Raw genomic sequence first — 57,671 nt, forward strand, 5'->3', positions numbered from 1 at the left:
AAAAGGAAGAAGGACCATGATCTCCTTGAGATTGTGGTTTTTTTTGTGTTGAAAAGGTAAGAAATATATACTTAACTTAATGGAAAGGTACAAATGGAGACTAACTCATACCAATTGAAGCTATTTTGAAATAAATTAGTACCAGGTATTAGTATCAGGTGTTATAATAGGGATAAGGATTATAAAGGAGAGTGACCAATTGTTGAATTCTAAAGCAAAGCTTACGGCCCTGGGTACTTATGTACCTGAACGGATTTTGACGAATGCTGACTTGGAAAAGCTTGTGGATACTAGTGACGAGTGGATTGTGCAACGAACGGGTATGCGTGAACGGCGAATTGCGGCTGAAGATCAATATGTATCTGATTTATGTATTCAGGCCGTTACACGTATGATTAACCTCTATAACGTAAATATAAACGAAGTTGATATGATTATTGTAGCAACAAGTACACCTGATTACTACTTTCCAAGTACAGCTTCACGGATTCAGGCACATTTTAAAATTTCAGATACGGGATCAATGGATGTAAGTGCAGCATGTGCAGGGTTCACTTATGGACTTCACCTGGCTAATGGCCTTATTACGGGTGGTCTACACCGTAAGGTGTTAGTGGTGGGAGCGGAAACGTTGTCTAAAATTACAGATTATACGGACCGGACGACTTGTGTACTTTTTGGAGACGGCGCAGGGGCTGCTCTTGTTGAATATGACGAGAATGAAGGATCATTTTTGACTGCAGATATCGGAACTTATGGACAAGGGGGAGTTCATCTTTATCGGGCAGGTTTATCTGATTATTTAGATGGAGAAAAGCTGCAAACTAATGGATTTCTTGTTCAAAATGGACGTGAGGTTTATAAATGGGCTGTTCGCTCTGTCCCAGCGGGAGTAGAACGGTTATTGGAGCAGGCTGGAATGAAGAATGAGGATCTTGACTGGTTTGTACCGCATAGCGCCAATCTGAGAATGATCGAATCCATATGTGAACGAGGGGCAATACCTTTGGAAAAGACGCTGACAAGTGTAGAGTTTTATGGCAATACATCGGCGGCATCTATTCCTTTGGCTTTACAGTGCGGTTTGGATGATGGGCGTTTACGGTATGGGCAGCGGGTATTGTTATATGGGTTCGGAGGGGGCCTGACTTATGCAGGTCTGCTGTTAAAATGGAGCGTGCCTGATTTGTAAGCTGTCCTATAAAATGTAGAAGTAATAGTAATAGCATGTACAATCACGTCTTTGAGAGCCGTTGGCATTTGATTTATCGTAAGATGGGAGGATGGTATAATTAACAATATAAGAGAAAGGGGCGTAACATGAAGGTATTAGTATTAGCAGAAAAACCATCCGTAGCCAGAGAGATTGCACGTGTGATGGGAAGCCGCGAGAAGCATAAAAGCTATATAGAGGGGCCTAAGTATGTTGTGACGTGGGCGTTAGGACATTTGGTTGGACTGGCAGAGCCGGAGGATTATGATTCCAAGTATGCAACCTGGAATTTGGAGGACCTGCCGATCCTTCCGAAGAGTACCAGGCTGAAGGTGCTACGGGAAAGCAATCATCAGTTCAAGGCTGTGCAGCAGCTCATGAAGCGACAGGACATTGGAGAACTTATTGTGGCAACGGATGCTGCACGTGAAGGGGAACTGTTGGCACGTTGGATTATACAAATGGCGAACTGGAAAAAGCCTTTTCGCCGCTTGTGGATTTCATCGCAGACGGACAAGGCGATCAAGGAAGGCTTCGCGAAGCTGTTGCCTGGGCAGCAGTTTGATCGTTTGTATGAATCGGCTCGTTGTCGGGCTGAAGCAGATTGGATGATCGGTCTGAATGTGACCCGCGCATTGACGTGTCGCTATAACGCTCAGCTTTCGGCGGGAAGGGTACAGACACCGACGCTGGGGATGATTATGGAACGTGAGAAGGAAATTACTCAGTTTCGTTCTCAGGAATATGATACATTGACGGCGGAATTTGGTGATTTTCAGGCAACTTGGCGTGCGGAAAATGGCGATTCACGCATGTTTGATCGTACTCAAGCAGAGGCTCTGCGTCGCAAATTGGAAGGCGTCAAAGGCACGGTTGCCAGTGTCAAAAAAAGTGAAAAGAATGAGCCACACCCGTTGGCTTATGATTTAACCGAGCTGCAAAGGGATGCCAACCAGCGCTACGGCTTTTCGGCCAAGCAGACGTCTAATGTGCTTCAACGTCTGTATGAGCAGCATAAGCTGGTCACGTATCCACGTACAGACAGCCGTTATCTGACATCAGATATGGTGGATACCTTTAAGGAACGGCTCAATAGTGTGGCTGTAGGCCCATATGCTTCCTTGGCACGCCCGTTACTGCGCAAGAGCTTGACGATCTCGAAGCGAATTGTGGATGACAGTAAAGTAACGGATCACCATGCGATCATCCCTACAGAGCAGACGTTGTTGCTTAATCAGCTAAGCCCGGAGGAACGTAAGCTGTATGATCTGATTGCGCGGCGATTTATCAGTCTTTTCTATCCACCTGCTCGTTATGATGCTGTAGCGGTTGCAGTAACGGTAGAGCAGGAAACGTTTCAAGTCAAAGGCACGACGACAAAAGATAGTGGCTGGCGTGCTGTATATGACGGAAGTCTCTATGATACGGACGACGAAGCAGAGGAACGTGAGGACAACGGAAGTGGTGTTATTTTACCTGAACTGAAAAAAGGGGATTCCGTCCGGGTTCAGCGTTGCCTTGTGCGTGCTGGACGAACGATGCCGCCGAAGCGGTATACGGAAGCGGCGCTACTTGCTCAGATGGAGAAGCATGGTCTGGGTACTCCTGCTACTCGCGCAGATCTGATCGAGAAGCTGGTTAGCTCGGATACAATTGAGCGTCAGGGAAATGTAATGCATCCAACGGGGAAAGGCAAACAACTGATTGAGCTGGCAGCTCCACAGCTAAGAACACCGGAGCTGACGGCACGTTGGGAAGCGGAGCTGGAACGAATCGCGCGTGGTCAAGGGCAACCAGGACCGTTCCTGGACTCCATTCGTGCGATGGCGAAAGAGCTGGTTTCCACTGTGAAAAATAGCAGTGCCGAATACAAGCCCCATAACGTGACGAACAGCCATTGCCCGGATTGTGGTACAAAGCTTTTGGAGAAGAAGGGCAAACAGGGCAAGTTCCTCGTATGTCCAAGTGCGGATTGCGGCTATCGCCGTTCGGGAGAAAAACGTTTGTCGAATCGTCGCTGTCCGCAGTGCCATAAAAAAATGGAAATGAAAGAGGGCAAGGCGGGGGTGTATGTAAGATGTCTGCCTTGTGGCATTACCGAGACGCTGGACAAGGACAAGCAACGGGTAAACAAACGTGAACAGCAGAAGCTGGTAAGACAATATGAAAAACAGGAGCCTCTTGGCTCCAGTCTGGGTGATCTACTGAAAGCAGCCTTGGAGCAAAAGCAGGGAAAATAACGGGCAGCTACAAGTAATCCAACAGCAAGGGCGATAAGCATCAGTAAATCGGTATAAAATCTCTCGCTCCTTGGCATGGTAAGCCGAGGAGGTGAGTAGTTATGCCCAAGCATAAACCGCTTAAAATCAACAACCAGCAAAATAAATCAAGTATTTTGGAGGAAGAAATCGCTCCACATCCAGAGAAGCAAGCGAAATATCCTCCAAGCTTGAATGGAATTCCTAAACAGCAGTCTTGATACGAAGTGGCAGGAGCCATGGATTGTAGCGAAATGGAATCAGTTATCCATTGACTGGTATGGATTTAACCATCCGACAGGCAAACTTAAACTTGAAGCTATATTAAGGCTAAGACAATTGGGCTCCGTATGAAGTTGTAGGTTGTCATTGTCTTGCGAAAAAGGAGCAACAGTTACGGTATATCACCGTTACTGCTGCTCCTTTTTTTGTGATCTGGCTTTTATATCTTATGGTTTATTGAGAATGCTTATTTGGATTTTCACAAATCCTCATTTACTCATTTATTAGTATTCATTAAAGAAGGACTGAATTTCTTTAACATCATGCGTTTGAGTCAAAGCAAGCATGAGCAAGATCCGTGCTTTTTGCGGATTGAGCGAGTCAGTGGAAACAAAGTTGGACGCTGCGTCTTTCGTTGACGGAGAGACGATCCCGCTCCCTACACGGCTGGAACGTGCGATGATGACTCCTTTTTTACCTGCTGCCTCAGCACCTTCTGTAGAGGTCTTGGACAAGGAACCATTGCCGGAGCCTGCCACGACGATCCCTTTGGCACCTGCCGCTACGGCTGCATCATACAGATAGCGCCCGTTATTTTGATATTCGTATAAAATATCTACCTGAGGCAGTTGGGTCAGAATGGAAATATCGAACATAGAAGCAGTTGTATGCTTGTGTGTAGATTTGTTGTAGTAGTACACTTGATCTCCCACAACAGCTCCCAGGTATCCCTGCTCCACAGACTTGAACGTATCGACTGCTGTCGTGTTCGTTTTGGTAATGTATCTCGCTGCACCGATACGGTCATTTAGCAGTACGAGTACGCCTTGACCTTTGGAGGCAGAAGCCCCGGCGACTTTGACAGCATTATAAAGGTTAAAAGGACCATCGGCGCTGATTGCTGTAGCTGGACGCATGGAGCCAACGACAACCACAGGCTTATCGCTATTGACGACCAGATTGAGGAAATAAGCGGTTTCTTCCAGCGTATCTGTACCATGAGTAATAACGATTCCGTCTACATCATCTCTGGCGAGCAGTTCATTCGTACGTTTGGCGAGTTTTAAAAGGATATCATTATTAATGTCAGGACTGCCCACGTTGACAACCTGTTCACCGCTGACGTTTGCAATACTTTTCATTTCAGGAACGGCGTTAATCAGAGTCTCGATACCCAACGCGCCTGCTTTGTAGTCGGTTGTATCGGTGTTGACGGCAGATGACCCTGCGATGGTTCCCCCAGTAGCAAGTATTTTAATGTTGGGTAGATTATTTGTTTGTGGTTTCTCAGATTTATCGGTGATGGTAGTGGCAGATGGAGGTACAGTCGTGCTGGTGGTAGCTGCTGCCGCAGCGTTAGCGGTAAAACCACCACTCCATAAGGTACTTCCGAGAATAAAGCTGGCCAGCAGGGGAATCATTGTCATTTTTTTCATGTTAGTCATATAAAGCTCCTCTCCAATGTGAAAACCATAGATATGAATGATAGATTAACTGACAAATATTTTGTCGAATTACGTTAATATCACGAATTATAGAGGCTGAAATTGTTTTTAGTCAATATATATGTCACATAATATGACGTTATAACTTATTTTTTATAAATGTAATCGTTTTATTGTTTGTATAAGGTGTGTAGTAAGATGATAGCTATTACTTTTTATATGATTTTGTATAGAGTTCATTAGTAGGATGATAGGGGGAGTTAACTTTATGTAAGCCATACGATTACACAGGGTAAACCGAAATTGACCGGTCTTCCGGCCGTTCTACAATATAAAGTATTCAATGAATTAGATGCTATCACTCGTTCTGTACGTTTTGAAAATATAGGCAGTTCAAATGTAACGCTTCGACGGGCTTTAAGCTGTAATGTGGATTTCGTGACGGTGATTATGATATGTGCAATTGTCTGGTTCATGAGGTAGGGAGAGTCATTCCAGACGCCGGAAGCTGTACTGGTTCGTTCCTCGGAAGAATTGTGTGATATGTCGCGCACCTATCATCGCTTATATCGAACAAGACTGTCAAGAGGAGGATTCCGTGATCAGGTTCGTCCGGTGCTGATTAAAAAATGGGAAGCCACGTATTTTAATTTTAATGCGGATCGGATTAAAGAAATTGCTTCGGCTGGTCAGGAGCTTGGGATTGAGCTGTTTGTACTGGACGATGGTTGGTTGTCTGGGTAGGCTGGGAGAAGAGATTACTGCGACAGGATGGAAGTGAACATCGAAATTACAATAAGCAGACACCTCAAAGGGAGCCTGCTTGTTGTTTTTGCAGAAGCTAAAAGAAGGCAATGTATCTGGTTTTTGCAACATTTAAAGTAAATACATTGCAATCCAAACTGACATTATACGTGAATAACATGGTTTTACAGCTTATACAGCAGGGTACCTGCAATTAAGGATTGTTGGTATGCTGTTTGGTCGGCAAGCTGGCGCTGGGAGTTCCTTTTCCTCTTTTACGATTGCGTTCTGCCTTTTTCGCATTTTCCCGCAGCTTTTCCACGTATTCATGGGTGCTTTCCATCGTAGTCCCTCCTTTAATTCAAGGTTATCCGTCATACAACGTTACTATATCCGCAAAAGCGGTATTTCAGTCAGGAGAAGGACGTTGTTTCTGCAAAAGGGGTGGAGTTATAATGAAGGGGAGAGGGCTATAGAGGGGCTAATGCCTGGACTCGGTACGGTGTGCAAAAGGAGGGGAGACATTGCAGACAGGCTTGTTGGTGTGGCTGCTGTTTATAAACGCAGTAGGCTATCTGGTAATGTCGGAAGACAAAAAGAGGGCGCGTAAGCACCGTGATCGTGTACCCGAACGGACGCTGTTTTTGCTGGCCCTGATCGGGGGAGCGTTAGGCGTGCTGATTGCAATGTACCGCAAACGCCACAAAACGCGGCATATGAGCTTCAGGCTGGGTATTCCTGCGTTGCTGTTCGTTAATGCATTGCTGTACGGGTATTTTTTACGGTAAATCCGTGGTTTAGGCTCTCATGGGAATGTTTAATGATGAGTAAGGCGGCTATGCTAGCGTCCGGCAATGTGAATGTATGAGCGGCCAAGGGAATACATATTTCAGGCGTTGTTCTAACAAACTGAATAGGAAGAGGTGCATATGTATGTTATTTTCAAAAATATTGCTTGCTTATGATGGTTCCGAGGCATCCAACAAGGCCCTGCTGAAGGCAGCAGAATTAACCAAGGCATCACCGTCCTCGCAGCTTGAGGTTGTAACAGCATTTGATTTTCCGCGTATATTCATGGGGGAAGGTTTGGCTCCGATTCCAGCTTCGGTGAATAAAGAATATTACGATTTGGCGGAGCAAACCACGGATGAGGTCAAAAAACGGCTTGCCGACCAGGGCATTGACGCCAAGGTGGAGCTGATTCAGGGTTCGCCGGCTGAAGTTATTTTGGATTATGCGAATGAAAATGGCTTCGATGTGATTGTGATCGGCAGCCGTGGTTTGGGTGGTATTCGTGAATTTGTGCTAGGCAGCGTCAGTCATAATGTGGTGCAGCATGCGCGTATTCCTGTGCTGGTCGTGAAGTAACAGAATAGAAGGAATAAAAGTCGGATTACTGCCTGTACAGGAAGTACCGGCTTTTATTTTTTTGTGGAGCATAGAGCCGATCTATGATGGTAGTCTGAGGCAAAGAGTCGGCTAAATGTATAGCTACCGTCCCGTCTTGCGGGTAGAAAAGGGTTTGTGTTTTGTAAAACACGAACATTCAATTGGTTGATTTTAATAATGTTCGTTTCCAAGTTGACATAAGGTGTAGGGAATTGTTAAACTATGAAGTGTATTGTCGATAAAAAAAGAACTTTAGGTAAAAATTAATAAGGTACACATGCTTGAGCCGAAACAGACCATCGAGTAGGCAAAATGATGACTCGTATAATGCCGGGGATATGGCCCGGAAGTTTCTACCTGGAAACCTTAAATTTCCGGACTACGGGAGACATACGGCTGAAGCCGCATTTGTTGCGGTGAAACAGGCTTGCCTTTGGCATGCCCTTGAGAGGCTTTGTCGTTTGTTTTTCGTAGTCCGGTGTCTTGAAAATAACATTATTTTCGAGTGCCGGATTTTTGGCGCTTATTGATAAACAGGGAGTGAAGGACATGTCAGTGCAGGTCGCTGTCATTATGGGCAGCACATCGGACTGGGACACCATGCAGCATGCATGTGCTGTGCTGGACGAGCTTGAAATCGGATATGAGAAAAAGGTAGTCTCAGCCCATCGTACACCGGATTTGATGTTCCGTTTTGCTGAGGAAGCCGCCGGGCGCGGGTTGAAGGTCATTATTGCCGGAGCGGGCGGCGCGGCGCATTTACCGGGTATGGTAGCCGCCAAGACGGCTTTGCCAGTCATCGGTGTGCCTGTCCAGTCGAAGGCGCTGAATGGTCTGGACTCCCTGCTCTCCATTGTGCAGATGCCGGGAGGCATTCCGGTCGCTACTGTAGCAATTGGTAAAGCAGGCGCTACGAATGCAGGACTGCTGGCAGCACAAATATTGGGTGCTTTTGATGAAAAAGTGCGCCAGCGGGTCGAAGCAAGACGCGACCGTATCCGTGATGAGGTGCTGGAAGGCAGTGACTCGCTATGAATGAGGCATGTGAACCCACAGGCTGTGTTCGACCTCCCGGTACAACGATTGGACTTTTGGGAGGCGGACAGCTGGGAAGAATGCTGGTACTGGCGGGAGCAAAGATGGGATACCGTTTTGTGACGCTGGACCCGACACCGGATAGTCCGTGCGGGCAGGTGTCAGAGCAGATTTTCGCTGCCTATGATGATGAGCATGCAGCCAGAGAGTTGGCCGGGCGATGCGACGTGATTACGTATGAGTTTGAAAATGTGGATGCGGGTGTAGCCGCGCTTTTGGAACAGGAATCAAGTGTGCCGCAGGGCAGCCGTTTGTTGTACACAACACAGCATCGGCTACGGGAAAAACGCTCCATTGAAGCCGCTGGCGTTCCGGTCGCTCCGTATCGTGAAATCGGCAGCGCTGTCGATATGGTTCAAGCGGTAGCTGAGCTGGGCGTGCCATGTGTGCTCAAGACAGCAGTCGGCGGTTATGATGGTAAGGGTCAGATGGTCATTCGCCAACCCGAGGAAGCCGTAGCTGCTTACGAACGGCTGGTTGGTAGCGGTGCGGAACTGGTGTTAGAACAGTTCATTCGTTTTCGCTGTGAAATCTCAGTAATCGTAGCACGCAGCACGAACGGGGAAGCCAAAGCCTTCCCACCTGCGGAAAACATTCATGTGAACAATATTTTGCACACGTCGATTGTACCCGCGCGCGTGCCACAATCCGTGCAGGAGGATGCACGCAAGCTGGCTTTGGCTGTGGCGGAGTCGTTAGGCGCGGTGGGTCTGCTCGCTGTAGAGATGTTCGTTACCGAAGACGGACATTTGTACGTCAATGAGCTGGCACCGAGGCCGCATAACTCCGGTCATTACACGATGGAGGGATGCGCAACGTCGCAATTTGAGCAGCATATACGTGCCATTTGCGGCTTGCCGCTGGGAAGCACGAAGCTGCTGACTCCGGTCGTCATGGTCAATGTGTTAGGTGAGCATTTGGAGGACGTGATTCAGCGGTTCGTTCAGCCGGATGCCGAAGCTGAAAGATTGGATGTTGTGCCCAAGCTGCATTTGTATGGAAAAAGCGAAGCCAAACCAGGCCGAAAGATGGGACATATGAATCTACTGTGCCAGGATGCGGAACAAGCGCTGGAATGGATTGAACAAACCAATATTTGGGGGAATAAATAGTTATGATCGAACGTTATAGCAGACCGGAAATGAGAGCAATTTGGACGGAAGAAAATAAATTTAAAGCATGGCTGGAAGTAGAATTGTGTGCCTGTGAAGCTTGGGCAGAATTGGGCGTCATTCCGAAAGAGGACACTGTGGCGCTGCGTAAGAACGCAAGCTTTGATATTGACCGGATCTATGAAATTGAACAGGAAACAAGACATGATGTCATTGCTTTTACCCGCACGGTGTCCGAAAGCCTTGGCGATGAGCGCAAATGGGTGCATTACGGCCTGACCTCCACGGATGTGGTAGATACCGCACTGGGCTACCTGTTGAAGCAGGCGAATGAAATTCTGGAGCGCGATATCTTGAATTTTATTGAAATTTTGAAGGAAAAAGCACTGGCTTACAAGCATACGCCGATGATGGGCCGTACACACGGGGTACACGCTGAACCGACGACGTTTGGCCTGAAAATGGCTTTGTGGTACGAGGAAATGAAGCGCAATTTGGAACGTTTCCGTTTTGCGGCTGACCAGGTTGAATACGGTAAAATGTCTGGTGCAGTCGGTACGTACGCTAACATTGATCCAGCGGTAGAAGAGTTTGTATGCCGCAAGCTGGGCACCAAGCCTGCGCCAATCTCCACACAAACGCTCCAACGTGATCGTCATGCCGAATACATGGCGACATTGGCACTGGTAGCCACATCGCTGGACAAATTTGCAACAGAAGTCCGCGCGCTGCAAAAGAGTGAATTCCGTGAGGTGGAAGAAGCCTTTGCGAAGGGTCAAAAAGGTTCCTCTGCGATGCCGCATAAACGCAATCCAATCGGCAGTGAAAACATCTCTGGTCTGGCGCGTGTGATTCGGGGGCATATGGTATCCGCGTATGAGAACGTAACGCTGTGGCATGAGCGCGACATTTCGCATTCTTCCGTGGAACGTATCATTTTGCCAGATGCAACGATGCTGTTGAACTACATGCTGAACCGTTTTGGCAATATCGTGAAGAATCTGACGGTATTCCCTGAAAATATGAAGCGCAATATGGCGCGTACGTATGGTGTACCGTTCTCTGGCCGTATTATGACGAAGCTGATCGACAAGGGCTTTAGCCGTGAAAAAGCCTACGATACCGTGCAGCCGCGTGCTATGCAGGCATGGGAAGAGCAACGTCAATTCCGCGAAATCGTTGAGGCGACTCCGGAAATTACCGCCGTACTCAGCCCGGACGAAATCGAGGATGCTTTCAACCCGGCATGGCATCTCAAAAACGTAGATACGATCTTTAAAAAGCTGGGATTAGGGGAGTAAGAGGGATGGTTGGCGCTTGGGGAGGCCGCTGCGCGAACGGATCATTCTTCCGATGCTGACGCTTCTCCAGAACGATTCCGTTCGCTCCGCTGCAATCCAGCACCAACCCTCGTGTGGGAGCAGGAATAGGGGGCGGTGCGGCACATAAGATGCCGCAACACCCCAAAGAGTGTTAGAAAAGTGTGTTCCACTGCTTTTCTGTCGCGAAGCAACGTTCTTGGGAGGGCTGCCGAATTTGCGTAGCAAACAGCCCGTAGCCCTCCCAAGAACGCTCAAGGCTCAAGGAGCGAAGCCTTGAGCCAACGTATAAGTGCGCATGGCGTAGATATGCGCACGACAGGCGAAGCCTGAAGGCTCGGCGGCATGACGTGCCGAGCTACGGCCACGGGCCGAATGGTTTGGCGGTATGTCATACGCCGAGCCATGGTACAACCGTAAGCTGCATATAAAGTTGCAGCTTAGAGCTTTCAAAGTTGATACGAAGCGAACGCTCGTAAAAACGTCGATATGCGCCAACGTAAAAGCGTTGCTGGATTAAAGCTTGTGCCAACAAGCCTTAATCCAGCGGAACGCGCTCACACCCCCCCAGCTACAATAAACAGCCCCGCCCACTCACTGCGCCAAACCCTTGCGGGAGTCCCGAGGGCAGCAGCCCTGGGGGTCCTCCCCGAGGGGAGGATTTAGGAGGGGCAAGGTTCGATTTAGGAGGGGCCAAGGTTTGAGGGGCAAACTCTTTTAGAGGAGGAAGTTAGAAATGTCATTGTCTACTGCCGAGGGTCTGATCCATGCGCCGTTGCTGTACAAAGGCAAGGTGCGTGAGCTGTATGATCTCGGAGAGCATTTTCTGATTGTCGTGACGGACCGGATTTCGGCCTTTGATTATGTGCTAGAGCCACCCGTGCCCGAAAAGGGGAATGTGCTGAATAAGCTCAGCGCTTTCTGGTTTGAGCAGACGAAGGACTTGTTGGAAAACCATGTCGTACACACCGATGTGAACAAGCTCGGGCATGTGATCGACGAACAGAATAAAGAATTGCTGAAGGACCGGATCATGGTCACGCTGAAGGCTGAACGTATCGACATTGAATGTGTGGTGCGCGGATATATTACTGGAGGCGGTTGGCGTCAGTATGAGCAGAACGGTGAGGTGAACGGAATTCCATTGCCGAAGGGGCTACGTAAAAATGAGCGTTTTCCCAAGCCTTTATTTACACCGGCTGCGAAAAATGATGTTGGACACGACGAGGACATTTCCCTCCATCAGATGAAAGAGCTGGTTGGGGCCCAACTGACAGATGAGCTTGAGGAAAAAAGCTTGGCATTGTACGAATTTGCGCGTGCTTTCTGCGAGAAGCGTGGAATTATTTTAGCGGACTGCAAGTTTGAGTTTGGTCTTGTTAACGGAAAAGTTATTTTGATTGATGAAATTTTCACCCCGGATTCATCCCGTTTCTGGGCACAGGAAAAGTATGAACTGGATGTTGAGATTGACAGCATGGACAAGGAGCCGGTACGAAGCTATTTGGCATCATCCGGTTGGGACAAGAATAGCAAGCCCGATCCGTTGCCTGCTGAGGTCGTAGAAGAAACAACTGCAAGATATACGGATATTTGGCGGCGTCTGACGGCACAGTAAATAGTAATCATAATTCAACCAATAGGATTCATCCATTCGGAGGAGGAACTGAAGGAACATGATTAAAGCAACGGTCTATGTCACAATTAAGCAAAGCGTTTTGGACCCGCAAGGGGTTGCGGTGCAAGGCGCACTGCATTCTATGGGCTTCGGAGAAGTGGACAGCGTCAGAATTGGTAAGTATATGGAATTGAATCTGGATACAACAGACCGCGAGAGTGCAGAAAAGCGTGTCATTGAGATGTGCGAAAAGCTGTTGGCCAACACGGTCATTGAAGACTACCGCTACGAACTGGAGGGCTGATTCCATGAAATTTGCAGTTCTGGTTTTTCCGGGCTCCAACTGTGATATTGACTGCTATAAGGCGGTAGAGGACACGGTCGGTGAACCTGTCGATTATGTTTGGCATACTGCGACGGATCTGTCGCCTTATGATTGTATTCTTGTTCCAGGAGGCTTCTCCTACGGGGATTACCTGCGCTGCGGCGCGATTTCCCGGTTTGCCCCGGTGATGAAGGAAGTAGCCAAAGCGGCTGCCGAGGGCAAATATATTTTGGGTATTTGCAATGGTTTTCAAATTTTGACCGAAGCCGGGCTGTTGCCGGGTGCTTTACGCCGTAATCTGTCGATGAAGTTCCGTTGCCACGATACGGTGTTGAAGGTTGCGAATAATCAAACGCCTTTTACAAAGGATTATGCTGCCGGTGAGGAGATCATCATTCCGATCGCCCACGGCGAAGGCAACTATTACTGTGATGATGAGACGCTGGCTCGCTTGCAGGCGAATAACCAGATCGTATTTACGTATAAAGATAATCCAAACGGTTCCGTAACGGATATCGCAGGGATTTGTAATGAACAAGGAAACGTGCTGGGCATGATGCCTCACCCGGAACGCGCGGTGGACGCATTGCTTGGAACGGATGACGGCAAACGTATGTTTACATCTATTTTGAACGCTTGGAGGGATCGTCATGGCGCAGCAAGTATCCGCTAAGGAACCAACGGCAGAGCAGGTTGCCGAACATAAACTGTATCAGCAGATGGGTGTGTCGGACAGCGAATATGCGTTGATCTGTGAATTCATGGGGCGTCAGCCGAACTATACGGAGATAGGCGTATTCAGTGTCATGTGGTCAGAGCATTGTGCTTACAAAAACTCCAAGCCGTTGCTGCGTCGTTTTCCAACGAGTGGCCCACGAGTTCTGATGGGACCGGGTGAGGGCGCAGGGATTGTAGATATCGGTGATAATCAGGCAGTTGTATTTAAAATCGAAAGTCATAACCATCCGTCGGCTGTAGAACCTTTTCAGGGGGCAGCGACAGGGGTCGGCGGCATCATCCGTGATATTTTCTCCATGGGCGCAAGACCTGTGGCGGTGCTGAACTCCCTGCGTTTTGGCAAGCTGGAGAGCGACCGTGTGAAATATTTGTTCGAGCATGTGGTATCCGGTATTGCGGGATACGGGAACTGTATCGGTATTCCGACGGTAGGCGGCGAGGTTGTATTCGATGAAAGCTACGAAGGCAATCCACTCGTCAATGCGATGTGTGTCGGACTGATAGACCATGATAAAATCCAGCGTGGTGTTGCTAAAGGGGTCGGTAACCCGGTGTTCTATGTGGGACCGCCGACAGGCCGTGACGGGATTCATGGAGCGACATTCGCATCGGTTGAGCTGACCGAGGAATCCGAAGCGAATCGGACTGCGGTTCAGGTAGGCGATCCATTTATGGAGAAGCTGGTTATGGAATCATGTCTGGAGCTGATCGACAGCGGTATTGTGCTGGGTATTCAGGATATGGGCGCGGCAGGGCTTACCTGCTCCAGTGCGGAGATGGCGAGTAAGGCTGGCAACGGCCTCGAGCTGTATCTGGATCAGGTACCGCAGCGTGAAGAGGGTATGACACCTTATGAAATGATGCTGTCCGAATCACAGGAGCGTATGTTGTTCGTTGTTGAGCCTAAGGACGAAGCACAGGCGCTTGAAATTTTCGAGCGTTGGGGTGTGATTTGTGCCAAGGTCGGTAAGGTGACGGATGACGGACGTTTGCGTTTGTTCCATCACAGTGAAGTGGTGGGTGACATGCCAGTGACGGCGCTGGTGGACGAGTGTCCGATTTACGACAAGCCTTCTGAAGTTCCTGCTTATTATGAGCAGAACGCTACCATTGACACACTGCGTTATGCAGAAGTGACGGATTTGAACGGTGCGCTAAAAAAGGTACTGTCTTCGCCAAGTGTAGCCAGCAAGAAATGGGTATATGAGCAGTATGATTACATGGTTCGCACCAGTACGGCCGTGCGTCCGGGCTCGGATGCAGCAGTAGTGACGGTGCGTGGAACCCGCAAGGGACTTGCCATGACGACAGATTGTAACGGACGTTATGTATACCTTGATCCAGAGGTAGGCGGACGGATTGCGGTCAGCGAAGCAGCACGTAATATTGTATGCTCCGGTGGCGAGCCGCTGGCGATTACAGACAACCTGAACTTCGGTAACCCTGAAAAACCGGATATTTTCTGGCAAATGGAAAAAGCCGTGGACGGGATGGCAGAAGCTTGCCGCGTACTGGATACACCAGTCATCGGGGGCAACGTCAGCTTGTACAACGAAAATGCCAAAGGTTCCATCTATCCGACGCCGGTTGTCGGCATGGTAGGTCTGGTGCATGATACGGATCATATTACGACACAAGGTTTTAAAGCCGAAGGCGACGTGATTGTCCTGGTGGGAGAAACGAAGGCTGAGCTGGGAGGCAGTGAGTTCCAGGCTGTCGTACACGGTGTCTCCGAAGGACGACCGCCTGAGCTGGATTTGAACGTGGAGAAAAAGCTGCTGAATGCGGTGCTTAGCGCCATCCAAACAGGTTTGGTACAATCCGCGCATGATTTGGCAGAGGGCGGATTGGCTGTAGCACTTGCGGAATCCGGGATTAGTGGCGGATTGGGAGCACAGGTCAACATAGAAACAACCTTGCGCCCTGACCATGCTTTGTTTAGCGAAAGTCAGTCCCGTATTTTGTTATCCGCATCGCCAGATAAGGCGTCTGCGCTGGAAGCACATCTGCGTGGTTTGGAAGTGCCAGTTACCGTATTAGGAAAAGTTGAAGGATCACAATTGACAGTTGAGGTGAACGGACAACCCGCTTTGAACGAGGCAGTCGCCAGTTTGAAGCAAATCTGGGAGGATGTCATTCCATGTCTGATGAAATAACAGCACGGACGTTGTGGACTGGAGATTATTATAATGAAGGCTCTGGTAAAGAGGGGCTTTTTGATAAATTAAAAGAGGAATGCGGCGTATTCGGAGTGTACAGACACTCCGATGCTGCTTCCCTGGCATATTACGGATTGCATGCGCTCCAGCATCGCGGAGAGGAAAGCGCGGGCATCTGTGTAAGCAGTGGCGACGAGTTCCATTATCATCGTGGAATGGGCCTTGTTAAAGAAGTATTCAATAAAGATTTGATGGCTTCGCTGACAGGCGACATTGCCATAGGGCATGTACGTTACTCGACAAGTGGAGACAGCAAGCTGACGAATGCACAGCCCTTGGTTTTCAAATATCGTGATGGCGATTTGGCAGTAGCGACGAACGGCAATATCGTGAATGCCTTGCAAATCCGGCATGAGCTGGAGCAGGGCGGGTCTATTTTTCAAACGACAAGCGATACGGAGGTCGTTGCGCATTTGATCGCCCGATCTTCCAAGGATTTGGTGGAAGCGGCCAAGGATGCATTGAAGCGTATTGTCGGCGGGTTTGCTTTTCTTATTATGACTAACGACAAACTGCTGGTCGCTTCCGATCCTAACGGCTTGCGTCCGTTGACGATGGGCAGATTGGGTGATGCATATTTGTTTGCTTCCGAATCCTGTGCTTTGGAAACGATTGGAGCAGAGCTGTTGCGCGATATCGAGCCGGGTGAACTACTGGTGTTGGACAAAAATGGATTGCACGAAGACCGTTACAGTGAAGGCAAGCATCGTAAAGCACTGTGCGCGATGGAATATATTTATTTTGCCCGTCCGGACAGTGACTTGAACGGAGCCAATCTTCATGCCGCACGCAAACGGATGGGTAGCCAAATGGCGTTGGAAGCTTTTGTCGATGCCGATTTGGTTACCGGGGTACCGGATTCCAGTATTTCTGCAGCGATTGGTTATGCAGAGCAGACAGGTATTCCCTATGAATTGGGCATGATTAAAAATAAATACACCGGACGTACCTTCATTCAACCGAGTCAGGAGCTGCGCGAGCAAGGTGTGAAAATGAAGCTGAGCGCCGTACGCCGTGTTGTCGAAGGTAAACGGGTGATCATGATCGACGATTCCATTGTGCGGGGCACCACATCCCGTCGAATCGTGAATATGCTACGGGATGCAGGAGCGCTAGAGGTGCATGTACGCATTACCTCGCCGCCTTTCAAAAACCCGTGCTTCTACGGCATCGACACGCCGGATCGCCGGGAACTGATTGCGTCGTCCAAAACAGTTGAGGAAATCCGTGAGGAGATTAACGCCGATTCGCTCTATTTTATGAGCGCTGAGGGCTTGATCGCCGCTGTAGGCGGATATAACGAAGAGGATTACAAAGGCGGTTTGTGCCTGGCCTGCTTCGATAATGATTATCCCACTCAAGTGGATTTCAAAGGCGAAGAAAAGCTCGGATGTAGTTGCTGAGAAAAGGGAACAAAAGAGGTACAGCGGTGCATTGTGGGTATGGGGATGGCGGTTCTGAGGGGGCCACTCCGCGAGTGGAAGGTTCTTACGATCGCTGTTGCCGCTGGATTCCTGGATTAAAATGACCCCTTACAGGGTTGGAATCCAGCGGCAAAGGCGAACGCTTCGCTTCTCCAGAATCCTTCCACCCGCTCCGTTCCTCAGATGTGCATCCTTTTGCAGCAGTGCAGGTCCCTCCTTTGTCCCCACGGGGGGAGAGGGACAGGTAAGGCAGTTAAAAACTCATGGCATAATTATTTCATGCCATGAGTTTTTAAAGGGGCAGGTGGCTCAAGAAAGCCACCTGTTCACTTAGCAGTTTAGCAGCCAGTGCGCGCTAAGCGACTAAGCCGTACAGCAGGCTGGGCGAAGCTGCCTGCCTCAAACCTGAGGGCAAAGAAGTAAGCCAGCCATTGGCGCTGCTCACTTCTTTGCCCGGCACGTCCCCGCCTTTGCGAAGCAAACAGCCCGGGATGTGCCCCGCCGCCGCATAGGCGGCCATGCTCTAAAGCGTGTCCTTGTGGTTGGTGGGAAAATCCGCAAACCACAAGGAAAACACGCGACTCCCAGCACGAACCAATCACCAAGCAACACCAACCCTACGCATCTGACCGACTCTTGAGGGGTCCAGGGGGAGCAGCCCCATGGAATCCTCCCTATTAGGGAGGACTTAGGAGGGTCAATCATTTGAAGGAGTGTTCATGAATGTCCGAAGCATACAAAAACGCAGGGGTAGATATCGCTGCCGGTAATGAAGCAGTAGAACGGATGAAAAAGCACGTCAAACGTACCTTCCGTCCCGAAGTGCTGACGGATTTGGGCGGATTCGGTGCGTTGTTCGGCCTGAATAAGGATAAGTACGAGGAGCCTGTACTCGTTTCCGGTACGGATGGAGTTGGCACGAAGCTGAAGCTTGCTTTCGCGATGGATCGTCATGACACCATTGGTATTGATGCGGTTGCGATGTGTGTGAACGACATTGTCGTCGGGGGCGCGGAGCCGCTCTTTTTTCTCGACTACCTCGCTTGTGACAAGGTTATACCTGAGAAAATCGAAGCTATTGTTGCTGGAATCGCAGAGGGTTGCCATCAATCGGGTTGTGCGCTGGTCGGCGGTGAAACCGCAGAAATGCCAGGGATGTATAGCGAAGGTGAATATGATATTGCCGGATTTACGGTCGGGATTGTAGATAAAAGCAAGATCATTAACGGTAGTTCCATTGCCCCCGGCGATACGGTTATTGGGCTGGCCTCCAGCGGAGTACACAGTAATGGCTTCTCACTGGTTCGCAAGCTGTTATTGGAACAGCAAGGATACAGTCTGCATGATGAAATCGAAGGCTTGAACGGCAAACTGGGCGATGTACTGCTGGAGCCTACGAAAATCTATGTGAAATCCGTTTTGGCATTGTTGGACAAGGTAAAGGTAAAAGGCATGGCGCATATCACGGGCGGCGGTTTTATCGAAAATATCCCTAGAGTGCTGCCGGATCACGTTAATGTGGATATAGAATACGGCGCTTGGCCGATTCTACCGATCTTCCAGCTCATGCAGGAAAAAGGCGCAATCTCCAACAAAGACATGTTCACAACCTTTAATATGGGGATTGGTATGGTTATCGTTGTAGGCGAAGAGCATGCACAGACTGCACTGGAAGTTCTGAAAGAACAGGGCGAAGCCGCTTATGTGATCGGAAAAGTAACGGAAGGCAGTTCTATCGTGACCTTTACGGGAGCCGAGGTGTAATGAACGAGTACCGGATTGCTGTTTTTGCATCAGGTGAAGGAACGAATTTTCAGTCATTGGTGGATGCGGCTGTGCGAGAAGAACTGGGCGGGGCAACAGTGAAACTGCTGATCTGTGACAAGCCTGCGGCTCCTGCCGTAGCCAGAGCACAGAAAGCCGGAATTGCGTGTCACACTTTTCGACCCAAGGAATATGCTTCCCGCGAAGATTATGAGCGTGAACTGGTATCTTTGCTGGAGCAGAAATCCATTGATCTCATCGTGTTAGCAGGCTACATGCGTTTGTTATCCAGTGTCATGGTAGATGCCTACGCCGGAAAAATCATCAATATTCATCCGTCGCTACTTCCTGCATTTCCAGGGAAAGATGCTGTTGGACAGGCATTGGCCTATGGGGTCAAGGTAAGCGGGGTCACCGTTCATTTTGTGGACGGGGGGATGGATACTGGAGCCATTATTGCCCAGCGTGTCGTAGAAGTACACGACCATGATACAGCGGAATCCTTATCCGCAGCCATTCAATCCGTGGAACGTCAGTTATATCCAGAGGTGGTGGGCAGACTGGCTCAAGGCAAAATCCAATTGGATGGCCGTAAGGTGATTTCACTTCTCTAAAGATGATTGTAATTTGTCATATCATTGTCATATCAAGGATGCCGTACAGGCATTTTCCGATATTTCTCGGGAAATAAATTGATAAAAGGGAATTTTGCAAAATCCTGAAGAGCTAAAGGAGGAGAAATGGTGAGTATTAAAAGAGCGCTTGTCAGCGTGTCAGATAAACGGGGGATCGTGGAATTTTGCCGCGAGTTGTCCAAATTGGGTGTGGAGATCGTTTCGACAGGGGGAACGAGCAGCTTGTTGGCGAAGGAGGGCATTCCTGTCATCGGCATTTCAGAGGTAACAGGATTTCCTGAAATTATGGACGGACGTGTTAAAACACTTCATCCTGCGGTACACAGCGGCCTGCTGGCTGTTCGAGATAATGAGGAGCATCAGCGTCAGATGAAAGAGCTTGGACTGGATTATATTGATCTGGTCGTTGTGAACCTGTATCCTTTTGCGGAAACGATCGCCAAACCCGGTGTAACCTATGAGGACGCGATTGAAAATATTGATATCGGCGGTCCAACCATGCTGCGTTCTGCGGCGAAAAACCATGCATTCGTAAGTGTGGTAGTAGATGCGAACGATTACAGTACAGTGCTGGACGAAATCCGCAAGGATGGCGATACGGAGCTGAATACTCGTAAGCGTTTGGCAGCAAAGGTTTTCCGTCATACCGCATCATACGACGCGCTCATCTCCGATTATTTGTCGAATGTGACAGGCGAGCCTTTGCCTGAGCGTTACACGGTAACCTATGAAAAAATTCAGGATTTGCGCTATGGCGAAAATCCGCATCAGCAGGCGGCATTTTACCGTCAGCCGTTGGCAGCGAAGGGTACACTGACGACAGCGAAGCAGCTTCACGGCAAGGAACTGTCCTACAATAATATCAACGATGCTAACGCGGCCCTGCAAATTGTTAAAGAATTCAGCGAGCCTGCGGTGGTAGCCGTTAAGCATATGAATCCTTGCGGCGTGGGAATCGGCGGCAGCATTTATGAAGCGTACAGCAAGGCGTATGCGGCTGATCCAACTTCCATTTTTGGCGGCATCGTAGCGGCTAACCGGATTATTGACGGCGATACAGCGAAGAAGCTGAGCGAAATCTTTTTGGAAATTGTACAGGCACCGGGCTTTACGGAAGAAGCACTGGAGATTTTGACGAAAAAGAAAAATATCCGTTTGCTCGATCTGGGCGAGTTGCCCACATCTGAACAGGCTGAGAGCCGTTTCGTAGTTACTTCCATCGAAGGGGGCATGGTTGTTCAGCAGAACGACATTCACGCTGTAGACCCGGACGCGCTTTCTGTAGTGACAGATCGTGCGCCTTCCGAGGAAGAACTGAAACAGCTTTTGTTTAGCTGGAAAGTGGTTAAGCATGTGAAGTCCAATGCGATCGTACTGGCGGCAGACAATATGACTATTGGCGTGGGTGCGGGACAAATGAACCGTGTCGGAGCGGCTAAAATCGCTATCGAGCAGGCTGGAGACAAAGCAAAAGGTGCTGTGCTGGCATCTGACGCATTTTTCCCGATGGGCGATACGCTGGAACTGGCAGCCCAAGCAGGCATTACGGCAGTTATTCAGCCGGGCGGCTCCATCAAGGACGAAGAATCCATCAAGGTTGCTAACGAACACGGCATTGCGATGGTCTTCACAGGCGTGCGTCATTTCAAGCACTAGCTTGTATTAGCTGAGGATGCAGCAGCATTCTCTCACACGAGGATTTTGCAAAATCTTGACACCATAACGGGAGCGGGAGGAATCACCTGAATGGATATTTTGGTTATCGGTGGGGGCGGCCGCGAGCATGCGATTGTGTGGGCACTGAAAAAAAGCCCCAATGCCGGACAAATCTACTGCGCGCCGGGCAATGCCGGCATCGGGCAGTTGGCGGAGTGCGTACCGATTCCGGTGAGTGATTTTAACTCGTTGACAGAGCTGGCGGAATCCAAAAAGGTCGGACTTGTTGTGGTTGGCCCCGATGATCCGCTGGCAGACGGAATTGTGGATGCTTTTGAAGCGAAAGGCATTCCGGTATTCGGACCGCGTAAAAATGCAGCGGAAATTGAAGGTAGCAAAATCTTCATGAAGGATCTGCTGCACAAATACCATATTCCGACAGCGACCTATCGCAAGTTTTATACCTATGAGGAAGCACATGCCTATTTGAAGGAGCAGCCGATTCCTGTGGTCATTAAGGCGGATGGACTGGCAGCAGGCAAAGGGGTAACGGTCGCTTACTCTATGGAGGAAGCGGAAAAGGCTTTATCCGACATTATGGTAGCAAAGGTGTTCGGCGAAGCTGGGGCGCAGGTTGTGATCGAGGAGTTTCTGGCGGGACAGGAAATGTCGATTCTTTCCTTTGTGGATGGTGAAACGGTTCGTCCGATGGCAGCGGCGCAAGATCATAAGCCTATTTTTGATGGTGACAAAGGGCCGAATACCGGGGGGATGGGCACGTATTCCCCATTACCGCATATAGCGGATTCGATTATCGAGGAAGCCATTGAGACCATCATTAAGCCGACGGCAAAAGCGATGGTGGCTGAAGGTCGTCCGTTCCGGGGCGTTTTATTCGCGGGATTGATGATTTCGCCGGACGGCAGGCCGAAGACGATTGAGTTTAACGCACGCTTCGGTGATCCGGAAACGCAGGTTGTACTGCCACGGCTAAAATCTGATCTGCTTGATATTTTCCTGGCTGCTGTGAATGGCACGCTGGATCAGGTAGAGATTGAGTGGAAGGATGAAGCGGCGGTATGTGTGGTGTTGGCTTCCGGGGGCTATCCGGGATCGTACGCCAAAGGTGTTCCAATCCATGGACTGGATCAGGCGAATGAAGCTATCGTGTTTCATGCCGGTACAGGCATCAATGAACAGGGCGAGTGGGTCACAAACGGCGGACGTGTGTTGGGCGTGGTCGGCTTGGGACGTGATATTGCCGAAGCGCGGGGCAAGGCGTATGAACAGGCGGCACGTATTACCTTTGAAGGCAAGCAAAACCGTACGGATATTGCGGCAAAAGCACTGCTATAGAAGCGTTTTTACAAGATAGAGAGGACCTCTTTGGAGGTTCTCTTTTTTTCGTTTGACAAAAGTATACTTATCCTATAGGATTAAAAAATATAAAACTGACTGACTGATCAATCGGGAGGAGGAAACCCATGCAGCCACGGAAGGCGAAGCAGTCCAAGACAACCGCGAATGAACCATTGGTTGATCACGCGGGAGAAGAAACAGCCGAAACCGATCGCAGAACGCAGCTTCTTCACATTGCGTTGAAGCGATTCGCCGAGCAAGGGTACCATCAAACGAAGATTTCAGATATCGTGGTGGAGGCTGGAGTGGCCCAAGGCACGTTTTATTGGCATTTTAAAAGTAAAGAAGCGCTGGCACTGGAGATTATCGCTACAGGCCGCGAACAACTGCTGGCAGCGATAGGACAAGGATACCGCCGTGATGCAGGCACGCTGGCTGATATGGTTAAAGCATCCGAAGCGCTGTTTGTCCGTCTGTTTGATTTCGCATTGGAGAACCGCTATCTCATGGGATTACTCCTGATCGGCAGCGGTGTTGATGAACCGGTACGACAGAGCATTCGGGAGACGAGAATCGCGATGGAACTGGCCTTTCGACGCAATATGGAGCGAGCGATAGAGCTGAACATGCTACCCGCCGGATTGGATGTCGAACTACGGGCAGCGCTGCTCATGAGCATGATCGAAGGTGTTATTACACGCTGGCTATTCCGTTCCGAGGGAACATATGACAACATTACGCAGGTAACGGCTAAACGATTAGCGGCAGAAGCGGCTAATTTTGAATTTTACGGGCTGTTGGGTCAAGGCTAGGCGTGTGGGAGTCCACATCGCATGAATTGGCAGTAAGAGGCGAATAATAGAGCCAAAATACACATATGTACTCAATCATTTACATCCAGACAGGAGAGAACGATTCATGAAAACACGTAAAAGAGGGTTCCTGGTAACTACACTGATGGCTTTGGCCATGTTCAGTCTGGTGCTGAGCGCTTGCGGTACAAAGCCAGAAGCTGCCAACAGCAGCAACGGAGCGGGCAGCAGCAATGAGGCGGCAGCGGGCAATCAGCTCGAAGCGATCAAGAAGGCTGGTGTGATCAAGGTTGGAATGATGGGTACGTACCAGCCGTACAATTTTTTGAACGATAAAAAGGAATTGGACGGGTTTGATGTTGATATCGCGAATGAATTAGCGAAGCGTATCGGGGTCAAAGCGGAGTTCACGGCACAAGAATTTTCGGGACTTATTCCAAGTCTGCAAAAGAAGAAATTCGATGCGGTAATTAGCCAAGTGACGATTACGCCAGATCGTGAAAAGGTCATTGATTTCACAGAGCCGTATATCACAAACAATGTAAATATTATCGTAAACAACAAAACAAACGATATTACCAAGCTGGAGGATTTTAAAGGCAAAACGATTGGTGTCGGCTTGGGAACGAATGATGAGTCCTATCTGCGTAACGAAGTGCTGCCGAAGGTCGGCGATTTTGAGATTAAAACGTATGATGATGTCATTACTTCCTTGAAGGATTTGAACTCTGGTCGCATTGACGCAACAATCAACAATCTGTATGCGCTCAAGCCCATTGTTGATAAAAATGGCTTCCAGATTAAGGCGGTAGGCGAGCCAATTAAATCCGACCAAGCGGGTGTGGCTATTAACAAGGATACTCCTGAGCTTAAAGCAGCCTTGAACAAGGCTCTGAAAGAAATGAAGGAAGACGGCACCTATAAAACGATTTTCAAAAAATGGTTCGGCGAGGAGCCGAAAGAATAACGTAAGCCTGTTACAGGCGTCTGGCTCCGGTCTGGCTTTCATGCTGACATGGGGCCACTCGTCTGAAAGAAGGGAATATAACCGATGCTTGAATTAATGTGGGAGAACGTCCCTTTTTTATTGAAGGGCGCTTATTATACGCTGTATATCACGATTGTTTCCATGCTATTTGGCCTTATGATCGGCTTGGTGGTGGCAGTCGCCCGGTTAAAGGGAAATCGTCCGGTTCGTTGGCTGGCGCGCAGTTATGTATCTATCATTCGGGGAACGCCGGTTTTGGTGCAGATTGCGGTCATTTACTATGGACTGGATGATTACGGAATATCGTTCGGCTCGCTGACGGCTGCCTGTCTTGCACTGAGTATCAATACAGGGGCATATTTATCAGAGACGTTCCGTGGGGCTATTTTAGCGGTGCCAAAGGGTCAAACCGAGGCGGCCTATGCAACCGGAATGTCACCGGGTCAAACGATGTGGCGCATCATTCTTCCGCAGGCCGTGCGAATTGCGATTCCGCCGATGGGCAATACATTTGTCGGTATGCTTAAGGAAACGTCGCTCGTTTCGGTGATTGGGGTAAGTGAGCTGATGCGTCAGGCACAGCTTTTACAGGCACAGTATCTGCACTATATGCCGTTTTTGCTCGAAATTGGCATCATGTACTGGATCATGAGCATTGGGTTCTCCGCTATACTGGAGCGGGTGGAAAAGCGTCTGGCCCGAGCTTATTAAGGTGGAGATGATAGAGGATGATAACAACAAGCGGTTTGGGTAAACGCTTCGGTCAGGTGGAAGTGTTAAAAAGCATTGATTTTCAGGTGGCCGCGCGTGAAATCGTCGTGTTGCTCGGCCCGAGTGGTTCGGGTAAAAGCACCTTGCTGCGCTGCCTGAACGGTCTGGAGGAATTGTCTTCCGGCAAGTTTGAGGTGAACGGGATCGAGGTAAATGCTACGGCTCCTCTCCGTACCCGGCAAGCTGCCATTCGTGATATTCGCAGGCAGACGGGGATGGTATTTCAGCAATTCAATCTGTATCCGCACAAAACAGCAATCGGCAATGTCATTGAAGGGCTGCTGACAGTGAAAAAAATGCCGCGCGACAAGGCCATGTCCATCGGACAGCGGTTGCTGGAGCGTGTGGGTTTGTCGGATAAGCAGGATGCTCATCCTGCGCGTTTGTCCGGTGGACAGCAGCAGCGGGTAGCGATTGCGCGTGCGCTGGCGATGGACCCGGCAATCATGCTGTTCGACGAGCCGACATCAGCGCTCGATCCCGAGCTGGTAGGGGAGGTGCTGGGCGTTATGCGGGAGCTGGCCCAGGACGGCATGACGATGGTCGTCGTCACCCATGAAATGAAATTTGCCCGCGAGGTGGCGGACAAGGTTGTATTTATGGCGGACGGTGTGATTTTGGAGGAGGCTGCGCCACAGGCATTTTTCGAGGCTCCCCAGCATGAGAGAACACAGAAATTTTTGCGTCAAATCAGTGAGTTTTGAAGCGAGAATAAGAACAGATTATAGATTATTAAGATGAAAAGAGGCCTTTGAACATGAAAGTATCTACAACTTGGCACGGCAAACGCGCGTTTACTTCGGAGGGACCGTCCGGTTATTCTGTTGGGATGGATGCTACGGCAGCTTATGGCGGCGACGGCAAAGGCATGACACCGATGGAACTGCTGCTGGCGGGTCTGGCGGGATGTATTGGCATTGATATTACGATGATTCTGGATCGCTTCCTGTCGGACATTACCCGTATTGATATTGACGCAGAAGGTACGCGTAAGGAAGAAATGCCGAAGGGTTTTACAGCGATTGATCTGACGTTCCATGTAGATGGCGATGTTCCGGATTACCGCGTGTGGAAAGCGATTCAGATGGGTAAGGAAAAATATTGTGCCGTATCCGATTCCTTAAAAGCGGAGATTCGCATGCACCTGATCCTAAACGGAACAGAAGTACCACATCCAGCGTAAGGGTGGAAGGTTAGTAAGGAGAGTCAACCTGTGTTATATGCAGGGAGGCTCTCCTTTTTGAATTTATTTTCAAATATTACATGTAATGAAACTTTTTGTGCTTTGTTTTCGTTTACAATAGAAACTGAAGTATAAAAATGGGAAAATAAACCTGTATGCTGAGTGCATACGGGGGGAGGTATATAGTGAAACGAAAGCAGCTTGTGATCATAGCGGTGGGCTTGGCTGCGGTACTCATCGTGATTGGTATGGCTGTGGGATTGCCATCATCGAAGCAGGACAGAATGGCTAATACCCCGGATACTATTCGGCCCGCAACTGCCATTGCAGCTGTCGCTAAGGAGGAAAGGATTGAGCAGGATAGCGCCCATCGCATGCTGCGCTTTTTAGAGGAACATCCAGAGAAAGCATCCATTACGATTCTGAGGGATGGGAAGAAGCTGGCAGGTCGTGAGGAACACCGGATGATGCCCTTGGCGAGTACGGTCAAGACGGTGATTGCGGTGGAATATGTTAAGCAGGCGGCGGCAGGTACAATCAACCCGGATGAACGGATCAAGCTGACTGCGCTGGAGCGATTCTATCTACCGCGTCTGAATGGTGGCGCACATCCGGCATGGTTGAGGGAGATGGAAGCCAAAGGACAGTTGAAGAACGGAACCGTGTCTATGCGCGAAGTCGCTAAAGGGATGATTCTGTTTAGCTCCAATGCCAATACCGAGTATTTAATGGACAGACTGGGCTTGGAACAGATTAACCAAACGAAATCTGACCTGGGACTCCAGGATCATGATCCGATTTATCCATTTGTATCTTCCATTCTGATTCCTTATGAATGGATGAGAGAGACCCAGGGACGGGCATGGGATGGTGCAAAGTATAGCAATTCTGCCAAAGCAGCCGTTCAAGCGATGTCAGATGCGGAGTTCCGCCAACATGCCCAGATGATCCATAACAAGCTGGCTCGTGATACGAGCGGTTCTTATAAGAGAAATGCCGCTATCGCGACATGGTATGATCGGGAATTTGATCGAATGAATACGGAACGTTTTATAGCTTCGACGACGGCGGATTATGCGTCCTTGATGAGTAAGCTGAATAGCCGTCAAGGCTTTACTAAAGCCGAGCAAAAATTATTGTCTGAGGTCATGGAGCAGCTGACGGATCATCCGGAAAATCAGGTATGGCTACAACATTCCGGACAAAAGGGCGGATCTACTGAATATGTCCTCACCCTGGCCATGTATGCGACGGACAAGGAAGGACATTCGACGGAGATGGCGGTCTTCTTTAACGACCTGGACCCGTTCACGAATGCCTCCTTGCAAAATATGATGAATGAATTTAAAGAACGGCTATTGCGTGATGAATCGTTCAGAAAAGAAATCAATCAGCGCATTGGTGTACAGGTGGAAATGTAACCCCTACCCGTTGCCTTTTTGCTTGCGTTCCCGTAACAGAAATACAGAAAATACGGTGCGCCAATAATGGCTGTCACGATGCCTGCGGGAATTTCATACAGGGCAGAGGTGAGCATATATCGAAAGGATGATCCCAACAGCCCGGTGACCACCAGCACTAAAAGGGATATGAAAAGGATTAGTTTTGTCTGAAAACGCACGTGCATTCACCGCCGTCGAGCAAGATATAGGAGGGGCCGATCGCCTGATTTTCTCTCCAACACATCCATTTTACTGTATTACAGGAACGCCCGCACTTTTAATCTGTTGAATGAATGGTCTATAATAGAAATAGTTACATAATGTGAGGAGGAAAATATCATGATTATTATTCATGCTGATATGAAAGTTTTACCTGAAAAAAGAGAGGCTTTTCTGCAACAAACCCAAGGATTAATCAGCGCTTCACAAGCCGAAGAAGGTAATGTACGCTACACGCTGATGCAGGATCTGAATGACGCCAACGCTTTTACCATGGTTGAAGAGTGGAAGGATGCTGCTGCTGTAGATTTCCATAACAAGTCTGCCCATTTCCAGGCATTTGTTGCCGCAGCTAAAGAATTGCTGGCCGCTCCGCTTCAAGTCAATGCTTTTCAGGATGCAACCAAGCTGTAATTAGCCCGTTTTCTAAATCATAATCAGGAACAGGAGGAGATAGACATGGGGAACATTGCGGATACAACTGTACTGAATAATGGAGTTCAGATGCCTTGGCTGGGTTTTGGTACGTACAAGGCGGAAGGCAATGAGGTCTACGAAGCAGTTAAAACGGCTATCGAGGTGGGCTATCGTCACATTGATACGGCGGCGATCTACGGCAATGAGGAACTGGTTGGACAAGCTATTCGTGACAGCGGGGCGGACAGAGAAAAACTGTTCATTACTACCAAGCTGTGGAATGAAGATCAGGGCTTTGATTCAACACTGCGTGCCTTCGAGGAAAGCCGCAAGCGACTGGGTCTGGACATCATTGATCTGTATCTCATTCATTGGCCTGGCAAGGACAAGTACAAAGAAACCTGGAAGGCATTTGAGCGGCTGTATGAAGAAGGAAGCGTACGCGCCATCGGAGTAAGCAACTTCCAAGTTCACCACCTCGAAAACCTCCTGAAAGACAGCAATATCGCACCTGCAATCAACCAAGTGGAGCTTCACCCGCGTCTGACACAGCAAGAGCTGCATCAATACTGCCGGGAGCACCAGATTCAGCTTGAATCCTGGAGTCCACTGATGAAGGGTAAATTGACCGAGCAAGCGGATATCGTTGAGATTGCTGCAAAATACGGCAAAACCTCGTCGCAGGTTATTTTGCGCTGGCATCTGGATCGGGGTATCGTGACGATTCCCAAATCTGTAACCGCGCATCGTATCCGCGAAAATGCCGACTTGTTCGATTTTGAACTGACGGCAGAGGATATTAACCGAATCAACGCACTTCATCTTGATGAGCGTGTGGGCACTCATCCCGATAAGCTGTTGTTCTAGTTTTAGAATGAAAAAGAACCTTCAATTCCACGTGCATCGTGGTTTTGGAGGTTATTTTTTTATTTATGCGCTGGGATTGTCTCATACGCTTTTGTCCGTCTGGACAGAGTTACTTCGTCCTGCATCCCTACTTTTGATTTAATTTGCGATAAAGGAGGAAGGAGTAGAGGATGGGGGCGACGACGGATATACCCAGCCCAGTGAGAAAAATGACCGTTCCCGCCACTCCACCGACCCATGCCGCCACCAAACCCGAAGCACCACCAAGCATCATCATAGGGCCGCCGAAACGGTGCGTTTTACGCCATACCTCCGGGTTCTTCAGCGTCCATGGTGTGCGGATGCCGAAGAAAAAGTTAGGCTGTACCTGAGTCAAATAATTACCCAGCACCAGCAGCATCAGGCCCAGCACTCCATAAATGATTGTAACCATCTGCAACCGATAATTCAGGTTATACAGCAGCATTCCCCAACCGGCTATAGCGAGAATGAGCGAAGTGCCTACACGCGTAACCTCATAGGCTTTAGCAAATTTCTCGAAATTTGCTCTGTTAGGGTCCATGTAGCGGGATAGCCGAAGGAGCAAAGGCACCAGCCCCAACAGCACCAGCATGAGAATAGAACTGTTTTTACTCATATACCCGTCTGCTGTATTGTCAAAGCTAAAATGAGAGGCCAGCACATCGGGAAGCCGGTTATACAGCAGTAAAGCGCCTATAGCAGGTGATAAGGCAATCAAAGTCGTTAAAACATCCATAAAGCTCCATCTCACAGGTGATTTCATTCAGATTCCTCCGTATCCTTGATGTCATTCGCATTTTGTTTCGCAGGGGCATCGGAGTGGGCAATGCTGAACATCCAACTGATGACATCCGCGACAACCGTCGTATGCAGGGTGTAAATAATGTTTTGCCCTTGTCGCTCATCCAGCACCAGCCCGGCCTGCTTCAAGATATTCAGATGGTGGGATATGCTGGGCTTGCTGATTTGAAAATGCTCAGCCACTTCGCCTGCGCTCATGCTTTTCTCTTTCAATAGCTGTAATATTTTACGCCGGGTCGGATCAGCTAAAGCTTTGAAGGCATCATTCAAAATCCATTTCCTCCTTTAGATATTTAGATAATATTCTAAATATCTAAAGAAATAGTAAAATAGAGCTATGATACTTGTCAACGGATAAATACATCATTTTAGAAAAAGGTTTAGAGCAGGTTTGCTGATTTTGATTGTAAAAGGTCGGGAAGTTCGCTATAATTCATTTATATCAAAAATAAGAATCTTAATTTAAAATAAAAAATTAGAGGAGGATATATATGAAACACGTATTCCGTAAAGGAAGTCATCCGCAGGCCCCGGTTATTTTGCTGTTGCACGGGACAGGAGGGAACGAACAAGACCTGATCCCTTTGGCTGATTTGGTAGCGCCGGGAGCGTCTGTGTTAGGCGTAAGGGGAAATGTGTTGGAGAATGGGATGCCGCGTTTCTTCCGTCGTTTGGCAGAGGGGGTGTTCGACATCGAGGATCTCGTATTCCGTACCAAGGAACTGAGTGAATTTGTGGATACGGCTGCGGAGCAATACGATTTTGACCGCAACAACGTTGTGGCTCTTGGCTATTCCAATGGGGCGAACATAGCGGCCAGCATGCTCTTTCACGATGCCAAGACGCTGCGTGGAGCTATTTTGCACCATGCGATGGTGCCGCTGCGTGGATTGAATCTGCCAGACTTGAATGGTGTTCCTGTCTTCCTGTCATCCGGTGAAAATGACCCGATTGTTCCGGTTGCGGAATCCCGTGAGCTGCAAACCTTGCTGGAAGGCGCAGGCGCGCAGGTAGATGCACATTGGGAACGCAATGGTCACCAATTGACCCGTACCGAGGCCGAAGCCGCAGGCAAGTGGTTTGCAGAGCATTTTAATGCATAAAATGATCCGATAACGATCAAGCTAAGGATTAGCGCTCCAGTGAGCGATCCCATTATTAGGAGGAGACAAACGAAATGGCAAAACCAGATAATCGAGCAGATAATGTTGAACATTTGCAACAAAGTATTCAGAATACACAGCAGAACTTGTATGAAGCTGAAGGGTATCTGAATGAATTTTCCTCTGAAATCAGTGACGAGGAGCGTAAGCAAATCGAAGAAAAAAATAACCGCCGTAAAGAAAGTATTAGATCGTTTCGTGAGGAAGTTAAGGACGAGGCAGCACATTCCCAAGAATAGGTAGAAGGGCGCGACCCACTCCGAATTTTAATTGGAGCCGGGTCGCTTTTTTATGCAAAAATCATCATATCCCCATTCAATTCAATTTCCCCCTATAATGCAATGTAGACGCTAGTTTTGCGCTAAAAATGTATTTTTTATAAATAATGTTCTTGTAAACTAATTTGGCTTGATGTTAAATAAGAAAGAAAGCGCAATCATTTTAAGGAATCATCTTTTCATCATGCGAAGGGGGAAGGATATGCTGCTGCGAAGAAAAAGCATGGCGTTGATGCTCATGGCGGTGGTTCTGCTGGCTGGACTGCTGCAAGGCTGTTCTTTCAAGGCCGACGAAAAGGATGGGCCGGGAACTGAACTGGTATTGTGGACGTTTAATGAACTGCATGAGAAGTTTTTTCTGCAAATGGCCGACCAATGGAACCAACTGCACCCTGATGAACCGATTATTTTGAAAGCGAATACATTTCCATATGATAACCACCACAGCAAGCTGTCGATTGCGTTGCAATCAGGGGTAGGGGCACCGGATATTGCGGATATCGAGGTGAACAAGATCGGTAATTTCCTCAAAGGGATACCGCAACTGGTTCCGCTCAATCCGGTGATTGACCCGGAGATGAAAAACATTGTGCCTTCCAGAGTACAGATTTACGGTAAGGACGGGAAGTATTACGGTATTGATTTTCATGTCGGAGCCGAAGTGATGTATTACAATAAAGAAATTTTGGATCAGGCGGGGGTAAACCCGGATTCTATTGTGACATGGGCAGATTATGCTGCGGCGGGTAAGCAAGTGCTGGCGAAGACGGGCAAGCCGATGGCGACCGTAGAAACGAATGACCTGTGGAATTACTGGCCGATGATCTCCCAGCAAAAATCGGATTTCCTGGATGACAAGGGTGAACTGACGCTGGATAACGAAACGAATATTAAAACACTTGAATTTCTCCAGCAGATGGTGAAGGACAAAATCGCCATTCCTGCTCCGGGCGGTGGACACCATATGGAGGAATACTACGGGTTTATGAACAAAGGCGGAGCCGCTTCGGTGTGGATGCCGATGTGGTATATGGGACGTTTTACGGATTACATGCCTGACCTAAAAGGGAAAATCATCATCCGACCGTTGCCAGCGTGGGAAAAAGGCGGCTCTCGTTCAGCGGGGATGGGCGGAACCGGTACGGTGGTCACGAACCAATCGAAGCACCAGGATCTGGCGATGCGTTTTCTGGCTTTTGCCAAGCTGTCCAAGCAAGGGAATGTAGAGATATGGAAGCAGCTCGGCTTTGATCCGATCCGCAGTGAAGTATGGACGTTGCCGGAAGTCAAAGCGAAGAATAAGTTTACGGATTATTTCGGAACGAATATTTTTGATACGCTCATTGAGGTAAAAGATGAGATCAATGCGGTGCATATCGGACCGAAAACGCCTGATATCGCCAGTGCAGTACGCAATAAAATACTTTACCGAACACTGCTGAATGGCGAAGATCCGGCCACGGTGCTGCATGAGCTGGCAGATGAATTGAGATAGACGCTAATAGGAAAGGGAGTGAGATTCATGGCAACGCCCGTTCATACGAACGCAAATGTACCGACAGGTCAGCCGCCGAAGCCTCAGCGTCCGACCAGAAGCCGATGGAGCCGCTTTATTCATTCCAGCCGCACGGCGCCGTATGTGTTTGTCCTTCCGTTTCTACTGTCTTTTGCGCTGTTTTTTGCGTACCCGGTCATCTCGACAGTCATTATGAGCTTTCAGGAAGTGCTGCCTGGCATAACGACTTATGTCGGACTGGAAAATTATAAAGATTTGATCAATCCCACGTTTGGAAAAGCGATTCTGAACAGCGTCCTGTATACCTTGCTTACGCTGGTGGTGCTGATTCCGCTGCCGCTGGTGCTGGCGGTCCTGTTGAATTCGCCTAAAATGCCAGGCAGAGGTCTGTTTCGCTCGGTGATGTTTATACCTGCACTGACCTCGGTCGTGGTGGCGGGGACGATTTTCCGACTCATGTTCGGAGAACTGGACGGTTCGCTGATGAATTCCTTGCTTGGTGTGTTCGGCCTGGAGCCGTACAAATGGCTGATGAACGCCAACACCGGATTTTTAGCGTTGATCGTACTGGCCTTGTGGAGATGGCTGGGTGTAAATATGCTGTATTACATGTCGGGACTGCAAAACATTCCCCCCGAGCTGTACGAAGCCGCGCAGATTGATGGAGCCAGCCGCTTTGATTCCTTTTGGCGGATTACGATTCCGATGCTGAAACCGGTGACGATCTACGTATTTACGATTAGTATCTATGCAGGGTTGTCGATGTTCACGGAGAGCTACATGCTGTGGAACGGGAACAACTCTCCGAATGATATCGGCTTAACAATTGTCGGTTATCTGTACCGTCAAGGTCTGGAGCAAAACAGTATGGGCTTCGGAGCCGCAGTGGGTATTGTATTGCTCGTATTTACGCTGCTGCTGAACCTGGTCCAGCTCAAATTTTTTGGCTTGTTTCGGAAGGAGGACTAAGCGATGGTTCAGAAGCAAAAAGGCGCGTTATCCGCACTGCTCGTTGTTCTGTTCATCCTGTTTGCCGGGTTTGCCCTGTTTCCGCTATTTGCCGTGACGCTGGCCTCGTTCAAGCCATCGACGGAGCTGCTGCGGTACGGCTTGAATCTCAAGCTGGAGTGGAGCATCATGTCCTTGAAAAATTACGCATTCATCTTTCAGGGGACGACGGATTATTTTCAATGGTACTGGAACAGTATTGTCATAACCGTTTTATTCACGGTGCTATGTCTGATATTGTCCGCCATGGTGGGCTATGGACTGGAAATGTATCGTTTCAAACTGAAAAATGTGATTTTTACGCTCGTACTGGTCGTGATGATGATTCCAGTAGAAATTATTATGCTTCCACTCTATAAGCTGATGATCGGCATGAAGCTGATCAACACGGTATGGGGCGTCATTCTGCCATTTGTGGTCGCGCCGATTCCGATCTTTTTCTTCCGTCAATATTTGAGCGGGGTACCGAAGGATTTTATGGATGCTGCACGGGTTGACGGCTGTTCAGAGTATGGCATTTTCGTGCGGATTATGATGCCTCTGATGGCGCCCGCGTTCGCAGCGATGGCTATTTTGCAGGCTATGAATAGCTGGAATAACTTCCTGTGGCCGATGATCGTACTGCGTACCAACGACATGCTGACGCTACCGATTGGTCTGTCCAGTCTGTTGACGCCGTATGGTAATAATTATGATGTGCTAATCGCCGGGTCGGTGCTGGCTATTTTGCCAATTCTCGTCGTGTTTCTGTTCTTCCAGCGTTACTTTATTGAGGGAATGACCGCAGGCGGGGTAAAAGGATAATCGTTGCGGTAATATGAATTGAGAGATTGAATAAAAGAAGCGTGTAACATCAGGAAAAGCAGGTCGGGATTCACCCCGGTCTGCTTTTTTTTGAATATAATTGATTTTCATTCTCATTTTCATGCTCTATGACCTGCACAAGCTATAGGTAAACGTGGTATGATATTTGAAAGATTTCAAATACAGACATATTCAGGCGGAGCGTGGAGAACCTATGGAACCAACAGAAACCCAGAAAACCGATCCGGCCCCGATGACGTCAACCGTCAGCATGGAGGATATTGTACGGGCGCATCATATGCTGCGTGAGGTCATTGTACGTACACCTTTGCAGCGGGATGCCGTCCTGTCGGCCAAATATAACTGTAACGTGTATCTGAAAAGAGAGGATCTCCAGGTCGTGCGGTCCTTTAAAATCCGTGGAGCCTACAACATGATTCGCAGCCTGACTCCCGAGCAGATGGAAAAGGGCATCGTGTGTGCGAGTGCGGGGAATCATGCGCAAGGTGTGGCTTTTTCATGTAATGCGCTGGGCATTCACGGAAAAATATTCATGCCGAGCACAACACCTAATCAGAAGGTGAAGCAGGTTCGTCGCTTTGGCGGCAACAGTGTGGAGGTCATTTTGACCGGGGATACGTTCGACGATGCTTATGATGAGGCCATAAAGGTGTGCAGCGAGCAGGAGATGACCTTTATTCATCCGTTTGATCAGTCGAAAATTATAGCAGGCAACGGTACGATTGCGATGGAAGTGATGGAAAGTTTGGATTCGCCAGCAGATTATGTGTTCGTGACCATTGGCGGTGGCGGTTTGGCGGCAGGCGTAGGCACGTATTTCAAAACGGTCAGTCCGTCCACCAAGGTAATTGGCGTAGAGCCGCTTGGTGCGGCGTCAATGACGGAAGCGATGCGTTTGAACAAGGTGGTTACGCTGGAGCAAATAGACAAGTTCGTTGACGGAGCTGCTGTTAAGCGTGTCGGTCAGTTAACGTATGACATTTGTACACGTACCCTGGACGATATTGTGAAGGTGCCGGAAGGTAAGGCGTGTACTGCGATTTTGGAATTGTATAATGAAAATGCGATTGTAGTGGAGCCTGCGGGTGCGTTGCCTGTAGCAGCATTGGATATGTATCGTGAACAGATTCAGGGCAAAACGGTTGTCTGCATCGTCAGTGGTGGCAACAACGATATTGACCGTATGCAGGAGATTAAGGAACGGTCCCTGATTTACGAAGGACTGAAGCATTATTTTATGGTAAAGTTCCCGCAAAGAGCAGGAGCGCTGCGTGAGTTTCTTCAGGATGTGCTTGGACCGGACGATGACATCACAAGGTTTGAGTATACGAAAAAGAACGACAAGGAGAACGGCCCGGCGCTGGTCGGCATTGAGCTGTTTCACAAGGAAGACTACCTTCCTTTGATTGAACGAATGAACCGCAAGGGGCTCGAATATACGGAACTGAACAAAAACGAAAATCTGTTTAACATGCTGATTTAACAAGGGAGGAGCCTAGGGGCTCCTTTTTTGTATCCGGATTTTGCAAAATTCGATTCCAGTCGCTCCAGGGTACATAACGTTATGCGTAGTTTATGAATTTCTTTTTATTTGAAATAAAGCGTTTACAAAAATGAAGTTGATAGGTTAATATATATGTAACTTCATAAGTATAAACACTAATGTAATAGTGTATTACCTGATTCTCATCATATAAAACGAATTTGGAGGTGCGTAAGAGTGTTGAAATCCTGGAAAAAATCAGTACGGGGTAAATTGGCTCGAACGGCGTTTGCTGCCGTAACCTCGGCTGCATTATTGCTATCAGTGGTTCCGTCGGCATCGGCAGAGCATTGGGCGTTAACTGGCGATGTGGCGGTACATGATCCGTCCATTACGAAGGAAGGCAATGCATGGTATATTTTCTCAACAGGGCAGGGGATACAGGTTCAAAGGTCGGATGATGGACGTAATTTTTATAGATTACCACAAATATTCCTGTCGCCGCCATCATGGTGGAAATCGTATGTACCTAATCAAACCCCGAACGATGTGTGGGCGCCGGATGCTCAAAAGTACAATGGACGAGTATGGGTTTACTACTCCATTTCTACTTTCGGATCCCGCACTTCGGCCATCGGATTGACTTCTGCAACGAGCATAGGAGCCGGAAGCTGGAGAGATGATGGACTGGTGCTGCGTACGACACAATCTGATGATTACAATGCCATTGATCCGAATCTGGTCATTGACGCTTCCGGTAACCCGTGGCTTTCCTTCGGCTCATGGAATTCAGGCTTGAAAGTGACTCGTCTGGATAAAAATACGATGAAGCCTACGGGGCAGATTTATTCCATCGCGAAGCGTACCGCTGGCGGTCTGGAAGCTCCACATGTTACATACCGAGACGGTTATTATTATCTGTTCGCTTCCATTGATAACTGCTGCCAGGGTGTAAACAGCAATTACAAAATTATTTACGGTCGCTCCACCAGTATTACTGGACCGTATGTGGACAAGAGTGGTAAAAAACTGATGGATGGCGGCGGAACCGTATTGGATGCGGGGAATGACCGTTGGAAGGGACCGGGCGGTCAGTCCATTTATAACAATAGCGTGATTGCGCGTCATGCTTATGATGCGACTGATAACGGAAATCCAAAGCTGCTGATTAGTGATCTGAAATGGGACTCCGCAGGTTGGCCTACGTACTAAAAAATGTGGGCTACATGGAGTCATCCATATAGCGATCTCACCTAGGTATATCCAAAAACTGTTCCTCCATAGGGGGAGCAGTTTTTGGCTTGCAATGTCATAGAAACATGCTATTATGAATCAAGTTGATAATAATTATCATTATCGCCATCGTCATGAGCGTTATGGTGGTTTCAGGTATGGAGGGAGTGACCTCACGAATGCAGTTTAAAGGCAGAGCAGATAAACATGCGGCTCGGACAGAAGGCACAGCTCCCGAAGTAGCCTTGGTAGCCCGTCCTTTACTCCGGGCGGGCCGGATTCGGCAGGCGCTGCTATTCATAGGTGCTGCTGTGTTGCTGGCCTTGGCCATGTTTGCCGCGATTTCTCTTGGAGCCAAGGACTTGACCTTAGGCACGGTATGGGCGGCGGTATTCCACTATGATCGTTCACTGATGACACATCAGATCATTCATGAGCTGAGATTACCGCGTGTGCTGGGGGCGGCTGTTATCGGAGCTGCATTGGCGGTGGCAGGCTCTCTGATTCAGGGTATTACGCGCAACCCGCTGGGAGATACAGGTGTGTTAGGCATTAACGCAGGAGCGATGTTTGTGGTCGCTGTAAGTTTTGCCTTTTTCCCTAATCTTCCTTATGGAACGTTAATCGTATTGTCATTCCTCGGGGCGCTGATGAGCACCTTGCTGGTATTTGGTCTGGGAGCTTCCGCGCCCGGAGGATTGACGCCGATGAGATTGACCGTATCTGGAGCAGTGACGGCTGCTCTGCTAGGCTCTATGACTTCGGGAATTGCGATTTATTTTGATCTGAGTCAGGATTTGGCCTTTTGGTATGCGGGTGGTGTCGCCGGAATCAAATGGTCTCAGCTTGAGATTCTTGCGCCAATTTTGCTGATTGTGATCGCTTGGTCTATGGGGCTGGCACGCTCTATTTCACTGATTTCGATGGGCGATGAGGTGGCACTGAATCTTGGATTAAATCTCAAGCGTATTCGGCTGCTGGGTCTGCTGACCGTGGTGGTACTGGCCGGGTTGTCCGTGTCCGCAGCCGGGGCCATCGGCTTTGTAGGGCTGGTTATTCCGCATATTGCCCGCAAGCTGATCGGTGTGGATTATCGCCAGATCGTACCGCTGTCTGCGTTATTGGGAGCTGTGCTGCTGGTGTTGGCTGATTTGGGAGCGAGAATGGCGAATCCGCCGGAGGAGCTGGCTATTGGTATTATGGTGTCTTTTATCGGGGTGCCTTTTTTCCTCTTTCTCGCCCGTAAGGAAAGGAGGGATTTGTAGTGAGTCGCTCTTTAGGGACCAGGGATGCAAGAAGGTCAAAAGCTTGGCTCGTCTGTTTGGTCTTGGCGGGGATCAGCTTTGTTGTCATTGTTCTGGGTCTGAATACCGGAACGATTCGCATTCCACCGCTACGCGTGCTGGATACTCTATTTGGCGGGGGAAGCGGACGTGATCATACCGTTCTGTTCGAATACCGTCTGCCGCGTATCGTTGTAACGGTACTGGCTGGGGCCGGATTGGGAGCAGCCGGAGCTGTTATGCAGGGCTTGTCGCGGAACGCACTCGCTGACCCGGGGGTGCTGGGGCTTCACGCGGGGGCTGCGTTGGGACTGGTGATGTTCGTCAGTTTCTTTCGCGATCTTGAAGGATCGGCAGCCGTGCTGATCCCCCTGTTTACTTTTGCAGGAGGTGTCGTGGCGGCGGTGCTGATTGTGCTGTTGTCCTATAACCGGAACAGAGGAATCGTGCCTGTGCGTCTGATCCTGTCCGGCATCGGTGTAGCCTCGGGCCTCAGCGCTATAACGCTGTATTGGTCCTTGCGGCTCGATGAGGATACTTACGCGTTCACCGCACGTTGGTTGGCTGGCAGCGTATGGGGCCGGGACTGGATACATGCGGCGGCTTTGCTGCCGTGGATAGTTATTGTGTTGCCCTACGTTCTGTCACAGACGCGCAGCCTGAACAATCTGTCGCTGGGCGACGAGACGGCCGCTGGAATCGGTACGAGTGTGAAGCGTCAGCGTCTGTTGCTGCTGGGTGCAGCCGTGGCCCTATCCAGCGCCAGTGTGTCTATGGCTGGAGGTATTGGCTTCATTGGGCTGATTGCGCCTCATCTGGCTCGCCGTCTGGTTGGGCCAATGTATCAGCATTTGCTGCCAGTGGCCTGCTTTGTCGGAATCGTCATTTTGGTCACCGCGGATACGATTGGACGCTCTGTGTTTCAGCCGAATGCGATTCCGGCGGGTGTGGTGGTTGCTGTGGTAGGGGCTCCGTATTTTTTATTTTTGCTGTCCCGTACGAAATGACAGATGGAATAGGTACATAAACCAACAAGCTGAAGCTTTCTATATAGATCATTTTATATGGAGCTTTTATGACATAGGAGGAATAGTAATGACAAAAAATGGTTCCTATTATTCAGGATTCAAGCGTTCATGGGTGGGCATGGTTCTTATTTTATGTATGGTGGTGCTGTCCGCTTGTGGACAAGCAGCAGACAACAAAGCTGCCGATACGAAAGCAGCGGACAACGGTGAGAAAACGGTCAGCGCGGATTCGCGTATTGCTTCTATGTCCATTCATTTAACGAACAATTTGCTGGCGCTGGGCATTACTCCGGCTGGTTCGGTCATCGGTGGAGATGTTAAGGACTTTTTACCCCATGTAAAAGATCGTCTCCAAAATACCCGCAAGCTGGGCGTTGTCACAGACCCGGATATGGAAGCCGTGCTGGATCTACAACCTGACCATATTTTTCTCGACAAAAAATATTCGGGAGCCGATGTAGCCAAGTATGAAAAAATCGCGCCGACCGAGGTCTTTGATCTGGACGAGGGCACATGGAAGGACCAACTGAAAAAAATAGCTGTTATGGTCAAGCATGAAGCGCAGGCGGACGCTTTCCTGAAAGATTACGATGCCCAACAGGAACGGGTTAAAAAGCTGATCCATCAAAAAATCGGCGACGGAACCGTGATGGCTATTCGTGTTACGGCGAAGGAAGTCCGTGTGATGGGCATGAAGCGCCCGGTAGGACCGCTGTTGTATCAGGATTTGGGCTTGAAGCCAGCCAAGGGTGTGGAAAAGATCAACAAGGCATATCAGGTCGTATCCCAGGAGGTTTTGCCGGATTATGATGCCGATGCGATCTTTGTCATTATCAGTAAAGGCGCGGATGCCCAAAAGGTGTATGCGCAACTGGAAGGAAACGCGGTATGGCAAGGACTCAAAGCAGTGAAGCAGGGCCATGTCTACATGCTGGACGGACAGCCTTGGCTGGACTATTCGGCAATGGGACACAAAATCGCTCTGGATAATGCAGAGCAACTCTTTTCCAAATAAGCTTTAACGTACATCAAAGCCGTATTCCCAATGCACTTATTGCAGGTGGGGAATACGGCTTTTTGGCGAATTGTAAAATATCCAAAAGAGCCGCCACGAACAAAAATCGGGCAGCTCCGAGTACAGATGAGGATTGCGTCTTATGAACGTTTTTTGCGTAAAAAAATCGGCTTGAGACCGATGAAGCCGATGGCGGCAAGGATCAGATTCACCCAGGGTGAAATGCTGAACACGGGCAGTACGCGGCGCAGGGCCAGCCCGGCGACGAGAATCACCACGACTAACACGACATACAGCAAGATGGACTTGAGGTCTATGCGGGGCTTCACGGGCGTATAGTCTTGCTGTGCTTCCTCGCCTTCTTCCGGGCGGTCCATAAAATTCATCAGCGCTTCAACCAGCAGAATGGCTCCTGCGGCGATGATGATCAGGGTGGACAGGTTAACTTTTTCAAAAGGAGCAACATCTCCGCCTGTGAACGTTACAAACCATCCGATGATCGCCTGTGTCAAAAAAAACATGGACAAGGCAATCCATGCAATAAGCGTATAATTTTTGGCTTTATTCATTTCTTCCTCCTGCTTTGCGGGCGTATTCCGGTCTGGCGGAACCACCAATACGTAACAAAAACAGTATACGTGAGTAAGCTGCGGATGGCAAAAGGCTTTATCTGCGCAATGTATATTACCGCTGCAATCTCCTCAAACTGGATAAAGGGTGAGCACGCGGAGCATCCTGAATGTAAATGTGGAGAGGATGTGGCATCATGAAGCTGGATAAGCAGGCGGATTATACGGTTAATAAACGGCTGGAAGCCGCTCCAGTTAGAAACAGCGTGGAGGCGATGCCTGTGAACGTGAGTCATCGGAGCATTCAGGGAACATTCCCGACGTACCGTATTCTGGACGATGCTGAATGGGCTCAGGATACCGAGTTTGCAGGTGATCTGGGCGAAGAGAGCTACCGCAGCTTGTGGCATGAGGATCAGAATAGCGGTGCCTCTTGCAGACTGGAGTGGGAGGGGCGTACGGAGACCCACGAAATGTTCAGGAACAGCTACGAATAGTCTGCTGGATGAAGTTAATTTCCCATCAAGTAATGCAATATGGCGTTCTTCGTTATCGTTGCGGGGAGCGCCATTTGTTCGTTTTTTCTCCGTTATAACTGACAGGTTGACAAGGAAGCAGGGCAATGATAGACTGACTTTACTATAAAACTTATTAAACTTATCGGAATTGAAGTAAATAGATATTTTGCTGAGCATCCATGTTACAATATACGTTTGACATATTCGCTTTAAATCATTAATTACCAATCATTAATCATCACAAGAAGCTTCGCAAGATAGGGTTGCCCATGCAGCATAGCAGGTTGGTGACGGTGAAGCTTGAAACAGGGGGACAATCATGATGGAACGGCAAATTGGAATTCGCTTTGAAAATGAGGAGCTGGCCGCAACGATTCATTATCCAAGCAATCCGAATGAAGGAGACCGTCAGAGACGGGTACCGCTCGTAGTGATATGCCACGGATTTGTGGGCAATCGTATCGGGGTAGATCGTTTATTCGTAAAGACTGCTCGTGAGCTTGCAGAAGGGGGATATTTTGTCCTGCGCTTTGATTTTGCGGGTTGCGGGGAAAGTACGGGTGACTACGGCAAGCAAGGGCTGGAGTCGATGATTAATCAGACACGTACCGTGCTTGATTATGCCGTGAATTGTACAGATATCGACCCGACCAAGGTGACGCTGATCGGTCACAGTCTGGGTGGCGCGGTCGCTCTTCTCACAGCAGTACGGGACAAGAGAGTACAAAATCTGGTGCTTTGGTCTGCGGTCGGCTACCCGTTCAATGACATTGTTAAAATTACGGAGCGGAGCGTGTACGATGAGTCCGTGAAAAGCGGTCAGGCCGACTATTTGGGCTATAAGTTCACACCTTCATATTTTGAGTCGCTTGCCCAGTTCCAGCCGTTTCAGGAGGCCGTCAAGTTTAACGGCGATGTGCTCGTTATTCACGGAACCTCGGATGATATCATTCCTGTGGACTATGCATTCCTGTTCCAAAAGGTATTTTGGATGCGTCCAGAGGGACGCTGTGACAAAGAGATTATTTTTCAGGGAGACCACACCTTCTCTTCCGGTAAAGAGCGGCAGCGGTTGATCGACCGGACGCTGGAATGGCTGGATGAGCAGGAGAATATTCAGCGGGATTGGCAGCACTGGATGATCTGATTTCAGGCTGTAACGGATTGTATTGGAAATTGCGCCTCCACCGGAGTAAAATGGAAGAGTAACACTATACTGGCGTGTGGAGGTTGGCAGCGATGACATTACCCTCAATTTTTGTTGCGCACGGTTCACCGACACTGGCTTTAGAAAACAACGCATACACCAGCTTTCTTGCAGAGCTGGGCGCGAGCCTGCCCCGACCCAAAGGAATAGTCATTTTTTCCGCGCATTGGGATAGTGCTGATCAATGTATCGGCGCGGATGATCAGCATGCAGCGTTGCACGATTTCTATGGCTTTCCTGAACAAATGTACACACTTGATTACCCTGCACCAGGCGATCCGAAGCTGTATGAGGAGATAGAGCATCTGTTCAGTCAGCATAACCTGTTCCACCAGCCGGTTCGGAACCGGGGACTGGATCATGGAGCATGGGTGGTTTTGCGGCATATATATCCTGATGCGCACATCCCGGTCGTCCCGCTCTCCATTGATTCCAGGCGTGCTCCGCAGGAGCAGTATGAGATTGGGCGGATGCTGGCACCGTTGCGTGAACAGGGCATTTTGATCATCGGTAGCGGTGGGTTGGTCCACAACTTGCGAACACTCAAGCAGACGAATGAGCCTGCGGATTGGGCGGTTCAATATGATAACTGGATCGGTCAGCAGCTTCAGGACTGGAATTTGCGTCATTTGTTCCAATATGACAAAAAGGCTCCTTATGCCAAACAGGCGGTTCCCTCTTATGGGATAGAGCATTTTTCACCGCTGTTTTACGCGATGGGGGCTGCGGATGACCAGCGCTCGGCGCAGAAGCTTTTTCAGTCCTATGTCCTAGGCTCACTGAGTCTCAATTGTTGGGCTTTCGGTCAAGAACGTGATACGTAAATGTGAAAAAGAACTTCCGAATCCACATGGCTAGTGGGAATGGAAGTTCTTTTGTGTATATAACGGGAGTTACTGTAGGGTGTGTTCCTGTAAAACTTGATCAGGAAGTGGGTACGTTCTTTTTCAGCCAGTTGGATACCTGTGCAGTATGTTTATCCCCGTTTTGATCCAGTAGTGCCACGAAGGCTTTTAGTTTTTGTACATAAGGACTAGCTGAGCCACTGTTGCGTTGAATTACCAGTTGATATCCTTTTTTGGCGTTAGGATGAATCTTCTTGGTATCGTAATCGAATAATGGCGTATTGTTTGTGCCGTAGAAGGTATAGAAATAGTACAGATCATGCAATTCTTTGACAGCTAGTGTACGGTTGGAATGTGGATATTTGTTTAAAAAGTCTTCCTGTGCCAGCACCCGTCCAGACAACTGCTGATATCCGATATGCAGTGCGGCATCCTTGGTAGCCGCCTGTCCAGATTCCACTGCCATGATGTCAATATAGCTGCATATATCTGCCGTGGTGTGCTTCCCGAACACTTTATATTTTTCATAGTTTATGACAGGATAATACATGCCTTCTGCGGTTTCCAGTTTGTATCCAGCATCTCTGGTTTGGGCCAGTAATTTTTTCAGGTTCGTATCTTTGGTGCGGCTAATTACATTTGTGAACGAATCGCCGGGTTTATAAATAGTATTGATTTTGGTTTGAACAGAAGTTGGGTATAGGGTTTGTGAATAAGAATCCAATTGCTTGGTCTGTGCATTTTCCAGATGAAGCGTCATGATGGTGGCTTGAGAGGCTGGAATGGATTGAATGTGTTTTTGCAAATAAGCGAATGCCTGAGGCAGCTTGCCGGGTTGACGTAGCAGTTGCTCGAAGGTGTTGGAGATATTTTGCACACTTTCCGATTGAGACGTTGTCGTAGTTGATACTGCCGCTTCGGCTTGTGATGGATATCCCAGTCCCATAGTCTGTACTGTGAAAGTTACTGTCGCGAGCATGAGGTAGGCTTTGGTGATTTTTTTCATGATATAACCCTCCATGGCTTTCTTTGATGTAACTGTAGTGTATAGGGGGAATGTATCGTGAGCATTCCGGGTTGTATCCAACTTGTAAACGTTTGGGGAAATGATGAATCGGATATAAAAGAAAGTCAGCAGCATAGGCTGCACAAAAACGAAATATATAAATACAGCAGCATAGGCTGCAAAAAAATGAAACATATAAACAACGGCAGCGTAGCTGCACAAAAACGAAACATATAAACCACGGCAGCATAGCTGCACAAAAACGAAACATATAAACCACGGCAGCATAGCTGCACAAAAAAACAACCATTAGCCCGGAGGGTAACGGTTGTTTTTTTGGGTAGCTTAAGCTATTTTTCGAGCAGGATCTGCTGGAAAGGTATCTTTATTTTTACGGAACAGTCCACGCAGGAAGGGCAGTACCCAACGATCCAAGCCAATCCGTCCAGCGTTTGCGCCAGCAACGACAAGGAAGATTTCAAACAGCAGGTAGATTGCATTGGTGCTTACTGTGCCCGAGAACAGGAACGAGAAGTTCATGACCATTGCCATCAAGGCAGCTAATGTAGTCAGTGTACCAAGAAGCAGGCCAACTCCGACCAGGAACTCACCCAGTGGGATCAGGACGTTAAACAGACCGACATTTGGTAGAGCAAAGGCTTCAAGGAACGATCCCCACCAGCCTTGTACAGCGGGATGTTCTCCGCCTGTTTTAGCAATGGCCCCCGAGATAAATCCGCCAGCATCGAATCCGCCAGTCAGCTTCTCAAGTCCATGGGTCATCCATTCATATCCCAGATAAACCCGTACTACAGTCAGCAGCCACATTGCTACTTTATTTTCACGCAACCAGTTGTTAAACATTCAAACCACTCCTCTTTCTTATCTTATAATGTTGGTTGTATTTCATTTGGTTTGGGATGATCATCTCTGCTACACCCTTATTGTATTAGGTTCAGTTACAGTTATTTGTGATAAAAATCACAAAGTCTGAATATTTTTTAAATTTTAATGTCTTCAGATAAGTATTCTATAGTGATGAGGAGTTTCAATCAAGACAAAAACAGGAAATAACGCTTATAATGAGGAAAATGTCTAACTGGAGGGATGAATTTGTCCGGGCCCATTTTCAATCGAAGCCAATGGTTGCGTGTGATGACCTCGGTTTTGCTATGTATGACCATGATGTCTTGTTCTGCTTTGTCCAAATCGGGTGAATCAGAACCCGCACCTCAACCGCTTAAGCAACAAACACAGCCGGAGGCGCTTGAGCCGCCCAAGGAACCGACTATTTCGGCATTTACAGCTCCGCTTACCGGCCTTCCGGTGGAGCTGCCTGTTCTGGAACGACCGCTTGCGATTATGATTAATAATGCTCCAGCCGCACGGCCTCAGGCGGGACTTAGCGAGGCTGACATGGTATATGAAGTTCTCGCAGAAGGTGGAATTACACGTTTGGTAGCATTTTTCCAAAGTCATGGCGGTGATGTGAAAATAGGCCCGGTCCGCAGCATCCGGCCGTATCTGATTGAGCTGGGCGAAACTTACGGGGCGTTGCCGATACACGCCGGGGGAAGTACAGATGCTTATGCGATTTTACAGCAGCAACGAAAAGAGCATCTGGATGAGATTTCGAATGGGGGAGCTTACTTCTGGAGAAGCAAGGATCGCCGTCCTCCACACAATCTGTACACAGATGTGAACAGACTTCGCCAAGGAAGCGAAAGTAAAGGCTACGCCAAGCAGACGGTGGTTCCGGTATATAACTACCTTAAATCCGGTGAAGCTTCGGTCATGGGAGACGGGGAGGCAGTATCTTTGCAAATCCGCTTTTTGCTTAAAAACTACAAGGTATCTTACACCTACGATCCGTCAGATCAGCAATATAAGCGTTTTGTGAACGAAAAGTCACATGTGGATCAAAACAATAACAAGCAGCTCTCTGCGGCCAATGTCATTGTGATGAGCACCAGGCACCAAACGCTGGATGATGTAGGTCGATTGAGCGTTGAGCTTAAAGGCGGTGGAGAGGCTATGTTGTTTCAACAAGGGAAGTTGATACACGCTGAGTGGCAGCATAAGCCCGGTGATGCTATTCGTTTTATGAAAAATGGAGTTGAAATTCCGTTAGTACCAGGTACATCCTATATACATGTGGTTCCTGCGGACGTTTCGTTGAACGAGCATGTAAGTGTAGAAGCGAAGTGAAATATACTTAATTCACCTTTTGAGGTAGATATTGTCGGATAATGCACTTCCTTGTCGGGTAATGTATACTTAATATTGTGAAATTTGCCTTTACAAACTTTACAAAAACATTGATGAGTGTGATAAGATAGCAAAGGTTGTCTAATGCAGTCGAAACAGGTTGCGGATATTTTCGTAAAGGGGTAATCGTTAATGAGATTGAAGAAAAAGGATATATTCTTCGAGACGTTGGAAAATATGGCAGATACAATCGTGCAAGCAGCCGATTATTTTGCCCAACATACTTCAAATCTTCAAGATGTGGTTCTGTTTACTAATGAAATGAAGAAGTATGAAAATAAGTGTGATGATTACACACACACGATTATTACTGAGCTGAACAAGACCTTCATTACGCCGCTGGAACGCGACGACATCATGGAACTGACAACGACCATGGATGATGTGCTGGACGGTCTGGAAGCGACAGCCTCTCGTTTTTATATGTACAACATTACGGAGCCGGACGAGTATATTGTGCAGTTCGCTGATATTTTGCGTCAGTCGGCTTATGAAATCCAGAAGGCTGTACATTTGCTTTCACAGAAGAAGCTGCTGGCCATCCGTGAATACACCATTCGCCTGAATGATTTGGAAAATCAGGGGGATGAGCTGTTGCGTATTTGCATCAAAAACCTGTTTGCAACTGTAACTGATCCCATTGAACTGATTAAACGCAAAGAATTGTACGAACGCCTAGAAACGACAACGGATTCATGCGAGGATGTTGCAAATATGCTGGAATCCATCATTATGCGTAACTCGTAAGGGAGTCTTTTTACATGGATACAAGTTTACTGGTATTGGGTATTGTTATTTTTCTTGCTCTGGCATTTGATTTTATTAACGGTTTTCATGATACGGCGAACGCTATCGCAACCTCGGTATCTACCCGTGCGTTGACGCCGCGTCGTGCAATTATTATGGCTGCGGTCATGAACTTTCTTGGAGCCATATTGTTTACAGGGGTTGCCAAGACGATTGGTGGCAGTGTCGCTGACCCTACCAAGCTTACGAACGGGATTGATATCGTCATTGCGACGCTGATCGCAGCGATTATCTGGAATCTGCTCACATGGTGGTTCGGTATTCCTTCCTCATCTTCCCACGCATTGATTGGTGCGCTGGCGGGGGCTGTGTATGTAGGAGCCGGATCGGAGAAATTGAACTGGAGTGGCTTCATCGGAATTGTCGAGGGACTTATTTTCTCCCCGCTGATTGCTTTTGTAATCGGTTATATCGTAATGATGATTTTAAAATACATCTTCGCTCGTCGCAGTCCGCATACGGTGAATAAAGGTTTTCGCACGATGCAGGTCATTACGGCAGCGCTTCAATCGTTCACGCACGGTACGAATGATGCTCAGAAGGCAATGGGGATTATCACATTTGCACTTGTTTCGGCGGGTTATCAGGATCATCTGGAAGTGCCGATGTGGGTTAAAATTTCGGCCGCAACAGCAATGGCGCTTGGTACGTCCATTGGGGGCTGGAAGATCATCAAGACGATGGGCACCAAGATTTTTAAAATCGAGCCGATCAATGGCTTCGCCGCTGATATTTCCGGAGCTTCGGTTATTTTCACAGCCACGTTGCTTCATTTACCGGTAAGTACCACTCATGCCATTACTTCGGCTATCTTGGGTGTTGGTTCTGCGAAGCGTTTTTCCGCTGTGCGTTGGTCACTGGCTGGTCGCATTGTCATTACTTGGGTTATTACGATTCCAATTTCTGCCTTATTGTCAGGTTTGATTTTCAAAATTCTTTTTTAGTCATCATTATTTCTCGGAAAATAAGTACACACTGTAGGATACACAATAAGCTTCCGTCCGCTTTTTGCGGCAGGGGCTTATTGGCATTAAAGGGGTAAAAACAGGTCTTTTAAAACCTTACCCGACCAGACAGATCCATGAAACATTATAAAAAAATATCTGACATCAAAGTAGTCAATTTTTGATAACTCCTGTAGAATAAACAAAAAACTTTGAACCGTTCAACTGACTGGAGGAACTTATGCAAAAATCTGGTAAACTAACAGCACTCATGATTTGTCTGTTTTTTGTGGTTGCCCTGGCCGGTAATTTTGGCGTAGTGGCACATGCAGAAAACAAAACAAAATATGATATCGGCACGGATACAACGTTCGCGCCTTTTGAGTTTGAAGATGTAGATGGTAAATTTGTCGGAATCGACATGGATCTGCTGGCTGCTATTGCCAAGGATCAGAATTTTGACTATATCATCAAGCCTCTTGGCTTTAATGCGGCAGTGCAGGCACTTGAAACGAATCAAGTGGACGGCGTTATTGCCGGGATGAGTATTACAGATGAACGTAAGCAAAAATTTGATTTTTCTGAACCGTATTTTGATTCAGGTGTCGTCATGGCGGTCCGTAAGGATAACGATACGATTAAGCGCTATGAGGACCTGAAAGGGCAGCGTGTCGCTGTCAAAACGGGAACAGAAGGGTACACGTTCGCGGAGTCCATTAAGGCCAAATATGGCTTTACTACGGTTCCGTTCGATGATTCCTCTCAAATGTACGATGAGGTTAAGACTGGAAACTCAGTTGCATGTTTTGATGATTATCCGGTGCTGGCATACGGAGTGACACAGAATAATGGACTCAAGCTTGTGACGGATAAGGAAAAAGGTGGTTCTTACGGTTTCGCTGTCAATAAAGGCAAAAACCAGGAACTGGTGGAGAAATTTAATGCAGGGCTTGTGAATCTTCGCAACAGCGGGGAATATGACAAAATCATGTCCAAGTATCTGGGCGAATCCGGTAAAGGTGCGGCACCTGTAGAGCTTGGTCGTTGGGAACTCATTTCCGCTTCTCTGCCTTCGCTGATCAAAGGAATGGGAAATACGCTGCTGTACACGCTTGTATCCCTGCTGGTAGCTTTTGTGCTGGGTCTGGTGTTTGGCTTTATGAAGGTGAGTCACAATAAACTGTTCCGTGGTATTGCAACAGTTTTTGTCGATGTATTCCGTGGTATTCCGCTGATCGTACTTGCTTTCTTTATTTACTTTGGGATTCCGCAGGCACTGGATTTCAAAATGCCGCTCTTTGTTGCAGCCGTACTGACGTTGTCTCTGAACGCGGGAGCTTATGTGACGGAGATCATCCGTGGCGGTATTCAGTCCATTGATCCGGGACAAATGGAAGCGGCTCGTTCGCTTGGCTTGCCATACCGGACGGCTATGCTCAAAATCATTTTGCCGCAGGCTGTGAAAATCATGATCCCGTCGTTTATTAATCAGTTGGTTATTACGTTGAAGGATACGTCAATTTTGTCCGTTATCGGTCTGGTCGAATTGACCCAATCGGGTAAGATCATTATTGCGCGGACGTTCCAATCCTTTGATATTTGGCTGGTGGTTGCGGTGATGTATCTTATCGTCATTACAGTCCTGACCAAAATTTCCAACCGCCTTGAAGGGAGAGTTCGCCGTGGGTAAAATTATCGTCAGGAACCTGAAAAAAAGCTATGGTAGTAACGAGGTGCTGAAAGGCATTGATATGCAAGTGCAGGAAGGCGAGGTTGTCTGCGTAATTGGCCCCTCGGGTTCAGGGAAAAGCACGTTTTTACGTTGCATGAACATGCTGGAGGAAATTACAGCAGGCGAGGTCATCGTGGATGACTACAACTTGAGTGACAAGAGCGTGGACATTAACAAGGTCCGTGAAAATATAGGTATGGTGTTTCAGCATTTCAACCTGTTCCCGCATATGACGGTGCTCAAGAACATTATGTTCGCGCCGACAGAGCTGGGTAAACAGTCCAAGGCAGAGGCACGGGAGACAGCCTTGAAGCTGCTGGAGCGTGTGGGCTTGTCCGATAAGGCAGATGCCTTGCCAGGACAGTTGTCCGGCGGTCAGAAGCAGCGCGTGGCGATTGCACGCGCGCTGGCCATGAACCCGGATATTATGCTGTTTGATGAGCCGACCTCGGCGCTTGACCCTGAAATGGTCGGAGAAGTGCTTGGCGTCATGAATGATCTGGCCCGTGAAGGTATGACGATGATGATCGTGACGCATGAGATGGGTTTTGCACGCGAAGTAAGCGACCGTGTCGTGTTCATGGACGGCGGCTACATCGTGGAGGAAGGAACGCCACAAGAGGTATTCGGTAATCCGCAAAATGAGCGGACGATTAGTTTCTTGGAAAAGGTGTTGTAAGAGGGGCAGGGTTTGTGGATGTAGTCGGGGATGTGCTCGTGTGAGACGCTCCGCGGTCCATTTGATCTTACGATCGCTGTTGCCCCCGGATTTTCTGAATAAGCTCATGGCTGGAGAAATCCGGGCGCAACAGCGATGGGAAGCACCATCCGACCGCGGAGTGGCACTTCGTGGACGTAGGTGGTTGTTCTTTTATGATGTTTATTTTCATAAGTGGAGGGCTTACTTTGAAGATAAGGACTGCTCATCACGAGGATATTCCGGCGTTGGCTTATTTAATGGAGGAGCTTGGTTATCCTACATCAGTTGAAGATATGAAGCAGAGATATGAGCGTATCGCTTCAAATCCTAACTATCATACCCTGGTTGCTGAAATTGAAGGGGAAGTGGTGGGGATGGTTGGGCTACACTATGATATCTTTTATGAAAGAAATGAAGATTATGCGCGTATCGTTGTTTTTGTGATGGATTCGAAGCATCGTAATAAAGGCATCGGCAAGGCGCTAAATCAGGAAGCGGAAGCTTGGGCCAAAGAGAATGGTTTGGTTGCCATTGCTTTGAACAGCGGTAATCGGAGTGAGCGACAGGATGCGCATCAATTTTATCGACGGTTAGGCTATGAAGCAACAAGCACAGGCTTTGTGAAATTAATTGAAGCATAGTTATCATTATAAGTTGAGGATTTTGCAAAATCCTGAAGTTAGCTTCTTATCAGATAGAGAGATGGAACATATCGTTTGAGTTGGATTTATATTTTATAAGGATATCTTGGGGGATTGTGATGGCCCGGAGATATCCTTTTCTTTATTTGGCTGTATGAAGCATGAATATGGGGCTTGAGATTTGTATAACGCTAAATAGCTTATATACAATGTAAATAGAATCAATGACAGTAGTGTTAGGCGAGGGGGACGTACGGTGATACGTACATTGGTTATAGGCCATGATCATCAGGTGACGGTGGGACTGCCACTGGAGCAGATCGTCATGGAGGATTATATATGGATGTGGGTGGATTTTAGCGAGCCTACCGATCATGAATCGGAGCTGCTGACGAGTTATTTTCATTTTCATCCGTTGGCTGTAGAAGATTGTTTGCATGTTCTGCAACGTCCAAAACTGGATTACTACGAGGATGTGCAGTTTCTGGTCGTACATGCGCTGGATGTAGATACATTGGATGCGGAAGAAGTGGATATGTTTATTAGCAGCCGTTTCTTGGTGACATACCATCATCATGAACTGGAGGAGCTGGATCAGGCTTGGGAACGGATTGTCCAGCATGCCAATGAACGCAAAATTTGGTCGCGTGGGCCGCTGGCTGCGGCTTATACGGTGGTGGACAAGCTGGTGGATAACTATTTCCCGAGTTTGTTCATGATTGAGGATGAGCTGGCAGAGCTGGAGGGCCTGGGCGGGCGTGAATCGGTGGAGGACTTGATGAAGCAGGTGTTTGCCCTGCGAGGCAGGCTGCTCAAGCTGCGCCGTACAATTGTGCCGATGCGGGATTTGATGTACAGGGTCCTTAATTCGCAGCATGTGCAGGGTAAAGGGGAGCATATGGCCTATTTTACGGATATTTATGACCATCTGCTGAAGCTGACCGACATGCTGGAGGCCGACCGCGAGATGACAGCCGACCTGAGAGACAGTTATATTTCGCTAAATTCCAACCGTATGAATTCAATCATGAAGACGCTGACCGTCATTACGACTGTTTTTATGCCCTTGACGCTGATTGCGGGTATCTATGGTATGAATTTTTCGTATATGCCCGAGCTGGGCTGGAAATATGGTTATTTTGGAGTGCTGTTTTTTATGTTCATATTAAGTGCAGCGATGGTAATCTGGTTTATGCGTCGGGGCTGGTTCAAATAAAATAACCTACTTTCTTTTGCGTTTGCGCGGACGTTTGCGCGGGGTCGTGGTGCTTTTGCGCTGTGTCTTTTTCCGGCGTGTGCGCGGTGGTGTGTATTCATCCAATTCCTCGGTGAGTTCCGTTGCAGAATTTTTGCTCGCGGATTTTCCGAATGCTGGGAGCGAGCCCATAATCAGCTTCGCCATTGGCGCAAATTGCTGCACACTGGACATGACCTTCTGTACCTTGCCGAAAGTAGCGACAATCCCGTCAATGCCGCCCATACGGTCAATGAAGCCTTTAATTTCGTTGAGATTGGGAAGGTTACCAAGGTTGCCAAGACCGCCGAGCAGTCCTCCTTTGGCTGGGACCGGATCAGGTGTGACCACGGCGGCAGATTCCGTAATACTTGATGGTGCCTCATAAGGCACGATTCCGGAGGAATCGACTTGCGGAACATCGCTGTACGTGTCGAGTCCCGGATATGAAGATGAATTATACGGATCGGAAAGGGAACGCTGTGGCGGCCTCCGATGATAGTAGTTTCCAGGCATGAGATCACATTCCTTTGTAGGTTGATACTCTACTGTATGTTACAAACGCACAGTGGGTTTAGGCGCGTGTCCCGAAATCAGGTATAAAAGCGGATTTGGGCTGTAGCACAGTACGATCCTGCTAAAAAAATAATGCTGTTCTGTGATGCGTGAAATCGTTAACGCTTGAAAAACCAACTATTCCTCGGGTACAATGAGGATAGATCGTAACCTTGGGAGATGATAATCCATGCAGCTCAAAAAGCTTAATGATAAAAGTATTGATCAATTGTTCGAAGCCATCCTAACTCTAAAAAATTTGGAAGAGTGCTATGTATTCTTCGATGATTTGTGCACGATTAATGAAATTCAGTCCCTCTCTCAACGTTTGGAAGTTGCCCGTATGTTGGGTAAAGGTAGTACGTATAATCAGATTGAAGCAGAGACGGGTGCTAGCACAGCTACGATTTCACGTGTTAAACGTTGCCTGAACTACGGTAATGACGGGTATAAATTGACACTTGAGCGTCTGGGGCGCTAATGCGAAGCCCTGGGGTACTGGTCATTAGCCATGGCTCAAGGGAGTCGTATTGGGTGGAACAGGTGGATCAGGCGGCCGCAAAGCTTCATTTGCCGAAGGACATGCCGTTAGAGGTTGCATTTTTGGAAACGGTTAAAGGAAGATTGATCCAGGATGGTATTGACCGTTTGGAAGCTCTAGGTGTGACAGATTTGCTGGTTGTGCCCTTATTTATGTCGTCGGGCAGCACACATGTAGATGAGATCAGTTATGCGCTGGGAGTCAAGGATACGCCAGACAAGGAAACGGATTTGAAGCCTTTTCGGATCAAGGCGTGTGTGCATTTTGGTAGTCCGCTGGATGACGGAGAAGATGTGGCTCACATGGTTTGGGACAAGGTTAGCCCATTGTCGGTCAACCCTGCGAGAGAGATTATTTTGCTCGTGGGACATGGCAGTGTGCATGATGGTTTTTTTCAGCGCTGGGAGCGAGGGATTTCTTCGTTAGCCCGTACGGTGCAAAGGGTGAGTAGTATCGCTACGGACTACGCCTTGCTGAATCCTGAGAGTGTATATGATAAGGCAGCGTACTGGAAGCAGGAGCGGGGTCATGATGTTATTGTGGCGCCGCTTTTTTTAAGCTCGGGATATTTTACAAGTCATATCATTCCTGGACGATTACAGGGGCTTGAATACCGTTATTCGGGAGATCCTCTGCTGCCGCATCCCCTGCTCACAAGCTGGATGAACGGGCAAATTTGTGAACTGCTGCAAAGAATGCAGAAGCAAGATTGAGCAACAGGGCGCTTGGTTCAGCTACAACTTTATCATAGCCTGAAATTTCCGTATTTAGGTAAGCGTAGGCTTCTTTTATTGTAAAAGAGGCCTTTTTCCAGTATGATGATATTTTGTATAGAGTGAATGTGATGAATGAGAATATAAACATAAATATCATTAAATATACGGGTGGCGTAACGGGAATGAAAAGTGCTAGATTAATCTATAATCCGACCTCCGGACGCGAGGAAATGAAGCGTCGCCTTGCGGACATTTTGCAGCGTCTGGATGAAGGTGGTATTGAAGCCTCTTGCCATGCAACGACGGGAGAAGGGGATGCAACTCGTGAGACGATGGATGCCATTGAGCGCGGGTATGATATGATCATCGCCGCAGGTGGGGATGGTACATTGTACGAAGTTATTAACGGAATGGCTGAAAGGGAAAACCGTCCGCCCTTGGGCGTGTTCCCGTTAGGTACGACGAATGATTTTGCCAGGGCCTTGGGCATTCCCAAGCAATGGGAGGACTATTGCGATCTGGTCATTCGTCAAAATGCGAAGCCGCTGGATATCGGAAAAGCTAATGACCGCTATTTTATTAACATCGCGGGTGGCGGTACTTTGACCGAGCTTACGTATGAAGTTCCCAGTAAGCTGAAAACGATGATTGGACAGTTGGCTTATTATTTTAAGGGTGTGGAGAAAATGGTCAGCCTTGCCCCGCAAGAACTGATTATCAAGGCATCGGGTCAGGAAGTGATACACGACGAGTTCATGCTTTTCCTGATTGCTAATACGAACTCGGTGGGCGGATTTGAAAAGCTGGCGCCCGGTGCGACCATTGATGATGGGCTGCTCGACGTGATCGCTGTGCGCAAATGTAATCTGGCGGAAATGATTCGGTTGGTGACACTCGCGCTGCGCGGTGAGCACTTGCAGGACAAGAAAATCGTTTATTTTAAAACGGATTACATGGAAGTAACCTCGCCCGGCTATGTCCAGCTTAATCTGGATGGCGAACTGGGTGGTACCCTGCCAGCGACTTTCCGCAATTTGCCGCAGCATTTGAATGTTTTTCGGTAAAATGACGGTGAGTGTTCTCACTTCTCATCGCAGTACAGTATATGGAATGTAGAGTTGGAAGTTATTTTTCGTTGTGACGATATCGGTTCTTGCCGTTCTCCGTGGGGAGTAACGGCATTTTCGAGTTCACGGTACTGGCGTTAATGAGTGGAGCGATGGCCGCGTGATTATATATGAGGCTGTATGCCGATCATGAGCATGAACAGGTTTGAAAAGATTATCAGAAAGAAGTGACATCTATAATGACGAGTAACCATAGCGGACGTGGAAAAAGCCGCCGGAATGCAGCAGCTCCCATTCAAGGGAAGCCGCAGAAAAAGACCGTGCCGATGAACAGTGAAAGAGGACAGGGACAGCTTCGAGCTGGAACAGGAAATGGAAGTGCGAGTGGAAGTGAGCAGGAAAGGGAACGGAAGACATCGGAAAAGGGACGTGGATCGCATCGCGCCTCCCGTGGTGGACGAAGTCAGGATGCATCCAATCGTAACCGAGTTAGTGCAGAGCGTACCGATCTGCCAGTGCAAAAAAACGATGAAGCCGTGATGGACATCATCGGCATGAACCATGACGGCGAAGGCGTGGGGCGTGTTGAGGGCTTTACACTGTTCGTTCCAGGCGCGTTGCCGGGTGAAAAGGTACGGATAAAGGTGCTGAAAACGAAAAAGCAGTACGGCTATGCCAAGCTGCTGGATATCGTGCAGGCAAGCCCCGACCGGATTGCAGCTCCCTGCGCCATCTACGATCAGTGTGGCGGCTGTCAGATTCAGCATATGAGCTACGAAGCGCAGCTGGGCTGGAAACGCCAGTATGTCGTGGACGTGCTGGAGCGTATCGGGAAGCTGAAGGTGGAGGGAAATGAAGGTTCCATCGCAGGTGAACAAGCTACTTTGAAGGTACTTCCTACGCTGGGCATGAACGAGCCGTGGCGGTACCGTAACAAAGCCCAAGTGCCGATCGGCGTCACCGAAGGCGGACTTGTCGGCGGCTTCTACGCACGTGGTAGTCATCGTATCGTGGATATGGACACCTGTCTCATACAGGACGAGCGTAACGACGAGGTTGTCGCGCGTGTCAAAGAGATTGGACGGACGCTGGGCATCAGCGCATACAATGAAGAAACTGGACGCGGGCTGCTGCGCCATGTCGTCGTAAAGACTGCTTTTCGTACAGGTGAAATGATGCTGGTCCTTGTCACGAATGGACGAGATATCCCGCACGCAGATGCCTGGATCGGTAGTATTCGTGAGCATATCCCACACGTGGCAAGCATTTGCCAGAACGTGAATACCAAGCGAACGAATGTTATTTTTGGCGACGAAACCCGTGTACTATGGGGCCGTGACGTGATCTATGATTACATCGGAAACGTCCAATTTGCTATTTCCGCGAGGTCCTTTTATCAGGTGAACCCCGTTCAAACCGAAGTGTTGTATAGC

Annotated in this window: 59 protein-coding genes, 1 pseudogene and 1 riboswitch (1 of these 61 running past the window's edge); of the genes and pseudogenes, 51 read left to right on the forward strand and 9 right to left on the reverse strand. The window is 48.5% G+C overall.

Going from position 1 to position 57,671, the window contains the following annotated elements; all coding sequences use genetic code 11:
- Positions 1-199: 199 nt before the first annotated feature.
- The 3 genes from QD47_RS15540 to QD47_RS32555 all read left to right on the forward strand — a co-directional run bounded on the left by QD47_RS15540 (position 200) and on the right by QD47_RS32555 (position 3,692).
- Positions 200-1,192 (forward strand): ketoacyl-ACP synthase III, encoded by a 993-nt coding sequence (locus QD47_RS15540; protein WP_044647001.1) that lies wholly within the window; start codon positions 200-202, stop codon positions 1,190-1,192.
- 128 nt (positions 1,193-1,320) lie between these two features.
- Positions 1,321-3,453, forward strand: a complete 2,133-nt coding sequence (locus QD47_RS15545) for a DNA topoisomerase III (protein ID WP_044647002.1) — start codon at positions 1,321-1,323, stop codon at positions 3,451-3,453.
- A 101-nt stretch (positions 3,454-3,554) separates the two neighbouring features.
- Positions 3,555-3,692: a hypothetical protein gene (locus QD47_RS32555; RefSeq protein ID WP_167518699.1), complete on the forward strand. Its 138-nt coding sequence runs from the start codon at positions 3,555-3,557 to the stop codon at positions 3,690-3,692.
- Between the two features lie 285 nt (positions 3,693-3,977).
- Here QD47_RS32555 and QD47_RS15550 read toward each other — a convergent pair whose 3' ends face one another.
- Positions 3,978-5,138 (reverse strand): type II asparaginase, encoded by a 1,161-nt coding sequence (locus QD47_RS15550; protein ID WP_044647003.1) that lies wholly within the window; start codon positions 5,136-5,138, stop codon positions 3,978-3,980.
- A 294-nt stretch (positions 5,139-5,432) separates the two neighbouring features.
- Here QD47_RS15550 and QD47_RS31655 point away from each other — a divergent pair.
- Positions 5,433-5,870, forward strand: a pseudogene (locus tag QD47_RS31655) (alpha-galactosidase); the annotation flags it as partial.
- 226 nt (positions 5,871-6,096) lie between these two features.
- On the opposite strand, the gene QD47_RS30810 reads toward QD47_RS31655, so the two are convergent.
- Positions 6,097-6,225 (reverse strand): DUF4023 family protein, encoded by a 129-nt coding sequence (locus tag QD47_RS30810; RefSeq protein WP_023987044.1) that lies wholly within the window; start codon positions 6,223-6,225, stop codon positions 6,097-6,099.
- Positions 6,226-6,406: 181 nt separating this feature from the next.
- Between QD47_RS30810 and QD47_RS15560 the strand changes: the two genes are divergently transcribed.
- From QD47_RS15560 to purF, 10 genes are all read left to right on the forward strand, one after another.
- Positions 6,407-6,670 carry a DUF1294 domain-containing protein gene (locus tag QD47_RS15560; RefSeq protein ID WP_044647005.1) on the forward strand — a complete coding sequence of 88 codons (264 nt, stop codon included), beginning with the start codon at positions 6,407-6,409 and terminating at the stop codon, positions 6,668-6,670.
- 145 nt (positions 6,671-6,815) lie between these two features.
- Complete coding sequence (locus QD47_RS15565; protein ID WP_044647006.1) at positions 6,816-7,250, forward strand: universal stress protein; 435 nt, start codon at positions 6,816-6,818, stop codon at positions 7,248-7,250.
- 321 nt (positions 7,251-7,571) lie between these two features.
- A riboswitch (purine riboswitch) is annotated at positions 7,572-7,673 on the forward strand.
- Between the two features lie 147 nt (positions 7,674-7,820).
- Positions 7,821-8,306 carry a 5-(carboxyamino)imidazole ribonucleotide mutase gene (purE, locus tag QD47_RS15570; protein ID WP_044647007.1) on the forward strand — a complete coding sequence of 162 codons (486 nt, stop codon included), beginning with the start codon at positions 7,821-7,823 and terminating at the stop codon, positions 8,304-8,306.
- A complete protein-coding gene (gene purK / locus QD47_RS15575) occupies positions 8,303-9,478 on the forward strand; it encodes a 5-(carboxyamino)imidazole ribonucleotide synthase (RefSeq protein ID WP_044647008.1) in 1,176 nt (391 codons plus the stop codon). Before purE ends, purK begins: the two co-directional genes overlap by 4 nt.
- A 2-nt stretch (positions 9,479-9,480) precedes the next feature.
- Entirely contained in the window at positions 9,481-10,779 is a 1,299-nt protein-coding gene (gene purB, locus QD47_RS15580) for an adenylosuccinate lyase (protein WP_014279839.1), read from the forward strand.
- 754 nt (positions 10,780-11,533) lie between these two features.
- Entirely contained in the window at positions 11,534-12,415 is an 882-nt protein-coding gene (locus QD47_RS15585) for a phosphoribosylaminoimidazolesuccinocarboxamide synthase (protein WP_044647009.1), read from the forward strand.
- A gap of 58 nt (positions 12,416-12,473) precedes the next feature.
- Positions 12,474-12,719, forward strand: coding sequence for a phosphoribosylformylglycinamidine synthase subunit PurS (gene purS / locus QD47_RS15590; RefSeq protein ID WP_014279841.1), 246 nt, complete (start codon positions 12,474-12,476; stop codon positions 12,717-12,719).
- A gap of 4 nt (positions 12,720-12,723) precedes the next feature.
- Positions 12,724-13,413: a phosphoribosylformylglycinamidine synthase subunit PurQ gene (gene purQ / locus QD47_RS15595; RefSeq protein ID WP_044647010.1), complete on the forward strand. Its 690-nt coding sequence runs from the start codon at positions 12,724-12,726 to the stop codon at positions 13,411-13,413.
- Positions 13,391-15,634: a phosphoribosylformylglycinamidine synthase subunit PurL gene (purL, locus tag QD47_RS15600; RefSeq protein ID WP_044647011.1), complete on the forward strand. Its 2,244-nt coding sequence runs from the start codon at positions 13,391-13,393 to the stop codon at positions 15,632-15,634. Before purQ ends, purL begins: the two co-directional genes overlap by 23 nt.
- A complete protein-coding gene (purF, locus tag QD47_RS15605) occupies positions 15,619-17,100 on the forward strand; it encodes an amidophosphoribosyltransferase (RefSeq protein ID WP_044647012.1) in 1,482 nt (493 codons plus the stop codon). Before purL ends, purF begins: the two co-directional genes overlap by 16 nt.
- 359 nt (positions 17,101-17,459) lie before the next feature.
- Here purF and QD47_RS31660 read toward each other — a convergent pair whose 3' ends face one another.
- The gene (locus QD47_RS31660; protein WP_152643818.1) at positions 17,460-17,687 is read right to left on the reverse strand and encodes a hypothetical protein; all 228 of its coding nucleotides are present in this window, start codon (positions 17,685-17,687) and stop codon (positions 17,460-17,462) included.
- Between the two features lie 157 nt (positions 17,688-17,844).
- Here QD47_RS31660 and purM point away from each other — a divergent pair, with 157 nt between their 5' ends.
- The 12 genes from purM (at position 17,845) to QD47_RS15665 (ending at position 29,234) form a co-directional block, all read left to right on the forward strand.
- Complete coding sequence (gene purM, locus QD47_RS15610; RefSeq protein WP_044647013.1) at positions 17,845-18,885, forward strand: phosphoribosylformylglycinamidine cyclo-ligase; 1,041 nt, start codon at positions 17,845-17,847, stop codon at positions 18,883-18,885.
- On the forward strand, positions 18,885-19,499 hold the full coding sequence (gene purN / locus QD47_RS15615) for a phosphoribosylglycinamide formyltransferase (protein WP_044647014.1): 615 nt from the start codon (positions 18,885-18,887) through the stop codon (positions 19,497-19,499). Before purM ends, purN begins: the two co-directional genes overlap by 1 nt.
- Positions 19,500-19,628: 129 nt before the next feature.
- On the forward strand, positions 19,629-21,176 hold the full coding sequence (gene purH / locus QD47_RS15620; protein WP_044647015.1) for a bifunctional phosphoribosylaminoimidazolecarboxamide formyltransferase/IMP cyclohydrolase: 1,548 nt from the start codon (positions 19,629-19,631) through the stop codon (positions 21,174-21,176).
- A gap of 90 nt (positions 21,177-21,266) precedes the next feature.
- Positions 21,267-22,532, forward strand: coding sequence for a phosphoribosylamine--glycine ligase (purD, locus tag QD47_RS15625; RefSeq protein WP_044647016.1), 1,266 nt, complete (start codon positions 21,267-21,269; stop codon positions 22,530-22,532).
- Between the two features lie 128 nt (positions 22,533-22,660).
- Positions 22,661-23,347 carry a TetR/AcrR family transcriptional regulator gene (locus QD47_RS15630; protein ID WP_044647017.1) on the forward strand — a complete coding sequence of 229 codons (687 nt, stop codon included), beginning with the start codon at positions 22,661-22,663 and terminating at the stop codon, positions 23,345-23,347.
- Between the two features lie 106 nt (positions 23,348-23,453).
- Positions 23,454-24,314, forward strand: coding sequence for a transporter substrate-binding domain-containing protein (locus tag QD47_RS15635; RefSeq protein ID WP_044647018.1), 861 nt, complete (start codon positions 23,454-23,456; stop codon positions 24,312-24,314).
- An 84-nt stretch (positions 24,315-24,398) separates the two neighbouring features.
- Positions 24,399-25,046: an amino acid ABC transporter permease gene (locus QD47_RS15640; RefSeq protein ID WP_044647019.1), complete on the forward strand. Its 648-nt coding sequence runs from the start codon at positions 24,399-24,401 to the stop codon at positions 25,044-25,046.
- Positions 25,047-25,063: 17 nt separating this feature from the next.
- On the forward strand, positions 25,064-25,810 hold the full coding sequence (locus tag QD47_RS15645) for an amino acid ABC transporter ATP-binding protein (RefSeq protein ID WP_044647020.1): 747 nt from the start codon (positions 25,064-25,066) through the stop codon (positions 25,808-25,810).
- 53 nt (positions 25,811-25,863) lie between these two features.
- The gene (locus tag QD47_RS15650) at positions 25,864-26,289 is read left to right on the forward strand and encodes an OsmC family protein (protein WP_044647021.1); all 426 of its coding nucleotides are present in this window, start codon (positions 25,864-25,866) and stop codon (positions 26,287-26,289) included.
- A gap of 185 nt (positions 26,290-26,474) precedes the next feature.
- Positions 26,475-27,710, forward strand: a complete 1,236-nt coding sequence (locus QD47_RS15655; protein ID WP_044647022.1) for a serine hydrolase — start codon at positions 26,475-26,477, stop codon at positions 27,708-27,710.
- A 360-nt stretch (positions 27,711-28,070) separates the two neighbouring features.
- Positions 28,071-28,364 (forward strand): putative quinol monooxygenase, encoded by a 294-nt coding sequence (locus QD47_RS15660; RefSeq protein ID WP_044647023.1) that lies wholly within the window; start codon positions 28,071-28,073, stop codon positions 28,362-28,364.
- A gap of 45 nt (positions 28,365-28,409) precedes the next feature.
- Positions 28,410-29,234 carry an aldo/keto reductase gene (locus QD47_RS15665; RefSeq protein ID WP_044647024.1) on the forward strand — a complete coding sequence of 275 codons (825 nt, stop codon included), beginning with the start codon at positions 28,410-28,412 and terminating at the stop codon, positions 29,232-29,234.
- A 127-nt stretch (positions 29,235-29,361) separates the two neighbouring features.
- Here the strand turns inward: QD47_RS15665 and QD47_RS15670 are convergent, their stop codons facing one another.
- Complete coding sequence (locus QD47_RS15670; RefSeq protein ID WP_044647025.1) at positions 29,362-30,018, reverse strand: SdpI family protein; 657 nt, start codon at positions 30,016-30,018, stop codon at positions 29,362-29,364.
- Positions 30,015-30,326 carry an autorepressor SdpR family transcription factor gene (locus QD47_RS15675; protein WP_044647026.1) on the reverse strand — a complete coding sequence of 104 codons (312 nt, stop codon included), beginning with the start codon at positions 30,324-30,326 and terminating at the stop codon, positions 30,015-30,017. The genes QD47_RS15670 and QD47_RS15675 overlap by 4 nt, the downstream gene beginning before the upstream one ends.
- A 221-nt stretch (positions 30,327-30,547) precedes the next feature.
- Here QD47_RS15675 and QD47_RS15680 point away from each other — a divergent pair, with 221 nt between their 5' ends.
- The 10 genes from QD47_RS15680 (at position 30,548) to QD47_RS15725 (ending at position 40,888) form a co-directional block, all read left to right on the forward strand.
- Positions 30,548-31,159, forward strand: coding sequence for an alpha/beta hydrolase (locus QD47_RS15680; RefSeq protein ID WP_044647027.1), 612 nt, complete (start codon positions 30,548-30,550; stop codon positions 31,157-31,159).
- A 74-nt stretch (positions 31,160-31,233) separates the two neighbouring features.
- Positions 31,234-31,458: a small acid-soluble spore protein Tlp gene (gene tlp / locus QD47_RS15685; protein ID WP_044647028.1), complete on the forward strand. Its 225-nt coding sequence runs from the start codon at positions 31,234-31,236 to the stop codon at positions 31,456-31,458.
- Positions 31,459-31,699: 241 nt separating this feature from the next.
- Positions 31,700-32,992: an ABC transporter substrate-binding protein gene (locus tag QD47_RS15690; protein WP_044647029.1), complete on the forward strand. Its 1,293-nt coding sequence runs from the start codon at positions 31,700-31,702 to the stop codon at positions 32,990-32,992.
- Between the two features lie 27 nt (positions 32,993-33,019).
- Positions 33,020-33,982 (forward strand): carbohydrate ABC transporter permease, encoded by a 963-nt coding sequence (locus QD47_RS15695; RefSeq protein ID WP_082067198.1) that lies wholly within the window; start codon positions 33,020-33,022, stop codon positions 33,980-33,982.
- Between the two features lie 3 nt (positions 33,983-33,985).
- Positions 33,986-34,825: a carbohydrate ABC transporter permease gene (locus QD47_RS15700; protein WP_044647030.1), complete on the forward strand. Its 840-nt coding sequence runs from the start codon at positions 33,986-33,988 to the stop codon at positions 34,823-34,825.
- Positions 34,826-35,039: 214 nt separating this feature from the next.
- Positions 35,040-36,329, forward strand: coding sequence for a threonine ammonia-lyase IlvA (ilvA, locus tag QD47_RS15705; RefSeq protein WP_044647058.1), 1,290 nt, complete (start codon positions 35,040-35,042; stop codon positions 36,327-36,329).
- A gap of 237 nt (positions 36,330-36,566) precedes the next feature.
- On the forward strand, positions 36,567-37,541 hold the full coding sequence (locus tag QD47_RS15710; protein ID WP_044647031.1) for a glycoside hydrolase family 43 protein: 975 nt from the start codon (positions 36,567-36,569) through the stop codon (positions 37,539-37,541).
- Between the two features lie 200 nt (positions 37,542-37,741).
- Positions 37,742-38,827: a FecCD family ABC transporter permease gene (locus QD47_RS15715; RefSeq protein ID WP_044647032.1), complete on the forward strand. Its 1,086-nt coding sequence runs from the start codon at positions 37,742-37,744 to the stop codon at positions 38,825-38,827.
- Positions 38,827-39,852: a FecCD family ABC transporter permease gene (locus QD47_RS15720; RefSeq protein WP_044647033.1), complete on the forward strand. Its 1,026-nt coding sequence runs from the start codon at positions 38,827-38,829 to the stop codon at positions 39,850-39,852. Before QD47_RS15715 ends, QD47_RS15720 begins: the two co-directional genes overlap by 1 nt.
- An 88-nt stretch (positions 39,853-39,940) precedes the next feature.
- The gene (locus tag QD47_RS15725) at positions 39,941-40,888 is read left to right on the forward strand and encodes an ABC transporter substrate-binding protein (protein ID WP_044647034.1); all 948 of its coding nucleotides are present in this window, start codon (positions 39,941-39,943) and stop codon (positions 40,886-40,888) included.
- 140 nt (positions 40,889-41,028) lie between these two features.
- Here QD47_RS15725 and QD47_RS15730 read toward each other — a convergent pair whose 3' ends face one another.
- A complete protein-coding gene (locus QD47_RS15730; RefSeq protein WP_044647035.1) occupies positions 41,029-41,457 on the reverse strand; it encodes a hypothetical protein in 429 nt (142 codons plus the stop codon).
- A 197-nt stretch (positions 41,458-41,654) separates the two neighbouring features.
- Between QD47_RS15730 and QD47_RS15735 the strand changes: the two genes are divergently transcribed.
- From QD47_RS15735 to QD47_RS15745, 3 genes are all read left to right on the forward strand, one after another.
- On the forward strand, positions 41,655-41,954 hold the full coding sequence (locus tag QD47_RS15735) for a hypothetical protein (protein ID WP_044647036.1): 300 nt from the start codon (positions 41,655-41,657) through the stop codon (positions 41,952-41,954).
- Between the two features lie 343 nt (positions 41,955-42,297).
- A complete protein-coding gene (locus QD47_RS15740; protein WP_044647059.1) occupies positions 42,298-43,122 on the forward strand; it encodes an alpha/beta hydrolase in 825 nt (274 codons plus the stop codon).
- A 92-nt stretch (positions 43,123-43,214) separates the two neighbouring features.
- A complete protein-coding gene (locus QD47_RS15745) occupies positions 43,215-44,006 on the forward strand; it encodes a dioxygenase family protein (RefSeq protein ID WP_044647037.1) in 792 nt (263 codons plus the stop codon).
- A 100-nt stretch (positions 44,007-44,106) separates the two neighbouring features.
- Here the strand turns inward: QD47_RS15745 and QD47_RS15750 are convergent, their stop codons facing one another.
- Positions 44,107-45,033, reverse strand: coding sequence for a hypothetical protein (locus QD47_RS15750; RefSeq protein ID WP_044647038.1), 927 nt, complete (start codon positions 45,031-45,033; stop codon positions 44,107-44,109).
- A gap of 57 nt (positions 45,034-45,090) precedes the next feature.
- On the opposite strand from QD47_RS15750, the gene QD47_RS15755 reads away from it, so the two are divergent.
- Positions 45,091-45,270: a hypothetical protein gene (locus tag QD47_RS15755; RefSeq protein WP_044647039.1), complete on the forward strand. Its 180-nt coding sequence runs from the start codon at positions 45,091-45,093 to the stop codon at positions 45,268-45,270.
- A 108-nt stretch (positions 45,271-45,378) separates the two neighbouring features.
- Here the strand turns inward: QD47_RS15755 and QD47_RS15760 are convergent, their stop codons facing one another.
- On the reverse strand, positions 45,379-45,897 hold the full coding sequence (locus QD47_RS15760) for a DoxX family membrane protein (protein ID WP_044647040.1): 519 nt from the start codon (positions 45,895-45,897) through the stop codon (positions 45,379-45,381).
- 243 nt (positions 45,898-46,140) lie between these two features.
- On the opposite strand from QD47_RS15760, the gene QD47_RS15765 reads away from it, so the two are divergent.
- From QD47_RS15765 to corA, 7 genes are all read left to right on the forward strand, one after another.
- Positions 46,141-47,241 carry a DUF3048 domain-containing protein gene (locus QD47_RS15765; RefSeq protein ID WP_412177981.1) on the forward strand — a complete coding sequence of 367 codons (1,101 nt, stop codon included), beginning with the start codon at positions 46,141-46,143 and terminating at the stop codon, positions 47,239-47,241.
- 192 nt (positions 47,242-47,433) lie between these two features.
- Positions 47,434-48,048, forward strand: a complete 615-nt coding sequence (locus tag QD47_RS15770; protein ID WP_014279877.1) for a DUF47 domain-containing protein — start codon at positions 47,434-47,436, stop codon at positions 48,046-48,048.
- A 14-nt stretch (positions 48,049-48,062) separates the two neighbouring features.
- Positions 48,063-49,052, forward strand: coding sequence for an inorganic phosphate transporter (locus QD47_RS15775; RefSeq protein WP_014279878.1), 990 nt, complete (start codon positions 48,063-48,065; stop codon positions 49,050-49,052).
- 241 nt (positions 49,053-49,293) lie between these two features.
- Complete coding sequence (locus tag QD47_RS15780) at positions 49,294-50,742, forward strand: amino acid ABC transporter substrate-binding protein/permease (RefSeq protein ID WP_044647042.1); 1,449 nt, start codon at positions 49,294-49,296, stop codon at positions 50,740-50,742.
- Positions 50,735-51,463: an amino acid ABC transporter ATP-binding protein gene (locus QD47_RS15785; protein WP_044647043.1), complete on the forward strand. Its 729-nt coding sequence runs from the start codon at positions 50,735-50,737 to the stop codon at positions 51,461-51,463. Before QD47_RS15780 ends, QD47_RS15785 begins: the two co-directional genes overlap by 8 nt.
- Positions 51,464-51,690: 227 nt before the next feature.
- A complete protein-coding gene (locus QD47_RS15790; RefSeq protein ID WP_044647060.1) occupies positions 51,691-52,125 on the forward strand; it encodes a GNAT family N-acetyltransferase in 435 nt (144 codons plus the stop codon).
- 256 nt (positions 52,126-52,381) lie between these two features.
- Positions 52,382-53,341: a magnesium/cobalt transporter CorA gene (gene corA / locus QD47_RS15795; RefSeq protein ID WP_044647044.1), complete on the forward strand. Its 960-nt coding sequence runs from the start codon at positions 52,382-52,384 to the stop codon at positions 53,339-53,341.
- 6 nt (positions 53,342-53,347) lie between these two features.
- Here the strand turns inward: corA and QD47_RS15800 are convergent, their stop codons facing one another.
- Positions 53,348-53,875, reverse strand: coding sequence for a tyrosine protein kinase (locus QD47_RS15800; protein ID WP_044647045.1), 528 nt, complete (start codon positions 53,873-53,875; stop codon positions 53,348-53,350).
- 229 nt (positions 53,876-54,104) lie between these two features.
- On the opposite strand from QD47_RS15800, the gene QD47_RS15805 reads away from it, so the two are divergent.
- The 4 genes from QD47_RS15805 to rlmD form a co-directional block, all read left to right on the forward strand.
- On the forward strand, positions 54,105-54,395 hold the full coding sequence (locus QD47_RS15805) for a YerC/YecD family TrpR-related protein (protein ID WP_014279885.1): 291 nt from the start codon (positions 54,105-54,107) through the stop codon (positions 54,393-54,395).
- On the forward strand, positions 54,395-55,168 hold the full coding sequence (locus QD47_RS15810) for a sirohydrochlorin chelatase (protein WP_082067199.1): 774 nt from the start codon (positions 54,395-54,397) through the stop codon (positions 55,166-55,168). Before QD47_RS15805 ends, QD47_RS15810 begins: the two co-directional genes overlap by 1 nt.
- Before the next feature lie 185 nt (positions 55,169-55,353).
- Positions 55,354-56,235, forward strand: coding sequence for a diacylglycerol kinase (locus QD47_RS15815; protein ID WP_043922646.1), 882 nt, complete (start codon positions 55,354-55,356; stop codon positions 56,233-56,235).
- A 242-nt stretch (positions 56,236-56,477) separates the two neighbouring features.
- On the forward strand, positions 56,478-57,671 hold the 5' portion of the coding sequence (rlmD, locus tag QD47_RS15820; protein ID WP_044647047.1) for a 23S rRNA (uracil(1939)-C(5))-methyltransferase RlmD. It continues 480 nt past the right edge of the window; 1,194 of the gene's 1,674 nt are visible here — the first part of the coding sequence; it begins with the start codon at positions 56,478-56,480; its stop codon lies beyond the right edge, outside the window.

This window comes from Paenibacillus terrae, from assembly GCF_000943545.1.
In the GTDB taxonomy this organism is placed as follows: Bacteria; Bacillota; Bacilli; order Paenibacillales; family Paenibacillaceae; genus Paenibacillus; species Paenibacillus terrae_A.

Excerpts from the sequence above, each read along its gene's own strand:
- QD47_RS15545 (WP_044647002.1), top strand. The coding sequence starts at position 1,321 with ATGAAGGTATTAGTATTAGCAGAAAAACCATCCGTAGCCAGAGAGATT.
- QD47_RS32555 (WP_167518699.1), top strand. The coding sequence starts at position 3,555 with ATGCCCAAGCATAAACCGCTTAAAATCAACAACCAGCAAAATAAATCA.
- QD47_RS15550 (WP_044647003.1), bottom strand. The coding sequence starts at position 5,138 with ATGACTAACATGAAAAAAATGACAATGATTCCCCTGCTGGCCAGCTTT.
- QD47_RS30810 (WP_023987044.1), bottom strand. The coding sequence starts at position 6,225 with ATGGAAAGCACCCATGAATACGTGGAAAAGCTGCGGGAAAATGCGAAA.
- QD47_RS15565 (WP_044647006.1), top strand. The coding sequence starts at position 6,816 with ATGTTATTTTCAAAAATATTGCTTGCTTATGATGGTTCCGAGGCATCC.
- purE (WP_044647007.1), top strand. The coding sequence starts at position 7,821 with ATGTCAGTGCAGGTCGCTGTCATTATGGGCAGCACATCGGACTGGGAC.
- purK (WP_044647008.1), top strand. The coding sequence starts at position 8,303 with ATGAATGAGGCATGTGAACCCACAGGCTGTGTTCGACCTCCCGGTACA.
- purB (WP_014279839.1), top strand. The coding sequence starts at position 9,481 with ATGATCGAACGTTATAGCAGACCGGAAATGAGAGCAATTTGGACGGAA.
- QD47_RS15585 (WP_044647009.1), top strand. The coding sequence starts at position 11,534 with ATGTCATTGTCTACTGCCGAGGGTCTGATCCATGCGCCGTTGCTGTAC.
- purS (WP_014279841.1), top strand. The coding sequence starts at position 12,474 with ATGATTAAAGCAACGGTCTATGTCACAATTAAGCAAAGCGTTTTGGAC.
- purQ (WP_044647010.1), top strand. The coding sequence starts at position 12,724 with ATGAAATTTGCAGTTCTGGTTTTTCCGGGCTCCAACTGTGATATTGAC.
- purL (WP_044647011.1), top strand. The coding sequence starts at position 13,391 with ATGGCGCAGCAAGTATCCGCTAAGGAACCAACGGCAGAGCAGGTTGCC.
- purF (WP_044647012.1), top strand. The coding sequence starts at position 15,619 with ATGTCTGATGAAATAACAGCACGGACGTTGTGGACTGGAGATTATTAT.
- purM (WP_044647013.1), top strand. The coding sequence starts at position 17,845 with ATGTCCGAAGCATACAAAAACGCAGGGGTAGATATCGCTGCCGGTAAT.
- purN (WP_044647014.1), top strand. The coding sequence starts at position 18,885 with ATGAACGAGTACCGGATTGCTGTTTTTGCATCAGGTGAAGGAACGAAT.
- purD (WP_044647016.1), top strand. The coding sequence starts at position 21,267 with ATGGATATTTTGGTTATCGGTGGGGGCGGCCGCGAGCATGCGATTGTG.
- QD47_RS15630 (WP_044647017.1), top strand. The coding sequence starts at position 22,661 with ATGCAGCCACGGAAGGCGAAGCAGTCCAAGACAACCGCGAATGAACCA.
- QD47_RS15635 (WP_044647018.1), top strand. The coding sequence starts at position 23,454 with ATGAAAACACGTAAAAGAGGGTTCCTGGTAACTACACTGATGGCTTTG.
- QD47_RS15640 (WP_044647019.1), top strand. The coding sequence starts at position 24,399 with ATGCTTGAATTAATGTGGGAGAACGTCCCTTTTTTATTGAAGGGCGCT.
- QD47_RS15645 (WP_044647020.1), top strand. The coding sequence starts at position 25,064 with ATGATAACAACAAGCGGTTTGGGTAAACGCTTCGGTCAGGTGGAAGTG.
- QD47_RS15650 (WP_044647021.1), top strand. The coding sequence starts at position 25,864 with ATGAAAGTATCTACAACTTGGCACGGCAAACGCGCGTTTACTTCGGAG.
- QD47_RS15660 (WP_044647023.1), top strand. The coding sequence starts at position 28,071 with ATGATTATTATTCATGCTGATATGAAAGTTTTACCTGAAAAAAGAGAG.
- QD47_RS15665 (WP_044647024.1), top strand. The coding sequence starts at position 28,410 with ATGGGGAACATTGCGGATACAACTGTACTGAATAATGGAGTTCAGATG.
- QD47_RS15670 (WP_044647025.1), bottom strand. The coding sequence starts at position 30,018 with ATGAAATCACCTGTGAGATGGAGCTTTATGGATGTTTTAACGACTTTG.
- QD47_RS15680 (WP_044647027.1), top strand. The coding sequence starts at position 30,548 with ATGAAACACGTATTCCGTAAAGGAAGTCATCCGCAGGCCCCGGTTATT.
- tlp (WP_044647028.1), top strand. The coding sequence starts at position 31,234 with ATGGCAAAACCAGATAATCGAGCAGATAATGTTGAACATTTGCAACAA.
- QD47_RS15690 (WP_044647029.1), top strand. The coding sequence starts at position 31,700 with ATGCTGCTGCGAAGAAAAAGCATGGCGTTGATGCTCATGGCGGTGGTT.
- QD47_RS15695 (WP_082067198.1), top strand. The coding sequence starts at position 33,020 with ATGGCAACGCCCGTTCATACGAACGCAAATGTACCGACAGGTCAGCCG.
- QD47_RS15700 (WP_044647030.1), top strand. The coding sequence starts at position 33,986 with ATGGTTCAGAAGCAAAAAGGCGCGTTATCCGCACTGCTCGTTGTTCTG.
- ilvA (WP_044647058.1), top strand. The coding sequence starts at position 35,040 with ATGGAACCAACAGAAACCCAGAAAACCGATCCGGCCCCGATGACGTCA.
- QD47_RS15715 (WP_044647032.1), top strand. The coding sequence starts at position 37,742 with ATGCAGTTTAAAGGCAGAGCAGATAAACATGCGGCTCGGACAGAAGGC.
- QD47_RS15725 (WP_044647034.1), top strand. The coding sequence starts at position 39,941 with ATGACAAAAAATGGTTCCTATTATTCAGGATTCAAGCGTTCATGGGTG.
- QD47_RS15730 (WP_044647035.1), bottom strand. The coding sequence starts at position 41,457 with ATGAATAAAGCCAAAAATTATACGCTTATTGCATGGATTGCCTTGTCC.
- QD47_RS15735 (WP_044647036.1), top strand. The coding sequence starts at position 41,655 with ATGAAGCTGGATAAGCAGGCGGATTATACGGTTAATAAACGGCTGGAA.
- QD47_RS15740 (WP_044647059.1), top strand. The coding sequence starts at position 42,298 with ATGGAACGGCAAATTGGAATTCGCTTTGAAAATGAGGAGCTGGCCGCA.
- QD47_RS15745 (WP_044647037.1), top strand. The coding sequence starts at position 43,215 with ATGACATTACCCTCAATTTTTGTTGCGCACGGTTCACCGACACTGGCT.
- QD47_RS15750 (WP_044647038.1), bottom strand. The coding sequence starts at position 45,033 with ATGAAAAAAATCACCAAAGCCTACCTCATGCTCGCGACAGTAACTTTC.
- QD47_RS15760 (WP_044647040.1), bottom strand. The coding sequence starts at position 45,897 with ATGTTTAACAACTGGTTGCGTGAAAATAAAGTAGCAATGTGGCTGCTG.
- QD47_RS15765 (WP_412177981.1), top strand. The coding sequence starts at position 46,141 with ATGAATTTGTCCGGGCCCATTTTCAATCGAAGCCAATGGTTGCGTGTG.
- QD47_RS15770 (WP_014279877.1), top strand. The coding sequence starts at position 47,434 with ATGAGATTGAAGAAAAAGGATATATTCTTCGAGACGTTGGAAAATATG.
- QD47_RS15775 (WP_014279878.1), top strand. The coding sequence starts at position 48,063 with ATGGATACAAGTTTACTGGTATTGGGTATTGTTATTTTTCTTGCTCTG.
- QD47_RS15780 (WP_044647042.1), top strand. The coding sequence starts at position 49,294 with ATGCAAAAATCTGGTAAACTAACAGCACTCATGATTTGTCTGTTTTTT.
- QD47_RS15800 (WP_044647045.1), bottom strand. The coding sequence starts at position 53,875 with ATGCCTGGAAACTACTATCATCGGAGGCCGCCACAGCGTTCCCTTTCC.
- QD47_RS15805 (WP_014279885.1), top strand. The coding sequence starts at position 54,105 with ATGCAGCTCAAAAAGCTTAATGATAAAAGTATTGATCAATTGTTCGAA.
- QD47_RS15810 (WP_082067199.1), top strand. The coding sequence starts at position 54,395 with ATGCGAAGCCCTGGGGTACTGGTCATTAGCCATGGCTCAAGGGAGTCG.
- QD47_RS15815 (WP_043922646.1), top strand. The coding sequence starts at position 55,354 with ATGAAAAGTGCTAGATTAATCTATAATCCGACCTCCGGACGCGAGGAA.